Origin of the sequence: Pseudomonas sp. GL-B-19 (assembly GCF_019956415.1) — a bacterium.
In the GTDB taxonomy this organism is placed as follows: Bacteria; Pseudomonadota; Gammaproteobacteria; order Pseudomonadales; family Pseudomonadaceae; genus Aquipseudomonas.
Map to the genome: position 1 here is coordinate 57,425 of NZ_JAHBDK010000015.1, position 57,671 is coordinate 115,095.

Genomic DNA, 57,671 nt, shown 5'->3' on the forward strand with positions numbered 1-57,671 from the left:
GGGTCGGCTGATCAAAATAGATCAGCAGGTTGCGACAGAACACAAAATCATACGGCGGCTCGCTGGCCAGCAACGCCGGATCGAGCAGATTGCCGACTTGCAAACGCACCTGTTCAAGCACGCGATCGCTGAGGCGATAGACTTCATCTTCGACGCTGAAATGCCGCTCGCGAAACGCAATGTCCTGACCGCGAAACGAGTTTTTGCCGTACAGCGCACGCCGGGCTTTTTCCACCGACAGCGGGCTGACGTCCATGCCGTCCACCTTGAATTGATGCAGCTTGAGGCCGGCATCGAGCAAGGCCATGGCGATGGAATACGGTTCCTCGCCGGTAGAACACGGCAGGCTGAGAATCCGCAGTGCGCGCATGTTGTTGATTTCGGCCAGGCGTTTGGTGGCCAGTTTCGCCAGCGTCGCGAACGATTCCGGGTACCGGAAAAACCAGGTTTCGGGCACGATCACCGCTTCGATCAGCGCCTGTTGCTCATCCTGCGAATGTTGCAGTGTGTGCCAATACTCGTCGGCCGTCAGTGCATTGGACGCGAGGCTGCGTTGGCGCACCGCGCGCTCGATGATCGCAGGTCCCACCGACGTCACGTCGAGGCCGATGCGCTCCTTGAGGAAATCGAAAAACCGTTGATCGCTGCTCATGACGGCTCCTCAAGCAGCGCCGGATCGAGTGGCGGCGACGGGAACAACAGCGCGCGAACGTGCTCATCGAGCAAATCGGCGACCCGCACCCATTGCAGCAGCCCCTGCACATCTTCGCGCACCGGCCCCAGGTACGGCGCCTGACGATTGTCGAGGCCGTACGGCTGAAACTCCGCCGGGTGGCAGCGCAACGTATCAGTCGCCTGCTCCAGAATCAGCCCGAGCCATTGCGTCGGGATCGTTTCATCCGGGCGGTAATTGACCAGCACCAGCCGCGTGCTGGTTCGGGCCTGGGCCGGTTGCCCAAAGGTCAGCGCACTGAGGTCGATCACCGGCACCACCGCGCCACGATAAGCAAATACCCCGGCAACCCAGTGCGGCGCTTTGGCAATCGGCTTCAACGGCAGACGCGGCAGCACTTCCGCCACCTCAATGGCCTGCAAGGCAAAGCGTTCGCTGCCGATGCGAAACACCAGATACAACGATTGTTTGACCGGCACCACGGCGCCGCGTTTGGCCGCGAGTTCGTTCATCAGACTTTGAATCGCGAAACGCCGCTGCGCAGCCCGACGGCCACCTGGCTCAGCTCGTCAATGGCGAAGCTGGCCTGGCGCAACGACTCGACGGTCTGGCTGCTGGCATCGCCCAATTGCACCAGCGCGTGGTTGATCTGTTCGGCACCAGTGGCTTGCGCCTGCATGCCTTCGTTGACCATCAACACCCGCGGCGCCAGCGCCTGAACCTGGTGGATGATCTGTGACAACTGTTCGCCGACCTGCTGCACTTCGGACATGCCACGGCGCACTTCTTCGGAGAATTTGTCCATGCCCATGACCCCGGCGGATACCGCCGACTGAATCTCGCGCACCATTTGCTCGATGTCGTAAGTGGCCACGGCGGTCTGGTCCGCCAGCCGCCGCACTTCAGTGGCAACCACGGCAAAACCACGTCCGTATTCACCGGCCTTCTCGGCCTCGATGGCGGCGTTCAATGACAGCAGGTTGGTCTGGTCGGCGACTTTGACGATGGTCACCACCACCTGATTGATGTTACCGGCCTTCTCGTTGAGGATCGCCAGCTTGGCATTGACCAGATCGGCCGCGCCCATCACCGAATGCATGGTTTCTTCCATGCGCGCCAGGCCTTGCTGCCCGGAACCGGCCAGCACCGAGGCCTGATCGGCGGCGGTGGAGACTTCAGTCATGGTGCGCACCAGATCACGGGACGTCGCGGCAATTTCGCGGGACGTCGCACCGATTTCGGTGGTGGTGGCAGCGGTTTCGGTGGCGGTGGCTTGTTGTTGCTTGGACGTGGCGGCAATCTCGGTGACCGATGTGGTGACCTGCACCGACGAGCGCTGGGCCTGGGAGACCAGGGAGGTCAGCTCGGTCATCATGTCGTTGAAGCCGGTTTCGACAGCATTGAATTCGTCCTTGCGCTCCAGATTCAGTCGACTGCTGAGATCGCCGGTGCGCATGATTTCGAGGATTTTCACGATACGGTTCATCGGCGCCATGATGGCGCGCATCAACAATAGACCGCAGAGCGCGGCAGCCAGTACGGCGATCAGCAAGGAAATGCCCATGACTAATTTGGCGGTGACGACGGCATCATCGATGGCGCCTACGTCCTGGTCTGCCACCGCTTTGTTGTGGCGCAAAATGTCAGAGAGTTTCATCCGACCCGCCGTCCAGGTCGGGGTCAGCTCTTCTTTGAACATCTTGATCGCTTCGGCGCCCTGGTTGCGTTTGTACAACTCGATCACGGCTGACAGGATCCGGTGGTAATCCTCATGAAGTTTTTCGAAGTCGGCGTACTCGACTTTGTCTTGATCGGTTGTGACCGTCTCGCGATAGAGCTCCATTTGCTCTTGCAGACGCGTGGCGTAGCCCTTGAACTCCGAGACATCCTCAGCGCTGATGCCCTGCCCTTGCTCCAGGCCAAGCATGTCCAGCATCCGTAGATAACTGTCGGACCATGCACCGCGAACCATCGAACTGTAATACAGCCCGGGAAGCGCATCTTCGCGAACACTGGCTTCGCTTGTCTCAATCTTCAACAGCCGCGAATACGAGACGACGACCATCAACAACATGATGGCGATGATTACCGCAAAACTCGCCAAGATGCGTTGGCGCAACGTCCAATTCTTCACAGTCAGTCCTCGGGATGGCTCAAATGCTGGGGAGTATAGCCGAGGGCAGTGTTTCATTTTTAAGACTATTGCCAGTGGTGAATCGGAAGAAGCGAACCGTGGATTGGCAATGAGATCTGTGGTGTTGCTGAAAATGCCATCGCGAGCAGGCTCGCTCCCACCTTGGATCGCGTCCGTTTGGACAACTCGCCCCCCACATTAGATTTGCTCTGGATAGGCCTACATAGAAGCCTGATGCACCTGCTTCTCCAACTCTGCCTTCAACCCCGGCTCCAGCCTCAACTGCCGCGCCAGTTCATCGAGGTAGGACCTCTCCATGAAGTTCTGCTCATCCACCAGCATTACACTGGCGATGTACATCTCGGCGGCCATTTCCGGCGTGCTGGCAGCGCGGGCAACCTCCGTCGGGTCAAGTGGCTTGTTGAGTTCGGTATGTAGCCAGTGCTGCAACGCCTGATCGTTGTCGAGCTTGGTGAACTCACCTTCGATCAACGAACGCTCACGCTCATCTATGTGGCCATCGGCTTTTGCCGCCGCGATCAACGCTTTGAGTATTGCCTGGCTGTGCAGTTCGACTTGCGCCGGGGGTAAGCGGTCGAGGGTTTGTGGTTCACTTCTTGTGTTAGAAAGCGGCGCAGCGCCCTGCTGCGTCTGCCAGTTGCCATAGGCTTTGTAGGCAACCACTCCCAATGCCGCAAGGCCGCCGTAGAGGGCGACTTTGCCGCCGACGTTGCGGGCCTTTTTGCTACCGAGCAACAGGCCCATGGCGCCCGCCGCCAACGCACCGCCGCTCGCGCCCGAGAGCAAACCACCCAAGCCACCGCTGGACGCCTTGTTCTGATGACCACCGGCTTTGTTCTTCAGCAGATCCTGACCGGACTTGAGCAGTTGATCGAGCAAACCACGGGTATTCATTTTGCCGCCTCCACCAAGGGTTAACCGGCCACCAGCCTAGATCGAAAGTGCCCGGCTTCTCCCTGCGAGAGTGCTTCCAGATGTTGCTCATCTCTTGTAACGCTCAGGAGCCCATCGATTAAAACGATATACACTCAAGCGAATCTATAAAAACAGCCCACCGGGTACTTTCCCATGATGACCCTGCGTCAGATTCGTCACTTCATTGCCGTGGCCGAGACCGGCTCGATCTCCGCCGCCGCACAAACCGCATTCATTTCCCAATCGACACTGACCCTGGCCATCCAGCAACTGGAGCAAGAAATCGGCGTCGGCCTGTTCAATCGTCACGCCAAGGGCATGACGCTGACCCACCAGGGTCATCAATTCCTGCGCCAGGCGCACTTGATCCTGGCCACGGTGGACAACGCCAAACGCAGCCTGCAACAGAGCACCGATCAGGTGGCCGGCCAGTTGATCATCGGTGTGACCAGCCTGGTCGCCGGTTACTACCTCGCCGATCTGCTTACCCGCTTTCAGCGCGCTTACCCCAATGTAGAGATCCGGGTGATGGAGGATGAGCGACCGTACATCGAGCATTTGCTGGTCAGTGGCGAGATCGATGTCGGCGTTCTGATCCTGTCCAACCTGGAAGATCGTCACGCCCTGCAAACCGAAGTCCTGACGCATTCGCCCCATCGCTTGTGGCTGCCGGCCCAGCACCCGCTGCTGGAACACGACAGCATCAACCTTGCCGACGTGGCGCGAGAACCGCTGATTCAATTGAACGTCGATGAAATGGACCGTAATGCCCAGCGCATGTGGTCCGCGGCGTCCCTGCAACCGCGCATCACCCTCAGAACCGCCTCAACGGAGGCGGTGCGAAGCCTGGTGGCCGCCGGTTTGGGCGTGTCGATCCAGCCCGACATGACCTATCGCCCGTGGTCACTGGAGGGCGACATCATCGAAGCACGGCCGATTGCCGACCTGAGCCAGACCCTCGACGTCGGCCTGGCCTGGCGCCGTGGCACCGCGCGCCCGCCGCTGGTGGACCCGTTCCTGACCGTCGCCCGCGAGCAACCTCACGGCGGGCGCAAGCCATCTATTTAATCGAACGCCACCTTCAGTATTTAGAATTTGTCGACCTCGGGTCTGCGCACTAGTCTTGATGCATCTATATAAGACGGCCGGGCCCCAGTCACTGGGAGCAGCATGGCCACACAAGAAAAGAGAACCCGCAAAATGGCTGGCGCGCAGACCCCGTTGTTTACCGCGTTGTTGATCGATGGCGAATTGGTCGCAGGCCAAGGTTTTGTCGAACCGATCCTCAACCCCGCCACCGGGGAAGTGCTGACGCACATCGCCGAAGCCAGCACCGAGCAAGTCGAAGCCGCCATCCTCGCCGCCCACCGCGCCTTCACCGGTTGGTCGCGGACCACACCGCAGCAACGTTCAAACCTGCTGCTGGACATCGCCAACGCTATCGAAAAACAAGCCGACCTCCTCGCCCGTCTTGAATCCCTGAACTGCGGCAAGCCGTTGCACCTGGCCCGCCAGGACGATTTGAGCGCGACGGTCGATGTGTTCCGCTTCTTCGCGGGCGCCGTGCGTTGCCAGACCGGACAGCTCAGCGGCGAGTACCTGCCGGGCTACACCAGCATGGTGCGTCGCGATCCTATCGGGGTTGTCGCGTCCATCGCGCCGTGGAATTACCCGATCATGATGGCCGCGTGGAAAATCGCCCCGGCCCTCGCCGCCGGCAATACGCTGGTGTTCAAGCCATCCGAACACACGCCGCTGTCGATCCTGGCCCTGGCGCCTGCGCTGACCGAGATCCTGCCGCGCGGCGTGATCAACATTGTTTGCGGTGGCGGTGAGGGCGTCGGCAGCCATTTGGTCAGTCATCCTAAAGTGCGCATGGTGTCCTTGACCGGGGATATCGTCACCGGGCAAAAAATCCTCCAGGCCGCCGCCAAAACGTTGAAACGCACGCACCTCGAACTTGGCGGTAAAGCGCCGGTAATCGTTTGCAACGATGCGGACATTCAAGCGGTGGTCGAAGGTGTACGCACTTACGGTTACTACAATGCCGGTCAGGATTGCACCGCCGCCTGCCGGATTTATGCGCAGACCGGGATTCATGACCGTTTGGTGGCCGAACTCGGCGCGGCGGTCAGCAGCCTGCGCTTCGCTGGCAAACGCGATGCCGACAACGAAATCGGGCCGCTGATCAGCACTCGCCAGCGCGACCGCGTAGCCAGTTTCGTCGAACGCGCCCTCGGTCAGCCGCACATTGAACGGGTGACCGGCGCGGCAGTGCACTCCGGCGCCGGCTTCTATTACCAACCGACGTTGCTGGCCGGTTGCAAGCAGAGCGATGAGATCGTTCAGCGCGAAGTGTTCGGGCCGGTAGTCACCGTGACCCGTTTCGACGAACTCGAACAAGCGGTGGACTGGGCCAACGACTCCGAATACGGCCTCGCCTCCTCGGTCTGGACCCAGAATCTGGACAAGGCGATGCAGGTCGCGGCGCGCTTGCAGTACGGCTGCACCTGGATCAACAGCCATTTCATGCTGGTCAGCGAAATGCCCCATGGTGGCCTGAAGCGTTCGGGCTACGGCAAAGACTTATCCAGCGATTCGCTCCAGGACTACAGCGTGGTGCGGCACATCATGGCGCGCCACGGACAGCATCTCTGACTACGCTAATAACTAGCCGCTAACGGCATGCTTCACCGCGTTCACAACTGCCCCGACCATAATTAAAGAAGAGGGAATTCCCATGTTCGTGCACAAGACCGCACTGCTCAGTGCAATCACTACCGCGCTGCTGGCGAGTGCCAGTGTCCAGGCCGCCGAACCGCTGAAAGCGGTCGGTGCTGGCGAAGGTCAGCTGGATATCGTGGCCTGGCCGGGTTACATCGAACGTGGCGAAAGCGACAAGGCCTACGACTGGGTGACCGGTTTCGAGAAGGAAACCGGCTGCAAGGTCAATGTAAAAACTGCCGCCACCTCCGATGAAATGGTCAGCTTGATGGCCAAGGGCGGTTACGACCTGGTGACCGCGTCGGGCGATGCCTCGCTGCGGTTGATCGTGGGCAAGCGTGTACAGCCGATCAACACGGCATTGATCCCGAACTGGAAGAATATCGATCCCCGTCTCAAGGATGGCCCGTGGTACACCGTCAATAAACAAACCTATGGCACCCCGTATCAGTGGGGCCCGAACGTGTTGATGTACAACACCAACGTGTTCAAGACAGCCCCGACCAGTTGGGGCGTGGTGTTCGATGCGCAGAACCTACCGGACGGCAAGGCCAACAAGGGCCGTGTTCAGGCTTATGACGGCCCGATCTACATCGCCGATGCGGCGCTGTATCTGAAGACCACCAAACCGGAATTGGGCATTCAGAACCCGTATGAACTGACCGAAACCCAGTACAAAGCCGTGCTCGATCTGTTGCGCGCCCAGCAACCGTTGATCCACCGCTACTGGCACGACACCACGGTGCAGATGAGCGACTTCAAAAACGAAGGCGTGGTCGCGTCCAGCGCCTGGCCGTATCAGGTCAATGGCCTGATGAACGAGAAGCAGCCGATCGCTTCGACCATCCCGAAAGAAGGCGCCACCGGTTGGGCCGACACCACCATGATGCACGCCGAGGCCAAACACCCGAACTGCGCTTACAAGTGGATGAACTGGTCGCTGCAACCGAAAGTCCAGGGAGACGTAGCCGCGTGGTTTGGTTCGTTGCCAGCGGTGCCGGCGGCGTGCACCGGCAGCGAATTGCTCGGTGCGGAAGGCTGCAAGACCAATGGTTTCGACCAGTTCGAGAAGATCGCCTTCTGGAAAACCCCGCAGGCTGAAGGCGGCAAGTTCGTGCCGTACAGCCGCTGGACCCAGGATTACATCGCGATTATGGGCGGCCGCTAAGCCCTCTTCGCGAGCAGGCTCGCTCCCACAATTGATCGCATACCAATGTGGGAGCGAGCCTGCTCGCGATGCTTTTAAAGATTCAGATTTTCGGAGTTCCGCACCATGACGCTTGCAGTCCAGTTCACCAACGTTTCCCGTCTTTTCGGCGAAGTGAAAGCCGTAGACCGGGTTTCCATCGACATCCAGGACGGCGAGTTTTTCTCCATGCTGGGCCCTTCCGGCTCGGGCAAAACCACCTGTTTGCGCCTGATCGCCGGTTTCGAACAACCGAGCGCAGGCTCCATCCGAATTCATGGCGAGGAAGCCGCCGGGCTGCCGCCGTATGAGCGTGACGTCAATACCGTGTTTCAGGATTACGCCCTGTTCCCACACATGAACGTACTCGACAACGTCGCTTACAGTTTGAAGGTCAAAGGCGTCGGTAAAGCCGAGCGCCAGAAACGCGCCGAAGAAGCCCTCGACATGGTCGCCCTCGGCGGTTATGGCGAGCGCAAACCGGTGCAACTGTCCGGCGGTCAACGTCAGCGTGTGGCCCTGGCCCGCGCACTGGTCAACCGCCCGCGCGTGTTGCTGCTCGACGAACCGTTGGGCGCCCTCGACCTGAAACTGCGCGAACAAATGCAGAGCGAGCTGAAGAAACTGCAACGCCAGCTCGGCATCACTTTCATCTTCGTCACCCACGACCAGACCGAAGCACTGTCGATGTCGGATCGCGTGGCCGTGTTCAACAAGGGGCGCATCGAGCAGGTCGACACGCCGCGTAACCTCTACATGAAACCGGCGACGACCTTTGTCGCGGAATTCGTCGGCACCTCCAATGTGATTCGCGGCGATCTGGCGAAGCAGTTGAGCGGCAACCCGCAACCGTTTTCGATTCGCCCGGAACATGTGCGATTCGCCGAAGGACCGCTGGCCAGCCACGAGATCGAAGTCAGCGGTTTACTGCACGACATCCAGTACCAGGGCAGCGCTACTCGATACGAGATGAAACTGGAAAACGGCCAGACCCTGAACATCAGCCAGGCCAACAATCAATGGCTGGACACCAGCGCCCAGCACCAGACCGGGCAACGCATCAGCGCACGCTGGGCACGGGAAGCGATGATCCCGTTGCACGACACTGTTGCCGGCGGGGTGTGAGATGAACACCGCGGCTATCCCTCAAACTCCAGCCAGCGGTTCGCCATTGCGCAGGTTTTCCAATCTGCTGTATCGCCGGCCCAACCTGTACCTGTCGATGCTGCTGGTGCCGCCGCTGCTGTGGTTCGGCGCGATCTATCTTGGCTCGTTGTTGGTTCTGTTGTGGCAAGGTTTTTACACCTTCGATGACTTCACCATGGCGGTCACGCCTGACCTGACCCTGGCGAACTTTACCGCGCTGTTCCAGCCGTCGAACTTCGACATCATCCTGCGCACCTTGAGCATGGCTGTGGTCGTCTCCATCGCCAGTGCCATCGTCGCGTTCCCGATTGCCTACTACATGGCGCGCTACACCACCGGCAAGACCAAGGCGTTTTTCTACATCGCCGTGATGATGCCGATGTGGGCCAGTTACATCGTCAAGGCGTATGCCTGGACCTTGCTGTTGGCCAAGGGCGGCGTCGCGCAGTGGTTCGTTCAGCACTTGGGACTGGAGCCGGTGTTGCAGTTCGTGCTGGGCATTCCGGGCGTGGGCGGCAGCACCTTGTCGACCTCGCACCTGGGGCGCTTCATGGTGTTCGTCTACATCTGGCTGCCGTTCATGATCCTGCCGATTCAGGCATCGCTGGAACGTCTCCCGCCGTCCCTGTTGCAGGCATCGGCCGACCTGGGTGCCAAACCGCACCAGACTTTCATGCAGGTGATTCTGCCGTTGTCGATTCCGGGCATTGCCGCCGGTTCGATCTTCACCTTTTCGCTGACCCTGGGCGACTTCATCGTGCCGCAACTGGTGGGCCCGCCGGGCTACTTCGTTGGCAGCATGGTGTACGCCCAGCAAGGTGCGATCGGCAACATGCCGATGGCCGCCGCGTTCACGCTGGTGCCGATTGTGTTGATCGCCATTTACCTGACTATCGTTAAACGACTGGGGGCCTTCGATGCACTCTGAAAAGGCTTCATTAGGGCTAAAAATAGCGGCCTGGGGCGGGTTGGTGTTTCTGCACTTCCCGATCCTGATCATCTTCCTGTACGCCTTCAACACCGAAGACGCAGCGTTCAGCTTTCCACCCAAGGGTTTCACCCTGAAGTGGATCGGCGTGGCGTTCTCGCGGCCGGACGTGCTGGAAGCGATCAAGCTCTCGCTGCAGATCGCCTCCGTCGCGACCTTGATTGCCATGGTCCTTGGCACGCTCGCCTCGGCGGCGTTGTACCGCCGGGATTTCTTCGGCAAGCAAGGCATCTCGCTGATGCTGATCCTGCCGATTGCGTTGCCGGGGATCATCACCGGGATCGCATTGCTGGCGACCTTCAAGACATTGGGGGTCGAGCCGGGGATGTTCACCATCATCGTCGGTCACGCGACCTTCTGCGTGGTGATCGTCTACAACAACGTCATCGCCCGTTTGCGTCGTACTTCGCACAGTTTGATCGAAGCTTCGATGGACCTTGGCGCCGATGGCTGGCAGACCTTCCGATACATCATCCTGCCGAACCTTGGCTCGGCGTTGCTGGCCGGCGGCATGCTCGCGTTTGCGCTGTCGTTCGACGAAATCATCGTCACCACTTTCACCGCCGGCCATGAACGCACCTTGCCGCTGTGGCTGCTCAACCAACTCAGCCGCCCACGGGACGTGCCGGTGACCAACGTCGTCGCGATGCTGGTAATGATCGTGACCATGCTGCCGATCCTCGGTGCCTATTACCTGACCCGGGGTGGCGAGAGTGTTGCGGGCAGTGGCGGTAAGTAACTGACAACCCTTTCTTACTGTGGAAATGGGCTTGTGTAGGAGCTGGCTTGCCAGCGAATGCGGTGGATCAGCCAACATCGTTGTTGAATATGATGCCCCCTTCGCTGGCAAGCCAGATCCTACAAGGAACCGGTTTCCACAGAGAACAAACAACAGTTCCGAAGAGGACAAATGCCATGCAAACCAAACTCTTGATCAACGGCCAACTGATTGACGGCGAAGGCCCCGCCCAACCTGTGTTCAACCCGGCCCTCGGTAGCGTGTTGGTGGAAATCAACGAAGCCAGCGAAGCCCAGGTCGATGCTGCCGTCCGTGCTGCCGACAGTGCCTTTGAAGGCTGGTCGCAAACCCCGCCGAAAGAACGCTCGCTGCTGCTGCTAAAACTCGCCGACGCGATCGAAACCCATGGCGAAGAGCTGGCGAAACTGGAATCGGACAACTGCGGCAAACCCTACAGCGCCGCGCTGAACGACGAGATCCCGGCGATTGCCGACGTGTTCCGTTTCTTCGCTGGTGCCAGCCGTTGCATGAGTGGCTCAGCCGGTGGCGAGTACCTGCCGGGCCACACCTCGATGATCCGCCGCGACCCGGTCGGAGTGATTGCCTCCATCGCACCGTGGAACTACCCGCTGATGATGGTCGCCTGGAAAATCGCCCCGGCCCTGGCCGCCGGTAATACCGTGGTGCTCAAGCCGTCGGAACAAACCCCGCTGACCGCCCTGCGCCTGGCTGAACTGGCGTCGGACATCTTCCCGGCTGGTGTACTCAACCTGGTGTTTGGCCGTGGTCCTAGCGTGGGCAGCCCGCTGGTGAACCACCCGAAAGTACGCATGGTGTCGCTGACCGGCTCGATTGCCACCGGTTCCAACATCATTTCCAGCACCGCCGAAAGCGTCAAACGCATGCACATGGAACTGGGCGGCAAAGCCCCGGTGATCATCTTCGACGACGCCGACATCGATGCAGCCGTGGAAGGCATCCGCACCTTCGGTTTCTACAACGCAGGCCAGGATTGTACCGCCGCGTGCCGCATCTATGCGCAGGCCGGCATCTACGAAAAATTCGTCGAGAAGCTCGGCGAGGCGGTCAGCAGCATCAAGTATGGCGTGCAGGATGATCCGTCGACCGAACTGGGGCCGCTGATCACCGCGCAACACCGCGACCGTGTGGCCGGTTTTGTCGAGCGCGCCATCGCGCAACCGCACATTCGCTTGATCACCGGTGGCAAGGCCGTGGACGGCAATGGTTACTTCTTCGAGCCGACCGTATTGGCCGATGCTCAGCAAGATGACGAAATCGTTCGCCGTGAGGTGTTCGGGCCGGTGGTTTCCGTCACGAAGTTCACCGATGAAGCGCAGGTGCTGGGCTGGGCCAACGATTCGGACTATGGGCTGGCGTCGTCGATCTGGACCTCGGACGTCGGTCGCGCGCATCGCCTGTCGGCGCGGCTGCATTACGGCTGCACGTGGGTGAACACGCACTTCATGCTCGTCAGCGAAATGCCGCATGGCGGCCAGAAACTGTCCGGTTATGGCAAAGACATGTCGATGTACGGGCTGGAGGACTACACCGTCGTCCGGCATGTGATGTTCAAGCATTAAAAGCTTCGCTGGCAACCCAGCTCCTACACGGATTGCGCTGAACTTGTAGGAGCCGGGCTTGCCCGCGATGGCCTCACCGCTACATCAAGGAAGAAACCGGCACCAGGCACCACCCAGGTTCCACCCCAAAGAAGTCAAAACAATAACCACCGATCCGGGCAGCGCCTCACGGCCCTGCCACGGTTTCGGACATCCGAAATCTGCCGATTTTCCGGAGCTGACACACCATGGAAACAACACCTGAACTCGCTGTAGCCGTCGCCGACAGCGACACCGAGCAGTTACGCAAGCTGGGTTACACGTCGAACTTCAATCGCAGCATGAGCCTGTGGGAAAACTTCGCCCTGGGCTTCACCTATCTCTCCCCGGTTGTAGGGGTTTATACCCTCTTCGGCCTGTGCCTCGCCGCTGGCGGGCCACCGATGTTCTGGGCTTATTTACTGGTCGGTTGTGGCCAGTTGCTGGTGTGCCTGATCTTCGGTGAAGTGGTTTCGCAGTTCCCGATTTCCGGTGGCGTCTACCCATGGGCTCGCCGCTTGGTGGGCAAACGCTGGGCGTGGATGGTCGGCTGGATCTACTCCATCGCCCTGTGCGTGACCATCGCCGCCGTTGCAGTGGGTGCCGGTCCGTACCTGGCGGCCATGATGGGCTTCGAACCGAGCAACAACACCAACATCATCATCGCTCTGTTCCTGACGCTGTTCGCCACCCTGGTCAACCTCAGCGGCACCAAGGTGCTCGCGCGCATCGCCATGTTCGGCTTTCTGTGTGAACTGGTCGGCGCGGTGATCGTCGGCGTTTACCTGCTGGTCTTCGAGCGTCATCAACCGCTCAGCGTGTTGTTCAACACCTTCGACATCAGCGTCGACGGCTCATACTTGCCAGCCTTCCTCACGGCTTCGCTGGCGGGGATGTTCCTGTACTACGGCTTCGAGGCCTGTGGCGATGTGGCCGAGGAAACCCCGAACCCCAGCAAGAAAATCCCGGTGGCCATGCGCATGACCATCTACATCGGCGGCATCGCGGCAATGTTCGCTTGCCTGGCGCTGATCCTCGCTGTGCCGGATATGCAAGCTGTCATCAACGGCACTGACAAGGACCCGGTCACCACCATCCTCAACAACGCCTTCGGCCCGGTCGGTTCGAAAGTGGTGATGGGCGTGGTGATGATTTCCTTCATCTCCTGCGTCATCAGCCTGCAAGCGGCGGCGAGTCGCCTACTGTATTCCTACGCGCGTGACGAAATGGTCATTGGCAGTTCACTGCTGAAAAAGATCTCGCCTGCTACTCAGGTGCCGGTGGCGGCGCTGTTCGTGTCCGGTGTCCTGCCGGCGCTGATCATCATCCTCGGCTTCTTCCTGCAAGACGCCGTCGCAACCATCGTCAGCTTCGCGGCGATCGGCATCTACCTGGCCTTCCAGATGATCGTCCTCGGAGCACTTTATGCCCGGATGAAAGGCTGGAAACCAAGCGGCAAATTCACCCTCGGTGCGTGGGGCTGGCTGGTGAACATCGGCGCGCTGGTCTACGGCGTCGGCGCGATTATCAACATGGCATGGCCGCGCACGCCGGATGCGGCGTGGTACATCAACTACGCCATGGTGTTGAGCACTGCGATCGTGATTGGCTTGGGGTTGTTGTACATGTGGATTGCCAAGCCGTATGACCATGGCATGGCGCCTGCGGGGGATGCGTGGAAGGTTAGTCGGTAAAGATACTTTCTCAGCCCGCAGCGATGCGGGCTGGGTTGGTGGTGTTAAATCGGTTGAGGTTTGGAGAGCCTTTCAAACTCGTCCATCAGTAGATGGATTTCAGTGCTCGGGTTGGCTTCGCCGCTAATGGCGACATCCTCGATAATCTTTGGCGCTAAAGCTCTTGCCCTTTGAAATGGCTCCCCCAAGAGTTTGGCGAAATAGTTGATGTCTTCGCCCTTCTCATACTTATCCATGTTGGGCTTTTCTCTGAGGCTCTTGGCTACCAAGTCGCCTGGAGAGCGCTTGCCGACCGCACGGAAAGGCTTTCGATTGAACCCGAAATGCAGAAGAAGCCAAAACTCAAAGCAGGGATATGAAGCAATGACTTTGATTTTCGGATGCGGCCTCGCCAGATTGATTGCTCGTTCAAAACACAAATGCGTATCGCGATCCAAGGCGCAAAACACCTTGTCGAATCCTTTCTGACGGGCGATGGCTGTTTTTACAATGCCACTCGGGTGTGTGATGCCGCAGTGGGCAATTTCCACTAGAGCATTGGCGCGAAAATGAAATGCGGCCTCTTCCAAATATCGTTTTCCTGACTTGCTGTCTTCACAGAGAATCAGCACTTTGGGTTGAGGCTTGAACCGGGGTGCCTTTCGATCAAACAGCCGTATCGAACGCGCCATGATCAACCCCGCCTTATCAACGGTAACCCGCGATAACGGCCTTCAAAGTAGCGTTTCTCGACATCCTCCCCTTCTCGTCCTTCAAAATCGTGAACCGAAAAAAGACAGGTTGCACCGTTAGCATCGCGTTCGGTGATCCAGAACTGGTCGCGCCGAAGTGCTTTGGCGTTCATTAGATGAGTGTCATGGGTGGTAAAGATCAGTTGGGTATCCAGCCCACTGTTCAAGTGTTTCTCAATCAGGTCATCAACTATTGAAGGGTGAAGGCTGCTGTCCAACTCATCGACACAAAGAATCCCGCTCCCATCGGCGTGATTGATCATGAACCAGGGCAGCCAGAATCCGATCAGGTTTTTTGTACCGCCGGACTCCTCTGAAAAATCGAATTCGGCTTTTCCTAAAAGGCTCGTATGCGTCAGGGTGACTTTGTCTTTTTGGGCTGCCGCAAAGAACTCTTTAAGCGTGAGTTTTTTTGCAGGTTGAACAGATTCTGCGTCTTCGGTGTTGAGGTGGATAGCTGACACCGGGATATCCACTTCCTTTAGAAAATCTCGCAAATTGCCGGTGTGATCCGAGGCGATCTTCAGAAATCTGATGGACGCTGCTGACAGCCCCATGAAGTTGTTCTGCTCGATCACGAGTAAACCGGTTTGAAACCAGCTAAACGGCCCCCGTAACTGGGTCAGCTCTTCGCTACTGTTCGCTATCGCCTGCGAAATAAACAACGTTTTTGGGTTCGTCAGACGCCGCCACGCATTGTGGACCTCTTTACCACCCTCAAGGTTTGCTCCAAAAACATACTGCTCACCCTCCTCCGCAAAACAACGCTGATACAGCAGCGTTTCCTTGCCTTTGGGGTATGAAACCAGTTGTTCCTCGATAATCCGCTGAGCCGTCAGGTGCAGAACAAACCGATATCGGAGCCCGCGTTGAATGAAGTTGTACTCAAAACAACTGGGTTCATGTTGGAGTTGCGGGTCGAAACGAAAGGGCGAAACCGGTAGCGGTTCATCATTTGCAGACGGTAATGCTGTGAGCAACTGTCCGATGATTCCCATCGCCCGAATGAGCGAAGATTTACCAGATGCATTCGGCCCGTAGATCGCCGCTACCTTCAATAAATCCGGCAGTTTTTCCCCATTTACCGGCGGCGCGAACAGATTGCGCTTTTTGCTCAAGCGCGGCGTCGCAGCCATGGACAGGGTTTGCTTGTCACGGAAGGAGCGATAGTTGGAAACAGAAAATTCGATCAACATGTAGCAAACCTGCAGTTCGTTCCTGAAAGCGGAAAAACCTATAGGAAAAACTAGGGCTGCGATGCTGCATCAGTGCACTTCAAGCAAAAACAGGAAATTCCTACAGACCGAGCCTTCCAGCAAAGCCTCTATTTCCTACAGCATGCGTCGCCAGAGTAGACTTGGCGCCGCGAGCGCCTGAACGATAGGCTTTACCTCGTCGCTGCCAAATCAGCGACCCGGGGTCGAAGCCGGGAAATGTCAGAACGGTGCTTACGCGCCCCCATAGAACTGTGGCTGTTTTCTGCCGTTAGTTCTGCATTATGGCGGGCCGTGTGGCGCGGGCCTTTCGGCTTCCGTTTTGACTGGAAGTGTCCCGACTTCGAACGCCACTCGGTTCGCCACCCAACCTGTCGAAGGGTTGATGGCGACTTTCCTGATCAAAACGGAAGTCACTTCATGTCAGCTCACGCTCAAAACTCGCTTCTACCTTACTTCACACCAACCGTCTTTACCCGTCACAGCCGCTTCTTCCATGCCTTCATGCAGGACAACCAAGCCTGGTTTTGTGTCCAGGACCTCGGTCGCTTGATGGGCCGCACAATGGACCAACGTCTCACCCTTAAACTCGATCCCGATCAACGCCGATACGTCTTTTTGCTCAAGAACGGCAAAACCGTCGAATCACTGATGGTCAGTGAGTCAGGTGTGTACACCTTGCTGATCTACCATTTCGTCCCGGAAAACCGAAACCTGCGCCAATGGCTAAGCAACGAAGTCATACCTACGCTGCGCGAGTCAAAAGCAGCTGTGGATAACATTCCAAGCCTGAGTTCATTGCAATGGGCAGGCATCTCGGTGCCGCTACTGCACTGGCAACATCAAGCCTGGATCAAATGGCGGGACATGCCTGACCTGATGCAAGTACAACGCCCCTTCAAGATCATGGGCACTTGCAGTTGAAGGCAGGGTAAAAGATGAAAAAAGGGGCGGACTTCACAGTCCGCCCCTTGGCTTTCCAACAAGACTTAATCTCAAACCATCAAAACCGCGAAACACTGCGCATCGCATCCACCAGATACCGCATCGCAATCCGGTCGCTCTCCGACAGCTCTCGATACCGTTCCAACAACTTCATTTCGTCCGGGTTGAGCCGGCGCCTTCGCCGGCCGCTTGCCAGGCAGGGGAAGAGGCCTAACATTTCGGTGATGCCTTGTACTTTTGTCATTGACGATGTCCTTCTATAAGACCGAGAAAACTTCAAAAACCGCATCGCCCTATCCTTTTTGTTTGTCGCCGGCCTTAAGGGCAGAAGCCGGTCATGAGCACAGAATAGGAACATTCCCGGCGCTGGAAAGGAGTTTTTAGAGTAATTAGTCAATAAAAGCAGAAATGCCCTATAAATCAGAAAGTACTGTCGGAATTGTTAACCGACATTTCTTGTTTCATTGCCGAACCATCAAAGTGCTATCCATCAATTTTTGTCTGCAACCGAACGGTTTAAGCTATTTGGCATCTGTTTAAAGTCCGTTGCGTTTGGTCGAAGGCATGTCCGAACCGTTATTTTTGATCCAGTAGTGCCAGGAACGGCGCGGGATTGCTCACGACAGGTTGTACTTATGCACCGCAGGAATTTGCTCAAAGCGTCCATGGCCATCGCGGCCTACACCGGTTTGTCGGCCACCGGACTGCTGGCCGCCCGTGCCTGGGCGGGCAACGATACGGCGGATGGCGTGGCCCAGGCGTTCGATTTCGAAGCGCTGAAGATTCAGGCCAGGCAACTCGCCGGCAACCGCTATCAGGACACCAAGCAGGTGCTGCCGCCGACGCTGGCGACCATGACGCCGCAGAATTTCAACGCGATCCGCTACGACGCGAATCACTCGCTGTGGAAGGATTTGAACGGTCAGCTGGACGTGCAGTTTTTCCACGTCGGCATGGGGTTCAAGCAGCCGGTGCGTATGTACAGCGTCGACCCCAAGACGCGTCAGGCGCGGGAGGTGCATTTCCGCCCTTCCCTGTTCAACTATGAAAAAACCACGGTCGACACCAAACAGCTCACAGGCGATTTGGGGTTTTCCGGGTTCAAGCTGTTCAAGGCCCCGGAGCTGGACAGGCACGATGTGTTGTCCTTCCTCGGCGCGAGTTATTTCCGTGCGGTGGATAACACCGGGCAGTACGGTCTGTCGGCGCGCGGGCTGGCGATTGATACGTATGGCAAGAAGCGTGAGGAGTTTCCGGACTTCACCAAGTTCTGGTTCGAGACGCCGGACAAAGACAGCACCCGCTTTGTGGTTTATGCCCTGCTGGATTCGCCGAGCGCCACGGGCGCTTACCGTTTCGACATCGATTGCCAGGCCAACCAGGTCGTCATGGGTGTCGATGCTCATATCAACGCGCGTACCGCCATCGAGCAACTGGGCATCGCGCCGATGACCAGTATGTTCAGCTGCGGCACCCATGAGCGGCGCATGTGCGACACCATTCACCCGCAGATCCACGACTCGGATCGTCTGGCGATGTGGCGCGGTAACGGCGAGTGGATCTGCCGTCCGCTGAACAACCCGGCGACCCTGCAATTCAATGCCTTCGCCGACACCGATCCGAAAGGTTTCGGCCTGGTGCAGACCGACCATGAGTTCGCCAGCTATCAAGACACGGTCGACTGGTACAGCAAGCGCCCAAGTCTGTGGGTAGAACCTACAACCGCGTGGGGCGAAGGCTCTATCGATCTGCTGGAAATTCCTACAACCGGAGAGACACTGGATAACATCGTCGCGTTCTGGACCCCGAAAAAACCGGTCGCCGCCGGTGATTCCCTGAATTACGGCTACAAGCTCTACTGGAGCGCGCTGCCACCGGTCGGCACGCCGCTGGCGCGGGTCAATGCGACCCGTTCGGGCATGGGCGGCTTCACCGAGGGCTGGGCGCCGGGCGAGCATTACCCGGAGGTCTGGGCGCGACGCTTTGCGGTGGACTTCACCGGTGGCGGTCTGGATCGCTTACCGGAAGGGGCCGGGATTGAGCCGGTGGTGACGTGTTCGAATGGACAGGTAAAGGATTTCAACGTCCTGGTACTGGACGACATCAAGGGTTACCGCATTACCTTCGACTGGTTCCCGACCAATGACAGCGTGGAGCCGGTGGAGCTGCGGTTGTTCATTCGTACCAATGACCGGACGTTGAGTGAGACCTGGTTGTACCAGTACTTCCCGCCGGCGCCGGATAAGCGTAAGTACACCTGACAGTTATTGGGCGCCTGAACTGGCGCTATCGCGAGCAGGCTCGCTCCCACATTGGATCTCCATGAGTCACAGACTTTGTGTTTGAAAAAGATCAATTGTGGGAGCGAGCCTGCTCGCGATGGGGCCGGTCCAGACTTACAAAAATCCCGGCTCAAAAAACACAAAAGCCCCGATCTCAACAATCGGGGCTTTTTGGTTCTACAGACATCCCTCAGTCACGCAAATCCGACTCATGTATCGGCTGTTCCCGGTGCGTCGCTCGCTGGTACTGCGCTGGCCAGATAGCCTTGCGCCCACCCAGATCATCATCGGCATGCAGCGGCCAATACGGATCGCGCAACAGTTCTCGCGCCAGGAAAATGATGTCTGCCTGGCACGTGCGCAAGATGTGTTCGGCCTGGGCCGGCTCGGTAATCATGCCCACCGTACCAGTGGCAATGCCCGACTCCTTGCGCACGCGCTCGGCGAAGCGGGTTTGATAACCGGGGCCTGTCGGAATTTCGGCATTGGCCGCGGTACCGCCTGACGAAACGTCGATCAAGTCCACGCCCAACGCTTGGAGGCGGCGCGCCAACTCCACGGTTTCATCCGGGTTCCAGCCGTCTTCCACCCAATCGGTGGCCGACACCCGCACGAACAGCGGCAGCTCTTCAGGCCACACCGCACGCACCGCTTCGGTAACTTGCAGCACCAGCCGAATACGGTTCTCGAACGAGCCGCCATATTGATCGCGCCGCTGATTGCTCAGGGGCGACAGAAATTGATGCAGCAGGTAACCGTGGGCGGCGTGTATTTCGACCACTTTGAAACCGGCCGTCAGTGCACGCTTGGCCGAGTCAACAAAGGCCTGAACGACCTCAGCGATCTCGCTTTCATCGAGTTGCCGTGGGTGGGTGTGCTGCGGGTCAAAGGCAATCGTCGACGGGCCCACCGGCACCCAGCCGCCGTCTTCGGGTTTAACGCTGCCATGTTTGCCGAGCCACGGCCGATGGGTGCTGGCCTTACGCCCGGCGTGCGCCAACTGGATGCCGGCCACAGCGCCCTGAGCGGCGATAAAGCGCGTAATGCGTTGCAGGGGTTCAATCTGTTCGTCGTTCCACAGGCCAAGGTCCTGGGCGGTGATGCGCCCGTCGGCGGTGACCGCCGTGGCTTCGGTAAACACCAGGCCGGCGCCGCCGACCGCGCGACTGCCGAGGTGGACAAGGTGCCAGTCATTGGCCAGCCCATCAACGCTGGAGTACTGACACATCGGGGATACCGCGATACGGTTGAGAAGGGTCAATTGACGCAGGGTATAGGGTTCAAGCAGCAGACTCATGGGTCACCTCTCGTATCAGTGGGCAGGCTCCAGGGTTCTGTTTGAAAAGTCGACGAGTGACAGGAAAAAAAGGCGCAGCACCCGCCCCCGCGGGCAAAAAATTCGACAAGACGTCACAAGGATAATCAAGCAGTGATTAGAGCCTAGTCGACATCGGGGAGATGGGGGAGGGTTCCGGGGATAATTGGCGTCAGGAAGATCGCTATCGCGGGCAAGCCTTGCTCCTGTAGGAGCAAGGCTTGCCCGCGATGGGCTTAACGCGGTTCGATGTGGGCAATCATCAGCTGCACGGTCTCGTTACCGCGAAACTCGTTGAGGTCGAGTTTGTAGGCCAATTCCACCCACTTGATAGTCGGATTCGGCCAGATTTCGCGGTCGATGCCGAAGGCGATACCGTCCAGTTTCACCGAACCGCATTCGCTTTTCAGTACTACTTTCAGGTGGCGTTCACCGACGACGCGCTGTTCAACCAACTGGAACACGCCATGGAACAACGGTTCCGGGAAGTGCTGTCCCCAAGGACCGGCATGACGCAGGGCTCGGGCCAGTTCAAGGTGGAATTCTTCGACCGCCAGCGTGCCGTCCGACAGCAGGCGCCCCGTCAGGTCTTCTTCGCGCAATTGCCGGCGCACTTCAGCGTCGAATGCCTCGGCGAACAGCGGAAAATTCGCTTCCGGCAGTGTCAGGCCAGCCGCCATGGCGTGGCCGCCGTATTTGCTGATCAGGTTGGGATGCTGGGCCGCCACCACGCTCAACGCGTCGCGAATGTGGAACCCCTGAACCGAACGCCCCGAGCCCTTGAGTAAACCATCACCAGCATCGGCAAAGGCGATGGTCGGCCGGAAATAGCGCTCTTTCATACGCGAAGCGAGGATACCGATGACACCCTGGTGCCATTCGGGATCAAACAGGCACAAACCGAATGGCATCGACTCGACCGGCAAATCCTTCAGTTGCGCCAGCGCTTCACGCTGCATGCCCTGCTCGATGGATTTGCGGTCCTGGTTCATACCGTCGAGTTGCACAGCCATTTCCCGCGCCAGACCCGCGTCTTCAGTGAGCAGACACTCGATCCCCAGGCTCATGTCGTCCAGGCGTCCTGCCGCGTTCAGGCGCGGGCCTACAATGAAGCCCAAATCCGTGGAAGTGATGCGGGCATGATCACGTTTGGCCACTTCAAGAATCGCCTTGATCCCCGGCCGGGCACGTCCGGCGCGAATCCGCTCCAGGCCCTGGTGCACCAGTATCCGGTTGTTGGCATCCAGCGGCACCACGTCAGCGACGCTGCCCAGCGCTACCAGGTCCAGCAACTCGCCAATGTTCGGCTGCGGCGTGCTCTCGTACCAGCCGAGGCTGCGCAAACGCGCGCGAAGCGCCATCAGCACATAGAAAATCACCCCGACGCCGGCCAGCGCCTTGCTCGGGAAGTTGCACCCTGGCTGGTTCGGATTGACGATGGCGTCGGCCAGCGGCAGTTCGTCACCGGGCAAGTGATGGTCGGTGACCAGCACCTTAAGACCATGTTTCTTCGCCGCAGCGACACCTTCGACACTGGAAATACCGTTGTCCACGGTGATCAGCAATTGCGGAGTGCGAGTCAACGCCACTTCGACTATTTCCGGCGTCAGGCCGTAGCCATACTCAAACCGGTTCGGCACCAGGTAATCGACATGAGCCGCGCCCAGCAGGCGCAATCCCAATACACCCACGGTACTGGCCGTCGCACCATCGGCGTCAAAGTCGCCGACAATCAGAATCCGCTGCCGCTGATCCAACGCCGTCACCAGCAAATCCACGGCGGCATCAATGCCCTTGAGCTGCTGAAACGGAATCAGCCGCGCCAGGCTTTTGTCCAGTTCAGCCTCGGTCAGTACGCCCCGCGCCGCGTACAGGCGGGTCAGCAGCGGCGGCAGATCACCGAGAAATGGCAGGGTGTCGGGCAACAGGCGAGGTTCGATGCGCATGGGGTGACAGGTGCTTCTCTTGAATACGTAGGATAAAACCGGGTGAAATGGGCCCGCAGCGAATAATCAGCCGCGTTCGCCGCTCAACCATTGCAACTGGACTTCGTGTTGACCACGGTCGTCAGTGACGAAAATCGTCCCTTCGCTGATCATCACGTCCCACTTGATTACCCGTGGCATGTCTTTGGCCAGGGTTTCCAGGACTTCCTGAGGCACGGCAGCAATGTGCACGTTTTTCAGGTTTTTGATGGCCGGGATCACTTTGGTTTCCCAGACGCGCAAGCTGCCGTAGGCCAGCAAACTGGTGCGTTCGGTGCGACGCGAGCACCAGGTCAGGCGATCGGCGTCTGGCTGGCCGACTTCGATCCAGTGCAGGACGCGATCGTCCAGGCTCTTTTCCCACAGGGCTGGTTCATCCACGTCTGACAGACCACGACCGAATGACAGTTGCTCGTTGTACCAGAAGGCATAGGCCAGCAGCCGTACGGTCATGCGTTCTTCGGTTTCCGAAGGGTGACGGGCGATGGTCTGCTTCACGCTCTCGTAAACGCTGCGGTCGAGGTCGGTGAGATTCAGTTCAAACTTGTAGGTCGTGGACGGCTGGGCCATGAACGGGCTTCTTGATACGAGGAAAGGCGGCAAGTCTAACCGATGCTGTAGGCAATCATCGAACTGAAGGCGATTCTGCTTGCTCGTCTGACGTTCGGCTATGTTAAAACGCTGTATTCGCTCAGCCTTTGTCCTACAGGATCCCGCATGCCGCTCTCCGGAAAACCGCTCTCAGGTCTGAAAGTCATTGAATTGGGTACGCTGATCGCCGGGCCGTTTGCCTCGCGCATTTGCGGCGAGTTTGGCGCCGAAGTGATCAAGATCGAATCCCCCGACGGCGGCGATCCGTTGCGCAAATGGCGAAAAATGTATGAGGGTACCTCGCTATGGTGGTTCGTTCAGGCGCGTAACAAAAAGTCCCTGACCCTGAACCTGAAACACCCCGACGGCCTGACGATTCTGAAAAAGCTGCTCAGTGAAGCGGACATCCTGATCGAGAATTTTCGCCCTGGCGTCCTGGAGAAGCTCGGACTGGGCTGGGAAGTTCTGCACGCGCTTAACCCGAAACTGGTGATGGTGCGCCTCTCCGGTTTCGGTCAGACCGGGCCGATGAAAGATCAGCCAGGGTTTGGCGCCGTCGGTGAGTCCATGGGCGGCCTGCGCTACATCACCGGGTTCGAGGATCGGCCACCGGTGCGCACCGGGATTTCCATCGGCGACTCGATTGCGGCGCTCTGGGGTGTAATAGGCGCGCTGATGGCCCTGCGTCATCGCGAAGTGAACGGCGGCCTCGGCCAAGTGGTCGATGTGGCGCTGTATGAAGCGATCTTCGCGATGATGGAAAGCATGGTGCCGGAGTTCGATGTGTTTGGTTTCATTCGCGAACGCACCGGTAACATCATGCCGGGTATTACGCCCTCCTCGATCCACACCAGCGCCGACGGCAAACACGTGCAGATCGGCGCCAATGGCGATGCGATTTTCAAACGGTTCATGCTGATCATCGGCCGCGAAGACCTGGCCAATGACCCGGTGCTGGCCAGCAACGACGGGCGTGACAGCCGCCGCGACGAGATTTATGGCGTGATCGACCGCTGGGTCAACTCGCTGCCGCTGGACACGGTCATCGAACAATTGAATCAGGCCGACGTGCCGGCCAGTCGGATCTTCAGCGCTGAAGACATGTTCAGCGATCCGCAGTACCTGGCCCGGGAAATGTTCCTGCAGGCCAAGCTTCCGGATGGCAAAGATTTCAAAATGCCGGGCATTGTGCCGAAACTCTCAGAGACACCCGGCACTTCAGAATGGGTCGGGCCGCAACTGGGTGAGCACAACGTACAGGTGCTCCAGGAACTTGGCTATGACGCGCTGCAAATCGCACAATTGCGCAAAGAAGGGGCTATCTAAGGTGATGCGTTGACTATCCGATTCGTGGCACAGGTCGGGCATTAGCCCATCGCAGGCAAAAAGAAACCCCGAGAAGTGGGGAGACGACTCGGGGTCAAACGTGGCCTACATAAAGACCCGTAGCAGCAAGCTACAAGCACCGGAGCACAATGCTTGATCTTGCCGTTACGGGGTCTGACTGACCTTGGCGCAGGAAGGTTCCCACAAAAGTCACTTCAATTTCGGCTGGCCAGGATTTTGTCCTGGGCCGCATTGCGCAACGCCGCGATGACACAGGGCTCCAGCCGTCCTTCGGCAATGAGCACGTCGCGGTGCAATCCATCGACGACGTCGGTCAGCAGACGCTTGTCGGTCAGCTGAGCCTGATTGAAGACCCGTTCGACGACAATCGCGCCCGTCGTATTCTTCAGTGTCACCAGGCATTCACTGCGGGCACCCGACGGGGTCAGTGTGACCTGATAGGGGCTCAGCGCCTCACCGAGCAATAGACTGATACTTTCCATCTCGATCACCACTCAATAGTCCGAAAACAAAGTGCCTGGGGCCTGCTCACAATAAATGACCACTGGCCCGAGAAGAAAGTTCTGGATTTCAGGTGCAGGCGCGTCGGCGCCTCTGGTTGATAGAGCATGCACGTCGAAGATGACAAGGAGAAAACAACGGCTTCACTCTCCTCTTCGCCGACTTCTGTCGGTCCAGCCCCCCAATAAACCTCGCAATTGGCCGTCGGCGCTGTAGAACGGCACCGTCCATTGGTAAACGTTTCTGACGCCATTGTGGAACATCAATTGACGTTCAATGAATTGGGGCTTGCGCGTGGCAAGTTGGGCGATAAATTCGGCATGCAACTGTTCGGCGGTCGCTTTGGGCAGAAGGTCGAGTTCGATCAACTGTCGTCCCTGAACCTGATCGAAACGGGTCGACAAGCCTTCTTCATAACTCTTGTTGCACATGACCATCCGCCCTTCCAGATCACGCACAAACATCGGGTCGGGCATCGCGTCCATCAACGCGTGCTGGAAGGCCAGTTGATCGCTGAGACTTTTCTCGGCCTTCAGACGTTGCTGGATCAACACCGCCAGACGTCGATTCCAGAGCAAGGACAACAGGCCGAACACGCTGACGATGCAAACGCCCCAGCAACCCCACTGGGTGAACCGTTGCCAGGCAGTCGGCGCACGCACCGGGCCGATTCCGTTAAGCCACTTCAAGCGAATGGCGCGCAACTCGGCAGGCGCAAACGCCTCAAGCGCCTTGTTGAGGATGCTCAGCAATTGCGGCTGACCTTTGCGTATCGTCAGGTAGTCCGCTTCCCATTTGCCCTCAATCGTACGCCCCACCTTAAGTTGCCCCAATGGAAAGAGCTGCGCGCCGGTTTCGTTTTCGATGGTCGCATAAGCTTCGCCGCTCTCGACCAGCGCCCGGGCCTCGGCATACGTTTTGACAGAACGCAGCTCGATGGACGGATAGTCACGACGAATCATCGACTCCAGCGCGTGCCTGGCCGGCAGCACCAGCACTCTTTTCATCAGTTGTTCCAGAGACTGGACCTCAGGCACTCCCGCCTGCCCGACAAACACCCACCCCGCCCCACCGAATGCATGACTGAAATCCAGGAACGTCTTGCGCTCGTCGTTCATCGCCAGCGTGGTGCTCATGTCCGCCGCGCCACTCTCCAGTCTTTCAAGCAACTGGGCGTTGGAGAACGACTCTTCGTGGACAAACTGCAACCCCGTCATCGCACTGATGCGGTTGAGGACATCGTTGTTCAAACCGCTCCATTGGCCGTGCTCATCCTTGAACAGATACAGCGGGTATTGCGTGGACGCGACGATAACTTGGGGGTGTTCGGCCAACCATTTTTTTTCTTGGGCATCCAGCTCGATCATCGCGCCAATGACAGATCCCTTTGCCTCGGGAATCGCCAATTGTGCTGACAGCGCCGTTTGAACCAAGCCGATGGCACTGATTAAAAACACCCAGCACACGGCTGGTTTGAACCCTCTACAAAACCGCATTGCCACTTCCTTCGTGATCAACTCACCCTTTCCTCATGGGTGAAAACGCGACAAGTGTGGCATGCAGAAATGAGAAAGCCCGTCAGGAGACGGGCTTCAAAATGTGACAGCTTTTACCGGTTACAGGGGCTTGCCGCGGTTGCCATGCTGACTGACAAAGGCCTGCACGGCTTTCAGGTCGTTTGGCAACACGGTGCAACGCTCATCTCTCTCAAACAAATCAGAAAGATGTACAGGGAGCTCAAGCGCTTTTCCTACGCCAGCCTTCTCCACTGCGTCCGGGAATTTGACCGGATGCGCCGTGCCAAGGATCACCATTGGAATATCCAGACTGCGACGGCACTCGCGCGCAGCCTTCACGCCGATAGCAGTGTGTGGATCCAGCAGCTCGCCGGTTTGCTCGTACACTTCGGCGATGGTTTCGCAGGTTTGCACGTCGTCCACGGCCAGCGAATCAAACAGTTTGCGGGCTTCGGTCCAGCGCTCCTCTTCGACGCTGAAACCGCCGCCCTGCTTGAAGCTGTCCATCAGCCCGGCAATCGCCGCGCCGTTGCGACCGTGCAGGTCGAACAGCAGTCGTTCGAAGTTCGACGACACCATGATGTCCATCGACGGCGACAGCGTGGCGTGCAGGGTTTCCTTGACGTACTGGTTGCCGCTCATGAAGCGGTGCAGGATGTCGTTGCGGTTGGTGGCGACGATCAACTGGTTGATTGGCAGGCCCATGTTGCGCGCCAGGTAACCGGCGAAGATGTCGCCGAAGTTGCCGGTTGGCACCGAGAAGGATACCGAACGCGCCGGGCCACCCAATTGCAGCGATGCGTGGAAGTAGTAGACGATCTGGGCCATGATCCGCGCCCAGTTGATCGAGTTCACCGCGACCAGACGCGTGCCTTTGAGGAAGCTCTGATCGGCGAAGCTCGCCTTGACCATTTCCTGGCAGTCATCGAAGTTACCTTCGATGGCGATGTTGTGGATGTTCTCGCCGAAGATGGTGGTCATCTGCCGACGCTGTACTTCGGACACGCGGTTGTGCGGGTGCAGGATGAAGATGTCGACGTTTTCGCAATGCTTGCAGCCTTCGATGGCGGCCGAGCCGGTATCACCGGAAGTAGCGCCGACAATCACCACGCGCTCGCCGCGCTTTTCCAGCACGTAGTCGAGCAGGCGACCGAGCAGTTGCAGGGCGAAGTCTTTAAACGCCAGGGTCGGGCCGTGGAACAGCTCCAGCACCCATTCATTGCCGTTCAACTGACGCAGTGGCGCGACGGCGTTGTGCGAGAACACACCGTACGTTTCTTCGAGAATCTTTTTGAAATCGGCATCGGGAATGCTGCCGGTCACGAACGGGCGCATCACCCGGAAAGCCAGTTCGTGATACGGCAGGCCGGCCCAGGAAGCGATTTCTTCCTGGGTGAAACGTGGCAGGTTTTCCGGGACGTACAAACCGCCGTCGGTGGCGAGACCGGCCAGCAGGACGTCTTCGAAATTCAGGGCCGGTGCCTGGCCGCGGGTACTGATATAACGCATGACTGGCTCCAATGGACAGTGTTCGAAAACCCGGGCGTTATTACAACGCCCGGTGAACAAAAACGACTTAGTTCAGGTGCTCGACGCGGATCCGTACAACCGGACCGACAACACCGGACAACGCTTCAAGGGCGGCAATCGCGTCATTCATGTGCTGTTCGAGCACACGGTGAGTCAGCAGGATCATCGGCACCAGACCGTCATGCTCTTCCACTTCTTTCTGCATGATCGATTCGATGTTGATGCCACGCTCCGACAGGATGCTCGCCACCTGGGCCAACACGCCCGGATGGTCCTTGGCCTGAATGCGCAGGTAGTAGGCGCTTTCGCAGGCTTCGATCGGCAGGATCGGGTGCGCCGACAGCGAATCCGGCTGGAAAGCCAAGTGCGGTACGCGGTTTTCCGGGTCGGAGGTCATGGCGCGAACCACGTCCACCAGGTCGGCGATCACCGACGAAGCGGTTGGCTCCATGCCAGCACCCGCGCCGTAGAACAACGTCGAACCGGCAGCGTCGCCATTGACCATGACCGCATTCATCACGCCGTTGACGTTGGCGATCAGGCGATCGGCCGGGATCAGCGTCGGGTGTACGCGCAGTTCGATACCGGCCGCAGTGCTGCGTGCCACACCAAGGTGCTTGATGCGGTAGCCCAGCGCTTCGGCGTAGTTCACGTCAGCGGTGGTCAGCTTGGTGATGCCTTCGGTGTAGGCCTTGTCGAATTGCAACGGGATACCGAACGCAATGGAAGCCAGGATCGTCAGCTTGTGGGCTGCGTCGATGCCTTCAACGTCGAAAGTCGGATCGGCTTCGGCGTAACCCAGGGCTTGCGCCTCGGCCAGCACGTCTTCAAAGGTTCGGCCCTTTTCACGCATTTCGGTGAGGATGAAGTTGCCGGTGCCATTGATGATCCCGGCGACCCAGTTGATGCGGTTAGCAGACAGGCCTTCACGGATCGCCTTGATCACCGGAATGCCGCCGGCCACAGCCGCTTCGAACGCCACAATCACGCCTTTCTCGCGAGCCTTGGCGAAAATTTCATTACCGTGAACGGCAATCAGTGCCTTGTTCGCGGTGACCACATGCTTGCCATTCTCGATGGCCTTGAGTACCAGCTCGCGGGCAACGGTGTAGCCGCCCATCAGCTCTATAACGATGTCGATCTCAGGGTTCGTGGCCACTTCGAAGACATCGTTGGTAATCGCAATACCGGTCGTCTGGAACTGAGGCTTTGGCGTGCGCATGGCAATTTGTGCCACTTCGATTCCACGCCCGGCACGACGAGCAATTTCCTCGGCGTTGCGCTGAAGTACGTTGAAGGTACCGCCACCGACGGTTCCTAACCCACAGATGCCTACTTTGACCGGTTTCACTGTGAACTCCCCATAAAACGGCCGACTCAAGGTCGGCCGTGAAAACAACCGCGTGCTCGCGGTTCCCTATTAATGCCCCGGCGATGATGCTGCCGGACCATGATCGTCAATGGCTGACCGTGACGATGCGAATTTACTTCGCGCTCAGTGCCAGTTTGGCGACTTGTGGCGCAGGCTGGTAGCCCGGAATGACCTGACCGTCGGCCAAAACGATGGCCGGTGTGCCGTTCACGCCAATCGACTGACCAAGAGCGAACTGTTTGGAAACCGGGTTATCGCACTTGGCGGCCTTGATTTCCTTGCCATCGACCATTTTGTCCATGGCCGCTTTCTTGTCTTTCGAGCACCAGACCGCTTGCAGCTGTTCGTCACCCGGCGAGCCCAGGCCCTGGCGCGGGAACGCGACATAACGTACTTCGATGCCGCGCTTGTTCAGCTCAGGCACTTCGGCGTGCAGTTTGTGGCAGTACGGGCAGGTGGTGTCGGTGAACACGGTGATGTGCGACTTGGTTTCGCCGATGGCTGGATACACCACGGTTTCCGCAACAGGAATGTCATTGACCAGTTTGGAAACACCCAGGCGTTCGGTCTTCTCGGTCAGGTTGACCGGTTTACCATCCTTGAGCTGGAACAGGTAGCCCTGAACCACGTACTGGCCGTCGGCGCTGGCATACAACACGCGGCTGCCCTTGAGTTTGACTTCGTACATCCCTGGCAACGGGCTGGCCGTGATGGTTTCGACGGGCACGTCGAGCTGGAGGTTTTCCAGGCTTTTACGAATGGCTTTGTCGGCCGCGTCATCGGCGACGGCAAAGGTGCTGACCAACGCAATGGCAGCGGCGGCGAAAATCTGGGTCAGACGCATGAGAACTCCTGAAGGCGGACAAATGAAACGATCAGAACGCCCGTACCGAAACACCGGGTCATAACCGCCCATCGTGCAAACCGACAAAGCCTACCACATAAGGCCCGTATGGCCGAATGCGCCTGTCGCCAGAGATTTTGAGAGCACCGAAGAACCTGTAGGAGTGAGACCGGCTTGCCGGCGATTGCGGTAGTCCTGACAACACAGCGGTGACTGACAGACCGCCATCGCGAGCAGGCTCACTCCTACAGGGATTTTGTTCAGCCTCTGGGGTGATGTTTGGCGTGCAGGTCCTGCAAGCGCGCCCGGGCAACATGAGTGTAGATCTGAGTAGTCGACAAATCGCTGTGGCCAAGCAGCATTTGCACCACGCGCAAGTCGGCACCGTGGTTGAGCAGGTGCGTCGCAAAAGCGTGACGCAAGGTGTGCGGCGACAGCGACTTGCCGATCCCGGCGACCTTGGCCTGGTGCTTGATGCGATGCCAGAAGGTCTGGCGGGTCATCTGCTCGCCGCGCAAACTGGGGAACAGTACATCGCTGGGACGCCCGCCGAGCAACTCTCCACGGGCGTCGCGCATGTAGCGCTCGACCCAGACAATCGCCTCCTCACCCATCGGCACCAGGCGCTCCTTGCTGCCCTTGCCCATCACCCTGAGCACACCCTGGCGCAAATTGACCTGTTCCAGCGTCAGGCTGATCAGCTCTGTCACCCGCAAACCACAGGCATAAAGCACTTCGAGCATGGCGCGGTCACGCTGGCCGATGGCTTCACTCAAATCCGGCGCCTTGAGCAAGGCTTCGACGTCGGCTTCCGACAGGGATTTAGGCAAAGGCCTACCCAGCTGCGGCATGTCTACGCGCAAGGTCGGATCGACGGCGATCAACTTTTCCCGCAGCAAGTAGCGATAGAACCCACGCACACCCGAGAGGAATCGCGCCGTGGAACGGGGTTTGTAGTTCTGCTCCAGACGCCAGGCCAGGTGATCGAGGATCAATTCCCGTCCGGCGTTGACCAGTTCCAACCCCTCCTCCTGCAGCCAGCCGTTGAACAAGGCCAGGTCGCTGCGATAGGCATCGCGAGTGTTGTCGGAAAGGCCTTTTTCCAGCCAGAGGGCGTCGAGGAACTGGTCTATCAGTGGGTGATCAATGGCAGGCATAAAGGCTCAGGCAAGGCAGGAAACGACTGAAAAGTGACTTACAGTCTTTCATAGCACGCGCACTCGCGGAACCATTGCCGGCATAAATCGCAGGCAACAAAAAAGCAGCCCGCAGGCTGCTTTTTTCTGCATCGGAAGCTGGACTTAAGCCAGTTTTTCCTTGATGCGAGCTGCTTTACCGGACAGGTCACGCAGGTAGTACAGCTTGGCTTTACGTACGTCACCGCGACGTTTAACGGCCATGCTGTCGATTTGCGGGCTGTAGGTCTGGAAAGTACGCTCTACGCCAACACCGTTGGAGATTTTACGAACGGTGAAAGCACTGTTTACGCCGCGGTTACGCTTGGCGATAACAACACCTTCGAACGCTTGCAGACGCGAACGGTCGCCTTCCTTCACTTTCACCTGAACGACAATGGTGTCGCCCGGGGCAAAGGTAGGGATCTCTTTGGTCATCTGCTCTGCTTCGAGTGCAAGGATGATTTTGTTAGTCATGCTGTGCTCCTAAGGTAAATCGTCGGATCTACCATCGATACGTTGTTAACTATCGTCCCGCTCGCGGATGTATTCCTCGAGCAGCTTCTTCTCTTCTCCAGAAAGCGAGCGGCTTTCCAGAAGATCGGCGCGTCGTTCAAAGGTCCTACCAAGGGACTGCTGTAAACGCCAACGCCGGATATGCGCGTGATTGCCACTTAGCAACACGTCGGGAACACGCTGATCCGCATACACCTCCGGTCGGGTGTAGTGCGGGCAATCCAGCAGACCATCCGTAAAGGAATCTTCCTCGGCGGAGTCCGCATGCCCTAAAGCTCCAGGCAGCAGTCGTGTAACCGCATCGATCAGGACCATCGCCGGCAGCTCGCCGCCAGACAGTACATAGTCGCCAATCGACCACTCTTCATCGACATGAGTATCTATAAAACGCTCGTCAATGCCTTCATAGCGGCCGGCAATCAGGATCAATGCATCCAGATTCGCCAACTCGCGCACCGCCGACTGAGTCAGTTGACGGCCTTGGGGGGACAGGTAAATTACCTTCGCCGCCTCCCCGGCTGCTGCCTTGGCCTGAACCAGTGCATCTTCCAGGGGCTTGATCTTCATCACCATGCCCGGACCACCGCCAAATGGGCGATCATCCACAGTGTGATGTCGATCCGTCGTGTAGTCTCGCGGGTTCCAACAGGTGAGCTGCAAGAGCCCCTGTTTCACCGCCCGACTGGTGATGCCGTACTCGCTGATGGCGGAGAACATCTCGGGAAACAAACTGATCACTTCTACGCGCAAGTTAGCCACGCTTAGAAGTCCGCGTCCCAATCCACCTTCATCTCGCCTGCGGCCAGATCGACAGCCAACACGCATTGCTCCGTATAGGGCAACAGGCGTTCGCGATCATCCAGGCTGCCAGCGCAAGGCTTGACCACCATTACATCATTGGCGCCGGTTTCCAGAAGATGATCGATTTTCCCGAGCAATTGCCCGAGTTGATCAATAACCTTCAGACCTTCCAGCTGGTACCAGTAGTACTCGCCGTCGGTCAATTCAGGGAACAGGTTGCGCGGCACACAGATCTCATAACCGGCCAGAAGACGTGCTTCTTCACGATCATCAAGACCCTTGAGCTTTGCGACCAGGAACTTGTCGTTCCCACGTCCGCTGACCAGCTCGACCTGTTTCACATTGCCTTCGCGCTTGAGCGTCCAGGTTTTGTACTGCAACAGGTTTTCAGTCGGATCAGTAAAGGAATACACCTTCACTTCGCCGCGAACGCCATGAACCGAATAAATTTTGCCGATAACGATCAAATCATCAGCAACAGCTGGCGTCGCGTTCATATTGCTCAGGCCGCAGCCTTAGCCGCGTCCTTCAACAACTGAGCAACACGCTCAGAAGGTTGTGCACCAACGCTCAGCCAGTAGGCTACGCGCTCTTGGTTCACGGACAGACGGACTTCTTGACCACGAGCAACAGGGTTGAAGAAACCAACCTGTTCCTTGTGCGAACCGTCGCGCGGGTTGCGGCTGTCGGTTACGGTCAAGTGGTAAAACGGGCGCTTTTTGGAGCCGCCAAGGGCAAGACGGATTGTTAGCATGTGAACATCGTTCCTGTAGTCGGTGCTGCAAATCTAAAGGCACAGCGGGCATAGGTGCCCGAAAGGCCGCATATTCTAAGGAATATCCGGACTTTTGCAAATGTCTTTTTCCGGCGGCCTATCGGACGCCATCCAGATTTGCTATAGAGCCGTCGTTGAAAACGGCCAGTCAGCTCCCGCCAAGTGCGGGTTTGCTGGAGATCCCACATTGCTGTGGTACTGCGCCGACATCACTGGCGGCGCGGATTCTTTACATTTTCGGCATGCCGCCGCCGGGCAACATACCGCCCATGCCGCGCATCATTTTGGCCATTCCGCCTTTGGCGGAGAATTTCTTCATCATCTTCTGCATCTGCTTGTGCTGCTTGATCAAGCGACCGATGTCCTGCACCTGAGTGCCGGAACCCATGGCGATCCGGCGCTTGCGCGAACCGCTGATCATCTCAGGGTCGCGGCGCTCGGCCGGGGTCATGGAGTTGATAATGGCTTCCATCTGCTTGAATTGCTTTTCTGCCGCACCCTGGGCATTGCCCATCTGCGCCAGGTTCACACCGCCCATGTTCGGCAGTTTGTCCATGAGCCCGCCGAGGCCGCCCATGTTCTTCATTTGTTGCAACTGATCGCGGAAGTCTTCGAGGTCGAAGCCCTTGCCCTTCTTCAGTTTCTTGGCCAGTTTGTCGGCCTTGTCTTTGTCGAGGGTCGCTTCGGCTTGCTCGATCAGGCTAAGGACGTCGCCCATGCCGAGGATGCGCGAAGCAATACGCTCAGGGTGGAACGGATCGAGCGCTTCGCTCTTCTCGCCCATACCGATGAACTTGATCGGCTTGCCGGTGATGGCGCGAACAGACAGGGCGGCACCGCCACGGGCATCGCCGTCGACCTTGGTCAGGATCACGCCGGTCAGCGGCAGCGCATCACCAAACGCCTTGGCGGTGTTGGCGGCGTCCTGGCCGGTCATGGCGTCAACCACGAACAGGGTTTCGATCGGATTGATCGCGGCATGCAGCGCCTTGATCTCGCCCATCATCTCTTCGTCGATGTGCAAACGACCGGCGGTATCGACGATGACCACGTCGATGAATTTCAGTTTTGCTTCTTTAATAGCCGCTTGCGCGATGTCGACCGGCTTCTGACTCAGGTCAGACGGGAAGAAGGTAACACCGACTTCACCGGCGAGCATTTCCAGCTGTTTGATGGCCGCTGGACGGTAAACGTCCGCCGACACGACCATGACCGACTTCTTCTTGCGCTCTTTAAGGAAGCGCGCAAGCTTGCCGGCGGTGGTGGTTTTACCCGCACCCTGCAAACCGGCCATCAGGATCACGGCAGGTGGAACGGCGCTCAGGTTCAGGTCTTCGTTGGCCGCGCCCATCAGGCTTTCGAGCTCGGCCTGGACGATCTTCACAAAGGCCTGGCCCGGCGTCAGGCTGCGCGACACCTCGGTGCCGACAGCGCGTTCCTTGACCGAATTGACGAAGTCTTTGACCACTGGCAAGGCGACGTCGGCTTCGAGCAACGCCATGCGCACTTCACGCAGGGTGTCTTTGATGTTGTCTTCGGTCAGCTTGGCCTTGCCGGTGACATGGCGCAGCGTCTGCGAGAGACGGTCGGTTAAGTTTTCAAACATTGCGCGATCCTTTCAGGCCCTGTGTAGACCGGGATAATGGCGGCCCAGACCGGAATAAACATGTGCTCGGCGAGCCTGCGGCGTGGGCAGGTCGCGGATTATAGCGAAGACTGCGTCTGGCGGACACCTCACACTTTCGTGCAGCGGGGGTTCTATGCCAAACTCAGCGCCTTTCGGGCTTGCCTAACAGGATTTATGCTCCCCTTGTCACCCAGTTTGCTTACCACTCTCGCCGCCGCCTGCTTATATGCCGCTGCGACTCTTTATCAGGGCTCTCGTCTGGCCACCGGCGCCAAGGCGAACAAGCGCCTGCTGGTCACGCTCGGCGTGCTGGCTGTCCTGGCTCACAGCGCCAGCCTGTTCACCTACCTGCTGACGCCGATCGGCCTGGGCCTGGACTTTTTCAGCGCCGCCAGTCTGATTGCCGCCGCAGTCATCGCGCTGACCCTGCTGGCCTGCTCGCGGATCCCGGTGGAAAACCTGCTGATATTGCTGTTCCCGCTGGGGGCCACGACCGTACTGTTGGCGCAGTTCGCCCCGGCCGGCACCGTACAGATCATCGACGAAGAACCAGGCATCCTCGCCCATATCCTGCTGTCGATCCTCGCTTACGGCATGTTCACCATTGCGGCGTTCCAGTCCTTGTTACTGCTGGTTCAGGACCATCAACTCAAGCACAAACATCCCTCAGGGCTGATCAGGAACTTCCCGCCGCTGCAAACCATGGAAAGCCTGCTGTTCGGTTTCCTGTGGGCCGGCTGGACCCTGCTATCGTTGTCATTGATCTCCGGCTGGCTGTTTGTCGACAACCTGTTCGCCCAGCACCTGGTGCATAAAACCTTGCTGGCGTGCCTGGCCTGGATTGTCTTCAGTGTGCTGCTGTGGGGCCGTAACCGTCTCGGCTGGCGCGGACACAAGGCAATTCGCTGGACCCTGGCCGGTTTCTGCCTGCTGATGCTGGCGTATTTCGGCAGCAAGCTGGTTCGTGAATACATCCTGCATATCTGACGAGCGGCATTAATGGACGACTTGCCCCTAGGGCCGATGCTCGCGGTATTGGCCCTGCTGATTTTATGGTCGGGGCTGTTTACCGCCATCGAAGTGGCACAACAGCAGTTGCTGGCCCAGCGGACTGCCTCGCGCTCGAGCGACAAGCCGGTGGCGAAGCTGAGCTTTCCACTCAACAGTCTGATCTTCTGCAATACCCTGTGCCGTGCGCTGGTGATGGTCATCAGCACCTTGCTGGCGATTTTCACCTGGGCGGGCAACGGTCCATGGGTCGCCTGCGCCGGCGCCGGCGCCGCTCTCCTGGTGTTCGCCGACTACCTGCCACGCACCCTCGCCTCTCGCTACCCTGACGCGGTGCTGAACCTGGGCAACACCTTGCTCGGCGCACCACTGAAAATCATCTACCCGGCCGCCTGGCTGCTCAATGGCCTCAGCCAGTTGCTGATGCGACCGTTCGCCCGCAAAGTCAAAGTGGTGCAGCAGAGCGAAGACGAAACACCGACGGATCGAAACGACGATCACGACCATAGCGTCTGCCGCCCGCACCCACTGTCCGGCATCCACGCGCTGGACAACATCACGGTCAACGACATTCTGGTGCCGCGCAGTGACGTCGACGGCATCAACCTCGACGACCCGATTGAAGAAATCATCGAGCAGTTGCGCCACAACAAACGCACGCGTCTGCCGGTATTCCACAGTGACATCAACCAGGTCGAAGCGGTCCTCAACACCCGATACATCCGTCACTTGCTGCCCGATGCCAGCCTGACGATGGAAGCGCTGCGGGCGGCCAGCCATGACCCTTATTTCGTCCCGGAAAGCACTCCATTGCAGCTGCAATTGCTGAATTTTCACAAGCAGCAGCGGCGTTTGGGCATGGTGGTCGACGAGTACGGTGAAGTGCTTGGTATCGTCACCCTGGAAGACATTCTTGAAGAAATCGTCGGCGAATTCGAAAGCCAGCACAGCCTGGACAACCCGCACATCCATCCTCAGGCCGACGGACGTCTGGTGATCGAGGGTGCGGCGTCGATTCGCGAACTGAACAAAAGCCTGGGCTGGCATCTGCCCAGCGATGGCCCGAAAACCCTTAACGGGTTGGTGACCGAAGCCCTTGAGACGATTCCGGACAGCGCGGTATGCCTGAAGATCGGTCGCTATCGTCTGGAGATTCTGGAAACGGAAGACAACCGCGTCACGCGGGTGCTGATCTGGCATACCAGCTCAGTTCCAGTGGTCATATAAGCCCCTTGTTCAATCGTTAGGCACCTTCCTATAATCGGGGCGCTTACCCAAGCCCCGCCTCACTCCAGTGCTACCCGCACTCCGCTGCAAAACCCACATCCCTGGGTGTTCGACCATAATAATTCGCTCCACTGGGGCACATGACTGTCAGGGATAACCGCATGACGACCAGCACGACTTATACCGAAACCACGCCCGCGCAACCGACGAACTCCGCCACCCGGGTGGCCACCGCGAGTTTCATCGGCACCGCCATCGAGTTTTACGACTTCTACGTATACGCCACCGCAGCAGCGTTGGTGATCGGGCCGGTGTTCTTTCCGCAGACCTCCGGTACCGCCCAAATGTTGTCGGCGTTTCTCACCTTCGGCATCGCCTTTCTTGCGCGGCCGCTGGGTTCTGCACTGTTCGGCCACTTCGGTGACCGCATCGGGCGAAAATCGACTCTCGTCGCCTCGCTGCTGCTGATGGGCGTCTGCACCACGCTGATCGGCGTATTGCCGGGCTACGACAGCATTGGCGCCTGGGCGCCGATCCTGCTTTGCGTGCTGCGCTTCGGCCAAGGCTTGGGGCTGGGCGGTGAATGGGGTGGTGCGGCGCTGCTGGCCACGGAAAACGCGCCCAAAGGTAAGCGCGCCTGGTTCGGCATGTTCCCGCAGCTTGGTCCTTCGATTGGCTTTCTGGCGGCAAACGGCCTGTTCCTGACCTTGGCCATGACCCTGAACGACGAGCAGTTCCGCTCATGGGGCTGGCGAATTCCATTCCTGCTCAGCGCCGTACTGGTGATGGTCGGGTTGTACGTGCGCCTCAAGCTCCACGAAACCCCGGTGTTCGCCAATGCCATGGCCCGTCAGGAACGGGTGAAAATCCCGCTGGTCGAGCTGTTCAGCCAATACTGGGCACCGATGCTGCTGGGCGCTGGCTCGATGGTGGTGTGCTATGCGCTGTTCTATATCTCGACGGTGTTTTCGCTGAGCTATGGCGTGTCGACCCTCGGTTACACCCGTGAAACCTTCCTCGCCTTACTGTGCTTCGCGGTGCTGTTCATGGCCGCCGCAACGCCATTGTCGGCGTGGGCCAGCGACCGTTACGGGCGCAAACCGGTGCTGATCATCGGTGGCGTGTTAGCGATTCTGTCCGGATTCTTGATGGAACCGCTGCTGACTCACGGCTCGACCTGGGGTGTGGCGCTGTTTCTGTGCATCGAACTGTTTCTGATGGGCGTGACGTTTGCACCGATGGGTGCGCTGCTGCCGGAGCTGTTTCCGACTCACGTTCGCTATACCGGTGCGTCGGCGGCCTACAACCTGGGTGGGATCGTCGGTGCCTCGGCGGCGCCGTTCTTTGCGCAGAAACTGGTGGCGATGGGTGGTTTGAGTTATGTCGGGGGGTATGTGTCGGCGGCGGCGGTGCTGAGCCTGATTGCGGTGCTGTGCCTGAAGGAGACGCGTCACAACGATTTGAATCGGGTTGCCTGACAGGCCGCCATCGCGAGCAAGCTCGCTCCCACAGGGGACCGCGTTCCAACAGAAAGAATGCGATTCAATGTGGGAGCGAGTTTGCCCGCGATAGCCGCGCCTCGGTTACAGCTCTACCACGACAGCCTGAGAAGCGCGGGTAGCCTTGGCGCGAGCCAATTCAATCGACTCATCCCGCGCCAACGCCACACCCATCCGGCGCTGACCATTCACCTCTGGCTTGCCAAACAGACGCAACGCCGTGTCCGGCTCGCTCAACGCAGCACCCAGGTTGGCGAAAACGGTCTGGGTCGACTGTCCTTCCACCAGAATTACCGCTGAAGCCGAAGGCCCGAACTGGCGGATCAACGGAATCGGCAGCCCCAGAATCGCCCGCGCGTGCAGCGCGAACTGCGACAGGTCCTGAGAAATCAGGGTCACCAGGCCAGTGTCATGCGGGCGCGGCGAGACTTCGCTGAACCACACCTGATCACCTTTGATGAACAACTCGACGCCAAACAAACCACGACCGCCCAACGCCTCGGTGACAGCTTTGGCCACGCGCTCGGACTCAGCCAAAGCAATCGGACTCATGGCTTGTGGCTGCCAGGATTCCTGATAATCGCCCTTCTCCTGACGGTGACCGACCGGCGCACAGAACGTGGTGCCGCCGACATGACGCACTGTCAGCAGGGTGATTTCGTAATCGAAGTCGATGAAGCCTTCGATGATCACACGCCCTTTACCGGCGCGACCGCCCTCTTGCGCATAGTCCCACGCAGTTTTGACGTCATCAGTGCTACGCAACAGGCTCTGACCTTTGCCCGAGGAACTCATCACCGGCTTGACCACGCACGGGAAGCCGAGGTCTTCGACCGCTTTGCTGTAATCCTCAAAGGTGTCGGCGAAGTGGTACGGCGAGGTCGGCAGGTCCAGCTCTTCGGCGGCCAGGCGACGGATGCCTTCGCGGTTCATGGTCAGTTGTGCAGCCCGCGCGGTCGGAATCACGGTGAAGCCTTCAGCTTCCAGTTCGACCAGGGTGGCGGTGGCGATGGCTTCGATTTCCGGCACGATGAAGTGCGGTTTCTCGGCTTCGATCACTGCACGCAGGGCAGCGCCATCGAGCATGTTGATCACGTGGCTGCGATGTGCGACTTGCATGGCCGGCGCGTTGGCGTAACGATCCACGGCAATTACTTCAACGCCCAGGCGTTGCAGCTCGATCACCACTTCCTTGCCCAACTCACCACAGCCACACAGCAATACGCGGGTCGCGGTTGGCGACAATGGAGTTCCGATACGGGTCATCTCAGGTCCTCAAGAAGCGGATCATCGAGGGAAGCGCGCTTCCCATGGGGAGAAAGCGCGGCATTTTACATGAACCAGAGGGTTTGGCTTCAGCTGACGAGGGCCTGTTTGCGCAAGCGCCAGGCCATGATCAGCCACACGGCGGTCACGCCAGCGAACTTCGAGCCCATGGCAGTGAGGATCACACCGGGGGTGAAGGCGTCGATCATGCCGAAGAAGATGAAGGTATCGAGGGGAATGCTCAGCGCCGAACTTATCCACAGACGATCATGCAACGGGCGTTTGGTGATGCTGAACACCAGCCAGTCGATGCACTCGGACACCGCGAACGCCGTGGCGCTGGCCAACGCGATGGACGGATCGGAGGTGACGTAGGACAACACCAACGCGGCCAGCATAGCTGCGATGGCGCCGTGGCCGAAGCGGGTCTGCACCATGTCGCGGAGCACGAACACCAGACCACCCCAGGCCGACCAGATGATGTCGAGGTGCGGGGCGGTGGAAAAGGCGTAGTTGATCAGCACGACGCTGCTGATGTAGGCGATCAGGAAGAGCATGGGCCGTGGGGATACCTGTCAATTTGGCGCACAGGGTACTTCAGGAGACAGGATGGACCAAGAGCGGAGGTGGCAGTGATGGCCTCTTCGCGAGCAGGCTCGCTCCCACATTAGTTCAGTGTTGCTCACACATGATATGGACAACATCAGTCAATGTGGGAGCGAGCCTGCTCGCGAAGGCCGCACCTCATTTATCCGATTTTGCTCCGATCATCCAGATCAACCCGCTGGATTTTGCACGCTCATGACACAACCCCAACACCTTACGGCGCTCTTCGTTGTCCATTCGGCTCCAACGGGTAATCTCTTCCACCGTGCGCTGACACCCGGTGCAAATGTCATCGTCATCCAATGCGCAAATATTCACACAGGGCGATGGCACCGGTCGTTCAGTGGTGTTCATTCTTCCTGCTCGACCAGATCACGGGCATAGCGCTGCGAGTTATGCACATAGTGAGCGGCACTGGCCTCCAGCATCTTTTTCTGCGGCTCAGTCAGTTCACGCACCACTTTCCCCGGCGAGCCCATGACCAGCGAACCATCGGGAATCTCCTTGCCCTCGCCAATCAGCGAATTGGCGCCGATGATGCAGTTTTTGCCAATTTTCGCGCCGTTCAGAATGACCGCGTTTATACCGATCAAGCTGTAATCACCCACGGTGCAACCATGCAGCATGGCGTTATGGCCAATGGTCACGCCGGTGCCGATGGTCAGCGGGTAGCCCATGTCGGTGTGCATCACCGTGCCGTCCTGAACATTGCTGTTCTTGCCGATCAGGATCAGTTCGTTATCGCCCCGCAGCACGGCGTTGAACCAGACATTGGCGCCCTCTTCCAGTTTGACCTTGCCCACCAGCACAGCATTGGGTGCGACCCAGCTCTGCGGATGGGTTTCGACGCGGGCGTCGCCCAGGCGATATTTCATTCTTGTTGTCCTCAAGGCCAGGCAGGCTCATACACAGCACGGTTCACGCCATACGAACGATGGCTTCAGATGTTGATAAAACTCTTGGGCGGTTGATGCAGGCTGATTTTCGCGTCATAGAGCAGGTTGATCAACTCGACGATCATAATCGCCGTCAGGCCCCAGATTTTGAATTCACCATAACGGTAACTTGGCACGTACCAGCTACGGCCCTGGTAATCGATGCGATGGGTGTGTTCGCGCGGGTCCTTGCGGAAGAATTCCAGCGGCACACTAAAGACGGCAGCTATCTCGGCATCGTTGGCCCGATACTCTACAAAATCCGGAATCACCCCGACATAAGGCGTGACCTTGATGCCGTGCAATGAGATCAGCGGGCTAAGCGGGCCGATCACTTCAACCAGACCTGGCGGCAGGCCGATTTCTTCTTCGGCCTCACGTAGCGCGGTGAAAATCAGGTCAGGGTCCTCGGGATCGCGTCGACCGCCGGGAAAGGCCACTTCACCACCATGGGTCGAGAGCCCGCTGGCGCGCAGGGTCAGAACCAGTTCCGGTTCATCACTGCGAGTGATGGGCACCAATACCGCGGCTTCAGGGAAACGTTTGTCGGTTTCCAGTGTGCGTGGAGTGTGGTTGCTTACTCGATGCAGTAGCTCGTCCAGCATGAGACTTCTCGATTTATTAGCCGTAGGGTCTGTTGACGTTTGCTGGCGAGCCGCGTTGCGCGCCAACGCGGCTCGCCAGCAAACGTCAACAGACCCTATGCATCATGCACCAATCGAACCGACCGCCCAACCCCATAACCACTGCATGTCGCTAAACGACAACTTGCCGACAGACACCGCCGCACGCCAAGATAGGCGCAGCATTCAGGAACCCAAGCATGAAATTTTGCAGTCAGTGCGGCAACCCGGTGACCCAGCGCATTCCAGAAGGCGATTCGCGCCTGCGATTTGTCTGCGACAGCTGCCATACGATTCACTACCAGAACCCCAACATCGTCGCCGGTTGTGTTGCAACCTGGGGCTCGAAAGTGTTGCTGTGTCGACGCGCCATCGAGCCGCGGCTCGGTTACTGGACCCTGCCTGCCGGTTTCATGGAAAACGGTGAAACCATCGAGCAGGCGGCCATCCGCGAAACCGCCGAAGAAGCCTGCGCCCGGGTACGCAACCTGAGTATCTATACGTTGATCGACGTGCCACACATCAGCCAGGTGCACGTATTCTTTCGCGCAGAGCTTGTGGACCTGGACTTTTCAGCCGGGCCCGAAAGCCTGGAAGTGCAGCTTTTCGAAGAAGCCGACATCCCTTGGTCCGACCTGGCTTTCCGCACGGTGGGCCGTACCCTAGAATGCTTCTTTGCTGACCGGAGGACCGAGGTCTATCCCGTGCGGTCCGAATCGATCCCGCCGCTGGCTCAGCATGCCATCACTTAAAACATCTATAACTAAAATAGCCGACACCTCTAGGGATATCGTTTCAATGCGCTGGTTGCTTGCCGTGTTTTGCTTGTCGTTCATTGCCATGTCACAGGCTTCCGTTGCGGAAACCCTGAATGGCGGAGCCATCGAAAAAATCCTGATCTTGAAATCCGCCCACCAATTGCAATTGATCAATGACGGCAAACCGCTCAAGACCTATCGCATATCCTTGGGCAAGCATCCCCAAGGCCCAAAACTGATGGAGGGTGACAAACGCACGCCTGAAGGCCTCTATTGGGTGGACTGGCGCAAGGTCAGCGACCGCTTCAATCTGGCGATGCACATCTCCTACCCGAACATCAGCGACTCCGCCCGTTCGCGCCGAGAGGGTGTCGAACCCGGAGGCATGATCATGATCCACGGTACGCCGGACACCGAGGAAAACCCTGAAAACCTGTTCCACACCCTGGACTGGACCGACGGCTGCATCGCCATGCGCAACATGGACATGCGCGAAGTCTGGAACCTGGTGCCGGACGGCACGATGATTGAAATCCGCCCGTAACACCCGGCAATGATCGTTCCCGCGCTCCGCGTGGGAATGATCTGAATCGCTACCTTCGGTCGCCAGCAAAAAAATAATTTCAAAAGTTCGCAGCCTGTGACTACGCCTGCCGGGGTGATACCAATTCCCCGCGCAAGCGTCACCGCAGACTGCGATCTTTGCGTTCAAAACCCCCATCATTAATACCACTTCAATCCACCACCCTATAAGCCCGCTCATCAGGACGGGCTTGTGCACGCCTACAGCAAAGTACTGGCATTGACATGGTATTTAAGTGGTATTAGTTTCGCCCCACAACCGGGCGACAACAATCCTACATCCGCATCGGACCAAAACTACATGAACGACCTCCAGGCCCTACGCCCTGACGACACCCAACCCACGCCGTTGTACCTGCAACTGGCGCGTAATCTGGAAGCCGCGATCCATGCCGGCCAATGGAAAGCCGAGCAAGCGATGCCCTCGGAGCGCAATCTTAGTGAATTGCTGGGCATCTCCCGCGTCACCGCACGCAAAGCGCTGGAAGTCCTGTTCGAGCAAGGCCTGATCCGTCGCAATCAAGGTTCCGGCACCTTCATTACCCCTCGCCTGGAACAACCACTGTCACGGCTCTCGGGCTTCAGCGAAATGCTCCGGCTCAAAGGCTTCGTTCCCGGCTCGCAATGGCTGGAACGTGAGATCACCCCGCCGACCCACGAAGAACTGATTCGCCTGGGTCTCTCGCCCAACGACAAGGTCGCGCGCCTCAAACGCCTGCGCAAAGCCGACGACACGGTAATGGCCATCGAGATGAGCACCCTGCCCGCATCGATCATTCCCAAGCCGCAAGCCGTGGGCGACTCCCTCTACGAATACCTTGATGGCATCGGCAAACCGGTCGTGCGCGCGTTGCAACACATCCAGGCGATCAACGCCTCGGACGAGTTCGCCTCTTTGGTCGGCATCGCCCCCGGCACCGCCATGCTGCTGATGACCCGGGTCGGCTACCTGGAAGACAACACCCCCATCGAAGTCACCGATACCTATTGCCGCAACGATTACTACGACTTTGTGGCAGAGCTGCGCCGCTAAACGAGAGAGCTGATCATGTCCGAAGACAACATCCTCACAACCCACGGCTGGGTTCGCGGCCGGCTGATTCACGAGCACGGTAAAGTCGTGTCGATCGAAGGTGTGCCCTGCGATCCGTGCGAAAACGATTTGCCTTACCTGCTGCCGGGTTTCATCGACCTGCACGTACATGGCGGCGGTGGCAAAGACATCATGGAAGGCGCAAGTGCTTTCGAGACCATTACCAGAACCCATGTGCGCTTCGGCACGACGTCGCTGCTGGCGACCACCATGACCGCGCCGAGCGAAGAGATTTCCAGCGTGCTCAAAGCGGTCGGCGAGTTCTGTGAGCAGCGCCCGACCGGCAGCGCCCGCGTACTCGGTGTGCACCTCGAAGGCCCGTACATCAACCCCGGCAAACTCGGCGCCCAGCCGAACTTCGCCCACACCGCATTGATGGCTGAGGTCGAAGAATACCTGGCGCTGGCACCCATCCGGGTGATCACAATTGCCCCGGAAATCGCGGGGCATGACGCTCTGATCCGCGCCCTCAGCGCTCGCGGCGTGCGCATGCAGATCGGCCATACCCTCGGCAGTTACGAGGAAGGCGTCGCTGCGCTGGCGGCCGGCGCCAGCAGTTTCACTCATCTCTATAACGCCATGAGCCCGTTGCATCACCGTGAGCCGGGCATTGTCGGCGCGGCGCTGGCCCACGCCAAATACGCCGAGCTGATCCCGGACTTGCTCCACGTACACCCCGGCGCAATCCGCGTGGCCCTGCGCTCGATCCCTTGCCTGTATTGCGTCACCGATTCCACCGCCGCCGCTGGCATGCCGGACGGTGAATACAAACTCGGCAGCCACACCGTGACCAAATGTCTGGGCGGTGTGCGCTTGCCCGACGGCACGCTGGCCGGCAGCACCCTGACCATGGATCAGGCATTGCGCAATCTGGTGAAAATCGGTTTGCCGATCAGCGAAGCCTCGCAGCGTCTTTCTCAATTCCCCGCCGATTACCTCGGCCTTCAAGAACGCGGCCGCCTCACCCCCGGCAGCTGGGCCGACTGCGTACGGCTGGATCGCTCACTCACACTGACCGCCGTCATGGTCGAAGGAGAAGACATTGACTTCAAAAATGCTTGAAGAGGCGCTGTCCTCGTTTGAGGCCGTGCAAGCCCAACTGCAACAGCTCGACCCACAGATGATCGAGATCGCCGGACGCCTGCGTCGTCAGCCGCCGCAAGTGGTCATGACCGTCGCGCGCGGCAGCTCCGATCATGCCGCCAGTTACTTCGCTTACCTGACCATGCAACTGCTGGGCATTCCGGTGGCGTCGTTGCCGATGTCGGTAGTGACCATGCAGCAAGCGCCGTTGAAGGTCAGTGGCCAAGTGGCGTTCGCCTTCTCGCAGTCCGGACAAAGTCCTGACCTGGTGAACAGCCTGCGCCTGCTGCGCAAGCGCGGCGCGTTGAGCATTTCCATGGTCAACGCCGAAGGTTCGCCATTGGAAGCGGCGTGTGAATTCAGCCTGCCGCTGTTGGCTGGCACCGAAAGCAGCGTCGCCGCGACCAAAAGTTTTATCGCGACGCTTAGCGCCAGTGCCCGCCTGATCGCGCATTGGAAAGACGATGTCGAAATGCTGGAAGCGAGCAACGCCCTGCCGGAAGGTCTGCGTGATGCGGCGCAGCAGGACTGGAGCGCAGCCATCGACGCCCTGCGCGACTGCCAGCGCCTGATGGTGATCGGTCGTGGCGCCGGTTTCGCAATCGCCCAGGAAGCTGCGCTGAAGTTCAAGGAGACCTCGGCGATTCAGGCTGAAGCGTTCAGCAGCGCCGAAGTCCGCCACGGCCCGATGGCATTGATCGACGAAAACTATCCACTGCTGATCTTCGCCCCACGCGGTGCCGAGCAGGCCAGCTTGTTGAGCCTCGCCGCTGACATGCGCCAACGCGGTGCCCGGGTGTTGCTGGCAGCGCCCGATGACATCGCCGAACGCGACCTCACCCTGACCCGCGCCGAACACCTGGCCCTTGATCCGATCCTGGCGATCCAGAGCTTCTATGTCATGGCAGCCGGTTTAGCGGTCGCCCGTGGAATGGACCCGGATCATCCCCGGCACTTGAGCAAAGTCACGCGCACGCACTAATCGAACGGCAAACGAATTACCCCGTAGCAGCTGTCGAGTGTAACGAGGCTGCGATCTTTTGATCCTGCTTTGAACCGATCGCAGCCTCGTTGCACTCGACAGCTGCTACAGGGCCAGTTGATCCGAACTGTTGTTTTTTAATGAGACCGAGCCATGCATAACAACAATAAAGAGCTGACCCTCAGCGCCCCGCTCAGCGGCCCGGTGCTCACGCTCGCCAGAGTCCCGGACCCGGTGTTCGCCAGCGGCGCCATGGGCGACGGGATCGCCATCGACCCGCTGAACGACACCCTTCATGCACCCTGCGCCGGCGTGGTGGTCCATGTGGCCCGGACCGGACACGCGATCACCTTGCGCGCCGACAACGGCGCCGAACTGCTGCTGCATCTGGGTCTCGACACGGTCGAGTTGCAGGGCAAAGGCTTCTCGATGCTGGTCAAGGAAGGCGCGCGAGTCAGCAATGGCCAGCCGCTGTTGCGCTATGACCTGGACAAGGTTGCGCAGCAGTGCAAAAGCCTGGTCAGCCTGATGATCCTGACCAACAGCGAGGATTTTCAAGCGCGGCCGATCACCCTCAAATCGGTGAAGGTCGGCGAGCCGCTGCTGCACATCATTCGCCGAGTGGCACCCGGTGCGCAGGCTGACGCGGTGCCCTCGGGCGAAGAAATCGTCGGCCACGTGTGCATCGCCCATCGGGGTGGTTTGCATGCCCGGCCAGCGGCGCTGATCCGGCAAACGGCACAAGGCTTCAAAAGTAAATCGCAGCTGCATTTCGCCGGCAAATCGGCGAGCTGTGACAGCTTGATCGGCTTGATGGCACTGGCCGTCGGCGAACAGGACGAAGTGCAAGTCAGCAGCCGGGGACCGGATGCCGAAGCGGCACTGCAAGCGTTGCTGCTGGCCTTGTCCACGGCGCTGGCCGAAGACAACCACGCAGGCGCTCCCACACCGAGTGTCCAGCGCCATCGAGCGCCCGAAGCCGGCGTGCTGCACGGTGTTTGCGCCGCACCAGGGTTGGTCGCCGGGCCGTTGTTCCGGTTGAACGCGATCAGCCTGCCGGTGGACGCCGGCCACCACGATTCCGAGCAACAACTGCTAGCCCTCGAGACTGCGCTGAATGTCGTTCGCAACGACATCGACCACACGCGGGCCCAGGCAAAGAAGAACAAGAACACTGACGAAGAAGCGATCTTCGCCGCGCACCTCGCCCTGCTCGAAGACCCGGCACTGCTGGACGTGGCGAACACATCCATCGCCCAAGGCAAGGCAGCGACTCACGCCTGGAGCCAATCGATCGAGGCACAGTGCGAGGTTCTCCAACAACTGGGCAGCCCGTTGCTGGCCGAACGCGCCAACGATCTGCGCGACCTCAAACAACGCGTGTTGCGCGCCTTGCTCGGCGAAACCTGGCATTACGACGTACCGGCGGGCGCCATCGTCGCCGCGCATGAACTGACCCCGTCCGATCTGTTGCAACTGAGCCAGCAAGGCGTCGCCGGGTTGTGCATGGCCGAGGGCGGCGCGACGTCCCACGTGGCGATTCTTGCCCGCGGCAAAGGTCTGCCCTGCATGGTGGCGCTGGGTTCGACATTGCTTGCGCAACCGCAAGGCCAGGCGATGGTGCTGGACGCCGATGGCGGTCGCCTCGAACTGGCGCCGACCACCGAACGCCTGGCTCAAGTGCGCCAGGCACAGCTCGATCATCAACAACGTCGCGCCGAGCAACAGGCTCAGGCCCATACCCCGGCGTTGACCCGCGACGGTGTACAGATCGAAGTGGCCGCCAATGTTGCGTCCAGCGCTGAAGCCGCCGACGCGCTGGCCAATGGCGCCGATGGCGTCGGTCTGCTGCGAACCGAGTTTCTGTTTGTCGACCGCCACACCGCGCCGGACGAAGAAGAACAACGGATCGCCTATCAAGCCGTGCTCGATGCCATGGGCAACAAGTCGGTGATCATCCGCACCATCGATGTCGGCGGCGACAAGCAACTCGACTATTTGCCCTTGCCGGCCGAGGCCAATCCGGTGCTTGGCCTGCGCGGTATTCGCCTCGCTCAGGTCCGCCCGGAATTACTCGATCAGCAATTGCGTGCGCTGCTGCACATCAGCCCGCTGTCGCGTTGTCGCATTCTGTTGCCGATGGTCACTGAGGTCGACGAACTGCTGCACATCCGTCGACGCCTTGATGCGCTGTGTTCTGAGCTCGGTGTCAGTGAGCGACCGGAACTGGGGGTGATGATCGAAGTCCCGGCCGCGGCATTGCTGGCCGAGCAGTTGGCAGAACACGCGGACTTCCTGTCCATCGGTACCAACGATTTGTCCCAGTACACCCTGGCCATGGATCGCGACCACGCCGGCCTCGCTTCGCGCGTCGACGCCCTGCATCCGGCGCTGCTGCGACTGATTGCGCAAACCTGCGCCGGGGCGGCAGCGCATCACCGCTGGGTCGGCGTCTGCGGCGCACTCGCCTCCGACCCGCTGGCCACGCCTGTATTGATTGGCCTGGGCGTGCGCGAGTTGTCGGTCAGCCCGGTGCAAATCGGTGAAATCAAAGACCGGGTCCGTCATTTGGACGCCAATGAATGCCGACGCATCAGCCACGACCTGCTCAAGTTGAGCAGCGCGGCGGCCGTGCGTCACGCCTGTCATCAGCAATGGCCTCTGAGCTGAAGAACAACTACAGCTCTAAAACAAAAAGAACACAGGGAAAACCGCCATGTACCAACTTTTCATCGAGGGCCTGCAGCGCCTCGGCCGCGCACTGATGCTGCCGATCGCGATCCTGCCTATTGCCGGATTGCTGCTGCGCCTGGGCGATACCGATTTGCTGAACATCGCGATCATCCACGATGCCGGCCAGGTGATATTCGCCAATCTGGCGATGATCTTCGCCATCGGCATCGCGGTCGGTTTCGCCAAGGACAACAACGGCACCGCAGGCTTGGCCGGGGTGATTGGTTACCTGGTGATGATCTCCACCCTCAAGGTGCTGGATGCGAGCATCAACATGGGCATGCTTGCCGGGATCGTCAGCGGTTTGATGGCCGGTGCGCTGTACAACCGCTTCAAGGACATCAAGCTGCCGGAGTATCTGGCATTCTTCGGTGGCCGGCGCTTTGTGCCGATTGTTACCGGGTTTGCCGCTGTCGGGCTTGGCGTGGTGTTCGGTCTGATCTGGCCGCCGATCCAGCAAGGTATCAACAGCTTCGGCGCCCTGCTGATGGAAAGCGGCAGCATCGGAGCTTTCGTCTTCGGTGTGCTCAACCGCCTGCTGATCGTCACTGGCCTGCATCACATCATCAACAACATGGCGTGGTTCGTCTTCGGTAACTTCACCGACCCGACCACGGGTGCACTGGTGACCGGCGATATCTCACGCTACTTTGCCGGCGACCCCAAGGGCGGCCAATTCACCACCGGCATGTTCCCGATGATGCTCTTCGGCCTGCCCGCCGCGTGCCTGGCGATGTACCGCAACGCCCTGCCGGAACGGCGCAAGGTCATGGGCGGGATTTTCCTGTCAATGGCGCTCACCTCGTTCCTTACCGGTGTGACTGAACCCGTCGAATTCGCTTTCATGTTCCTCGCGCCATTGCTCTTTTTATTGCATGCGCTGCTGACGGGCCTGTCGATGGCGATCACCAATGCGCTGAACATCCATCTGGGGTTCACCTTCTCCGGCGGTTTCATAGACATGATTCTCGGCTGGGGCAAGTCCACCAATGGCTGGTTGGTGGTGCCCGTCGGACTGGCCTATGCGGTGATCTACTACGTGGTGTTCGACTTCTGCATTCGCCGCTTCAACCTCAAGACGCCAGGACGTGAAGAGGTGTCTGCTGGCGAGAAGGTCGTGGTCACTGAAAACGAACGGGCCGGGGCGTATATCAAGGCGCTGGGTGGAGCGCAGAATTTGATCACAGTCGGCGCCTGCACGACACGGTTGCGACTGGACATGGTGGATCGCAACCAGGCAAACGATGCCGAGTTGAAAGCGCTGGGGGCGATGGCGGTTGTGCGTCCAGGTAAAGGCGGGAGTTTGCAGGTGGTGGTCGGACCGATGGCGGACAGCATTGCAGATGAGATCCGCTTGGCGATGCCGGCGTTGGGACGCGCCATTGTGTCTTCTCCTGCTGATGTGATCGATGCGCCGAAACCTGCTGCGGTAGCCATTCCGGAAGCGCAGCAATGGCTGAATGCGTTAGGGGGCGGCGAGAACGTATTGCAGATGGACTGCATCGCCATGACCCGGATCCGGCTGCAACTGGCGGATGGTAAGTCGCTGTCGGAGTGTGATTTGAAGGCGCTGGGGTGTCTGGGTGTCAGTCAGTTGGAGGGTGGGGTTTGGCATCTGCTGATTGGAGACAAAGCCGCGAATTTGAGCGATGCACTGGAAGCGCTGGTGAATCGTAGTGAGGTGAGTGCCAAGGTTTAAATCGTTGGCGCCTGATAGTCAGTCTTCGCTGGCAAGCCAGCTCCTACAGTGGAATGGTGTACATCTGCTGGAGATTGGTTGGCTGTCAGGCCGCCTTCGCTGGCAAGCCAGCTCCTACAGTTGATCGGTGTACACCCGCCGCTCCTCACCACTCATCAGGCCGAGCGTTAGCTCGCCTGCAGCTTTTGATCTTGATCCACCCGCCCCTTCGGGAGGCTGAGTGGAGGTGTTCATCCGGGGAGTGGCGCGTAGCGCCGTTCGACGCAGTCGAACACGCTGCATGTAGGTCGAAGCGAAGCCGACCGGAGGGCAGTGTCCCCGGATGGATACCGGAGCGAAGGAACGCCGAGCCCTGGCGAGGGGCCGGACGCTCGGGGCGAGCCTTTTTTTGCTTACTTTTTTTTGGCGTTTGAAAAAAAAGTGAGGCGCCGTAAGGGCGAAACCCTAAGTGGCCGTTACCGCAGCAACGGATATGTACCCCAAAAACAACAGCATGGTCGGCCCAAAGGCCGCCATCGCAGCCAACAAAAAACCCGCTGAACGCAAATTCAGCGGGTTTCTCATTTCAGCAGCCAGAAGATCAAAAATCCTCCAACCGCCACACCTCATAAGCCGGCGTCTCATAGGGATGACTCTCTTTCAGAGCCACCACCACCGCCCGAATCAACTCATCGCTGACCACCAGCTCAACCTTCCATTCCTCAACCTGTTCGACCTGCCCCGCTTCACCAATAAACGGCTGACTGCCGTCCAACGGGCGAAACTGGCCGAGGCCGAGCACTTGCCAGGCGCAATTATCGTAAGCGCCGATCCGTCCGCCACCAGCGGCGAATACGGCACTCTTGACCTGTTCCACATGACTGGCCGGAACAAAAAAACTGAGCTTGTACACAGCGCTTAGTTAACCCGCTTTTAGTTTACCCAGACTCGAGCATTACGGAACATACGCATCCACGGCGCGTCTTCGTTCCAGTCTTCCGAACGCCACGAGTTCTGCACGGCGCGGAACACACGTTCCGGGTGCGGCATCATGATCGTTACGCGACCGTCGCGGCTGGTCAAACCGGTGATCCCGCGCGGCGAGCCGTTCGGGTTGGCCGGGTATTTTTCAGTGACCTTGCCGTGGTTGTCGACGAAACGCATCGCCACGCAACCCGACAGATCGGCTTCCAGCAACGCTTCTTCGCTGGCGAACTCGGCATGACCTTCGCCGTGAGCGATGGCGATTGGCATACGCGAACCGGCCATGCCTTGCAGGAAGATCGAATTCGACTCCTGGACCTGCACCATCGCCACGCGCGCTTCGAACTGCTCGGAGCGGTTACGCACGAAGTGCGGCCAGAACTCGCTGCCCGGAATCAGCTCGTGCAGGTTGGACATCATCTGGCAACCGTTGCACACACCGAGGGTGAAGCTGTCGTTACGTTCGAAGAAACCCTGGAACGCATCGCGAGCACGGCTGTTGAACAGCGCGGACTTGGCCCAGCCTTCGCCGGCACCGAGTACGTCGCCGTAGGAGAAACCACCGCACGCCACCAGACCTTTGAACTCGTTCAGGTCGACACGGCCGGCCAGAATGTCGCTCATGTGCACGTCGATTGCGTTGAAACCGGCGCGATCGAACGCGGCCGCCATTTCCACCTGACCGTTGACGCCCTGCTCACGCAGTACGGCAACCTGTGGGCGGATGCCTTTTTTGATGTAAGGCGCGGCGACGTCCTGGTTGACGTCGAAGCTGAGCTTGACGCTCAGACCCGGGTTGTCTTCTTCCAGCAGCACGTCGAACTCTTGTTCGGCGCAGTCGGCGTTGTCACGCAGACGCTGGATCTGGTAGCTGGTTTCAGCCCACTGACGCTGCAGCAGACGACGCTGACCTTCGAATACGGTTTCGCCGTTGAAGGTGATGTTGATCTGGCCGTTGTTCATCGGCTGACCGATCACCGACACGCACTCGCCCAAACCGGCAGCGCTGAATTGCGCGAGGATGTCCGGCGTGGAGTCCTGACGAACCTGAATCACGGCGCCCAGTTCTTCGTTGAACAGAATCGCGGCGATGTCGGCGGAGGTTTCCGCGAGACCGTCGAGGTTCAGGCTCAGACCGCAGTGACCGGCGAAGGCCATTTCCACCACGCTGGTCAGCAGACCACCGTCGGAACGGTCGTGGTACGCCAGCAGGTGACCGTCGGCGTTCAGGCCCTGGATCACGGCGAAGAAGGCTTTGAGGTCTTCGGAATCATCAACGTCCGGCGCTTGCGAGCCGAGCTTGCCGTGCACCTGGGCCAGGATCGAGGCGCCCATGCGGTTTTGACCACGGCCCAGATCGATCAGGATCAGGTCGGTGGTGCCCTTGTCCATGCGCAGTTCCGGGGTCAGGGTCTGACGGATGTCAGCCACTGGCGCGAAACCGGTCACGATCAGGGACATCGGCGAGGTCACGGTCTTGTCGACGCCTTCGTCGTTCCAGCGCGTGGCCATGGACATGGAGTCCTTGCCCACCGGAATGGTGATGCCCAGCTCAGGGCACAGCTCCATGCCGACCGCTTTCACGGTGTCGTACAGACGCGCGTCTTCACCCGGATGACCGGCAGCGGACATCCAGTTCGCCGACAGTTTGATGTCGGAGATCTTGTTGATGCGCGAAGCGGCGATGTTGGTCAGGGTTTCGCCGATGGCCATGCGGCCCGACGCCGGGGCGTCCAGCAGGGCCAGCGGAGTACGCTCGCCCATGGCCATGGCTTCACCGGTGTACACGTCGAAACTGGTGGCGGTGACGGCAACGTCGGCTACCGGAACCTGCCACGGGCCGACCATTTGGTCACGGGCCACGAGGCCGGTGATGGTGCGGTCGCCGATGGTGATCAGGAAGCTTTTGCTCGCCACGGCCGGGTGATGCAGAACGCGCTCTACGCAATCTGCAATCTCAAGCGTCGACGGATCGAAGTCATCGCCCAGTTCGTTTTCGCGAACGGCCGAACGGTGCATGCGCGGGGCTTTGCCCAGCAGCACTTCCAGCGGCATGTCCACCGGGCTGTTGCCGAAGTGACTGTCGGTGACCGTCAGTTGCGGCTCGGCAGTGGCTTCGCCAACCACGGCGAACGGGCAACGCTCGCGCTCGCAGATCGCCTGGAAGCGTTCGAAGTCAGCCGGACCGACGGCCAGAACGTAGCGCTCTTGGGATTCGTTACTCCAGATTTCGTGCGGGGCCATGCCCGGCTCGTCGTTTGGAATGTTGCGCAGTTCAAAGCGGCCACCACGGTTGCCGTCGTTGACCAGTTCCGGGAAGGCGTTGGACAGACCGCCCGCACCCACGTCGTGGATGAAGCTGATCGGGTTGTTTTCACCCAGTTGCCAGCAACGGTCGATGACTTCCTGACAGCGGCGTTCCATCTCAGGGTTTTCGCGCTGTACGGATGCAAAGTCCAGGTCCGCCGAGCTGGTGCCGGTGGCCATGGAGGAAGCGGCGCCGCCGCCCAGACCGATCAGCATCGCCGGGCCGCCCAGCACGATCAGCTTGGAGCCGACGGTGATCTCGCCTTTCTGTACGTGTTCGGCACGGATGTTACCCATGCCGCCGGCCAGCATGATCGGCTTGTGGTAACCGCGAACTTCGTCGCCACGCGGGGTGGTGATCGACTGTTCGAAGGTACGGAAATAACCGGTCAGGGCCGGACGACCGAATTCGTTGTTGAACGCGGCGCCACCCAGTGGGCCTTCGATCATGATGTCCAGCGCGGTCACGATGCGCTCAGGCTTGCCGTACGGCACTTCCCACGGCTGTTCGAAGCCCGGGATTTGCAGGTTGGACACGGTGAAACCGGTCAGGCCAGCCTTTGGCTTGGCACCACGGCCGGTCGCGCCTTCGTCACGAATCTCACCGCCACTGCCGGTGGATGCGCCCGGGAACGGGGCAATCGCGGTCGGGTGGTTGTGGGTTTCGACTTTCATCAGAATGTGCACCGGTTCCTGCACCGCGCCGTACTGGCGGGTTTCAGGGTCCGGGAAGAAACGACCGGCAACGTTACCGACGATCACCGAAGCGTTGTCCTTATAAGCCGACAGAACGCCTTCGCTGTGCATCACGTAGGTGTTCTTGATCATGCCGAACAGGCTTTTTTCCTGGCTCTGACCGTCGATGTCCCAACTGGCGTTGAAGATCTTGTGACGGCAGTGCTCGGAGTTCGCCTGGGCGAACATCATCAGTTCGATGTCGTGCGGGTTGCGCTTCAAACCGACGAAGGCGTTGACCAGGTAGTCGATTTCGTCTTCGGCCAGGGCCAGGCCCAGCTCGGTGTTGGCTTTTTCCAGCGCGGCGCGGCCGCCACCCAACACGTCGATCGCAGTCAACGGCTTCGGTTCGGCGTGGCTGAACAGGCCGGCGGCTTGTTCAAGGTTGGCCAGAACGATCTGCGTCATGCGGTCGTGCAAGGTGTCGGAAATCAGCTGTGCCTGGGCGTCGCTGAACTGGCCGGCGACGTAGAACGCGATGCCGCGCTCCAGCCGCTGGATCTTGTTCAGGCCACAGTTGCGGGCGATGTCGCTCGCTTTACTGGACCACGGCGAGATGGTGCCGAAACGCGGCAACACCAGGAACAGACGACCGGTCGGCTCTTGTACCGGAACACTTGGGCCGTACTTCAGAAGGCGCGCGAGCACCTGCTGTTCGTCGCCGGTCAGGACGCCGGTAACTTCGGCGAAGTGAGCGAATTCAGCATACAAGCCGCTGACAGCCGGGACCTTCTGGCTCAGTTGCTCAAGGAGTTTGCTGTGGCGAAAGGCAGAAAGGGCAGGAGCGCCGCGCAGGATCAACATCTTCGGGACAGCCTCGGGAGGGGTGTGCTTTGAGGCCGTGCATTCTAGCCTAAACCGCCCGCGACATCACCCGAAACGGTACAGGCGGCTGCACCTGGGTGGCGGACCGCAGATCCGGGCCTGAAAACGGCACTCAAAAAGGGTTATTTTTTCCGCTCAAAAAATGCTGTCAAGGCCCATTCCTGCGGGCTCTGGAGAGCTTTTCAATTGCCTAGCAGACAAGCCCTTCTCTGTCGAGATATGGCGCTCGTGGTCCTTTGCGTATACTGCGCAGATGTTTTCCCCAACGGCTTTGCGTCCGCGGTACGCCAAATGGCTGATCGCAACCGGACTCTTCCTGCTGCTCAATGGCTGTGTTGATAAACCCAACACACTGGAGCGCGTAAAGGAGGATGGCGTGCTGCGCGTGGTTACCCGAAACAGCCCCGCCACCTACTTTCAGGATCGCAACGGTGAAACCGGATTCGAATACGAACTGGTGAAGCGCTTCGCCGACGATCTGGGGGTGGAACTCAAGATCGAGACTGCCGACAACCTCGACGACCTGTACAGCCAGGTTGGCAAGCCTAACGGCCCGGTATTGGCTGCGGCCGGCCTGGTTGGCAGCGAAGAACGTAAAAAGCAGGTCAGGTTTTCTCACTCCTACCTGGAAGTCACCCCACAGATCATCTACCGCAACGGCCAATCGCGGCCGACCGACGCGGGTGATCTGGTCGGCAAGAAGATCATGGTGCTCAAAGGCAGCACCCACGCCGAACAGTTGGCAGAGCTGAAAAAGAAATACCCGGGCATTGAGTATGAAGAATCCGACGCGGTTGAAGTCGTCGACCTGCTGCGCATGGTCGATGAAGGCCAGATCGATCTGACCCTCGTCGACTCCAACGAAGTCGCGATGAACCAGGTGTACTTCACCAACATACGGGTCGCCTTCGACCTCGGCGACGCCAGCAACCAGAGCTGGGCCGTAGCCGCTGGCGAAGACAACAGCCTGCTCAACGAAATCAACGACTACCTCGACAAGGTGCAGAAAAACGGCACCCTGCAACGCCTCAAAGACCGCTACTACGGGCATGTCGACGTTCTCGGCTACATGGGCGCCACCACTTTCGCCCAGCACTTGCAGCAGCGCCTGCCCAAGTACGAACAGCACTTCAAGTCATACGCCAAGAAAGAAAAAGTCGACTGGCGCCTGCTGGCCGCCATCGGTTATCAGGAATCGTTGTGGCAACCGGCGGTCACGTCCAAGACCGGCGTGCGCGGCCTGATGATGCTGACCCAGAACACCGCGCAGGCGATGGGTGTGTCCAACCGCCTCGACCCCAAGCAAAGCATCATGGGTGGGGCCAAGTACCTGGCCTATATCAAGGATCAACTGGACGAGTCGATTCAGGAGCCGGATCGCACCTGGTTTGCCCTGGCCGCTTACAACGTCGGCACCGGTCACCTGGATGACGCGCGCAAACTGGCGACGAAGGAAGGACTGAACCCGGACAAGTGGCTGGACGTGAAGAAAATGCTGCCGCGCCTGTCAGAGAAAAAGTGGTACAGCAAGACGCGTTATGGCTACGCCCGGGGCGGCGAGCCGGTGCATTTCGTGGCGAACATCCGTCGTTACTACGACATCCTGACGTGGGTCACGCAGCCACAGCTTGAAGGCGACCAGGTGGCCGAAGGCAATCTGCATGTGCCGGGGATCGACAAGTCGAAACCGGCTCAAGAACCCGCGCCGCTCTAAAACCCACCACCAATACACTGTGGGAGCGAGCCTGCTCGCGATGAGGCCATTACATTCAACATCAGTGTTGAATGTCAGACCGCCATCGCGAGCAGGCTCACTCCCACATTTGCTTCGTGTTGGCTT

Annotated in this window: 51 protein-coding genes (2 of these 51 running past the window's edge); 22 read left to right on the plus strand and 29 right to left on the minus strand. The window is 59.1% G+C overall.

Annotated elements, in window-relative coordinates; all coding sequences use genetic code 11:
- From KGB06_RS03880 to KGB06_RS03895, 4 genes are all read right to left on the minus strand, one after another.
- A protein-coding gene (locus KGB06_RS03880; RefSeq protein WP_223511983.1) for a CheR family methyltransferase crosses the window boundary here: on the minus strand, positions 1-652 show its 5' portion. It extends 611 nt beyond the left edge of the window; only the first 652 of its 1,263 coding nucleotides appear in the window; the start codon lies at positions 650-652; the stop codon falls past the left edge of the window.
- Positions 649-1,185: a chemotaxis protein CheW gene (locus KGB06_RS03885; protein WP_223511985.1), complete on the minus strand. Its 537-nt coding sequence runs from the start codon at positions 1,183-1,185 to the stop codon at positions 649-651. Before KGB06_RS03885 ends, KGB06_RS03880 begins: the two co-directional genes overlap by 4 nt.
- Positions 1,185-2,807 carry a methyl-accepting chemotaxis protein gene (locus tag KGB06_RS03890; RefSeq protein ID WP_223511986.1) on the minus strand — a complete coding sequence of 541 codons (1,623 nt, stop codon included), beginning with the start codon at positions 2,805-2,807 and terminating at the stop codon, positions 1,185-1,187. Before KGB06_RS03890 ends, KGB06_RS03885 begins: the two co-directional genes overlap by 1 nt.
- Positions 2,808-3,026: 219 nt before the next feature.
- Positions 3,027-3,722, minus strand: a complete 696-nt coding sequence (locus KGB06_RS03895) for a tellurite resistance TerB family protein (RefSeq protein ID WP_223511987.1) — start codon at positions 3,720-3,722, stop codon at positions 3,027-3,029.
- Positions 3,723-3,896: 174 nt separating this feature from the next.
- Between KGB06_RS03895 and KGB06_RS03900 the strand changes: the two genes are divergently transcribed.
- From KGB06_RS03900 to KGB06_RS03935, 8 genes are all read left to right on the plus strand, one after another.
- Positions 3,897-4,811, plus strand: a complete 915-nt coding sequence (locus KGB06_RS03900; protein ID WP_223511988.1) for a LysR family transcriptional regulator — start codon at positions 3,897-3,899, stop codon at positions 4,809-4,811.
- A gap of 102 nt (positions 4,812-4,913) precedes the next feature.
- Positions 4,914-6,401: a gamma-aminobutyraldehyde dehydrogenase gene (locus KGB06_RS03905; protein WP_223511989.1), complete on the plus strand. Its 1,488-nt coding sequence runs from the start codon at positions 4,914-4,916 to the stop codon at positions 6,399-6,401.
- 82 nt (positions 6,402-6,483) lie between these two features.
- Complete coding sequence (ydcS, locus tag KGB06_RS03910) at positions 6,484-7,635, plus strand: putative ABC transporter substrate-binding protein YdcS (protein ID WP_223511990.1); 1,152 nt, start codon at positions 6,484-6,486, stop codon at positions 7,633-7,635.
- Between the two features lie 105 nt (positions 7,636-7,740).
- On the plus strand, positions 7,741-8,778 hold the full coding sequence (locus KGB06_RS03915) for an ABC transporter ATP-binding protein (RefSeq protein ID WP_223511991.1): 1,038 nt from the start codon (positions 7,741-7,743) through the stop codon (positions 8,776-8,778).
- Position 8,779: 1 nt separating this feature from the next.
- Entirely contained in the window at positions 8,780-9,727 is a 948-nt protein-coding gene (locus tag KGB06_RS03920; RefSeq protein ID WP_223511992.1) for an ABC transporter permease, read from the plus strand.
- The gene (locus KGB06_RS03925; protein ID WP_223511993.1) at positions 9,717-10,526 is read left to right on the plus strand and encodes an ABC transporter permease; all 810 of its coding nucleotides are present in this window, start codon (positions 9,717-9,719) and stop codon (positions 10,524-10,526) included. Before KGB06_RS03920 ends, KGB06_RS03925 begins: the two co-directional genes overlap by 11 nt.
- A 176-nt stretch (positions 10,527-10,702) precedes the next feature.
- Entirely contained in the window at positions 10,703-12,127 is a 1,425-nt protein-coding gene (locus KGB06_RS03930; RefSeq protein WP_223511994.1) for a gamma-aminobutyraldehyde dehydrogenase, read from the plus strand.
- 227 nt (positions 12,128-12,354) lie between these two features.
- Positions 12,355-13,839, plus strand: a complete 1,485-nt coding sequence (locus KGB06_RS03935; protein ID WP_223511995.1) for an APC family permease — start codon at positions 12,355-12,357, stop codon at positions 13,837-13,839.
- Between the two features lie 44 nt (positions 13,840-13,883).
- Here KGB06_RS03935 and KGB06_RS03940 read toward each other — a convergent pair whose 3' ends face one another.
- Positions 13,884-14,510: an RloB family protein gene (locus KGB06_RS03940; RefSeq protein WP_223511997.1), complete on the minus strand. Its 627-nt coding sequence runs from the start codon at positions 14,508-14,510 to the stop codon at positions 13,884-13,886.
- Between the two features lie 2 nt (positions 14,511-14,512).
- Positions 14,513-15,766 carry an AAA family ATPase gene (locus tag KGB06_RS03945; RefSeq protein ID WP_223511998.1) on the minus strand — a complete coding sequence of 418 codons (1,254 nt, stop codon included), beginning with the start codon at positions 15,764-15,766 and terminating at the stop codon, positions 14,513-14,515.
- Positions 15,767-16,204: 438 nt separating this feature from the next.
- Between KGB06_RS03945 and KGB06_RS03950 the strand changes: the two genes are divergently transcribed.
- The gene (locus KGB06_RS03950; RefSeq protein ID WP_223511999.1) at positions 16,205-16,708 is read left to right on the plus strand and encodes a Bro-N domain-containing protein; all 504 of its coding nucleotides are present in this window, start codon (positions 16,205-16,207) and stop codon (positions 16,706-16,708) included.
- 79 nt (positions 16,709-16,787) lie between these two features.
- Here KGB06_RS03950 and KGB06_RS03955 read toward each other — a convergent pair whose 3' ends face one another.
- Positions 16,788-16,973 (minus strand): hypothetical protein, encoded by a 186-nt coding sequence (locus KGB06_RS03955; protein ID WP_223512000.1) that lies wholly within the window; start codon positions 16,971-16,973, stop codon positions 16,788-16,790.
- Positions 16,974-17,364: 391 nt separating this feature from the next.
- Here KGB06_RS03955 and KGB06_RS03960 point away from each other — a divergent pair, with 391 nt between their 5' ends.
- Positions 17,365-18,990: a glucan biosynthesis protein D gene (locus KGB06_RS03960; protein WP_223512001.1), complete on the plus strand. Its 1,626-nt coding sequence runs from the start codon at positions 17,365-17,367 to the stop codon at positions 18,988-18,990.
- 211 nt (positions 18,991-19,201) lie between these two features.
- On the opposite strand, the gene KGB06_RS03965 is transcribed toward KGB06_RS03960, so the two are convergent.
- From KGB06_RS03965 to KGB06_RS03975, 3 genes are all read right to left on the minus strand, one after another.
- Complete coding sequence (locus KGB06_RS03965) at positions 19,202-20,308, minus strand: NADH:flavin oxidoreductase/NADH oxidase (RefSeq protein WP_223512002.1); 1,107 nt, start codon at positions 20,306-20,308, stop codon at positions 19,202-19,204.
- 254 nt (positions 20,309-20,562) lie between these two features.
- Entirely contained in the window at positions 20,563-22,272 is a 1,710-nt protein-coding gene (gene recJ / locus KGB06_RS03970) for a single-stranded-DNA-specific exonuclease RecJ (protein ID WP_223512003.1), read from the minus strand.
- A 66-nt stretch (positions 22,273-22,338) separates the two neighbouring features.
- Positions 22,339-22,881 carry a YaeQ family protein gene (locus KGB06_RS03975; protein WP_007897614.1) on the minus strand — a complete coding sequence of 181 codons (543 nt, stop codon included), beginning with the start codon at positions 22,879-22,881 and terminating at the stop codon, positions 22,339-22,341.
- A 147-nt stretch (positions 22,882-23,028) separates the two neighbouring features.
- Here KGB06_RS03975 and KGB06_RS03980 point away from each other — a divergent pair, with 147 nt between their 5' ends.
- On the plus strand, positions 23,029-24,228 hold the full coding sequence (locus KGB06_RS03980; protein WP_223512004.1) for a CaiB/BaiF CoA transferase family protein: 1,200 nt from the start codon (positions 23,029-23,031) through the stop codon (positions 24,226-24,228).
- Between the two features lie 215 nt (positions 24,229-24,443).
- On the opposite strand, the gene KGB06_RS03985 is transcribed toward KGB06_RS03980, so the two are convergent.
- The 11 genes from KGB06_RS03985 to ffh form a co-directional block, all read right to left on the minus strand.
- Positions 24,444-24,731, minus strand: coding sequence for a DUF3509 domain-containing protein (locus KGB06_RS03985; RefSeq protein ID WP_223512005.1), 288 nt, complete (start codon positions 24,729-24,731; stop codon positions 24,444-24,446).
- A gap of 162 nt (positions 24,732-24,893) precedes the next feature.
- Entirely contained in the window at positions 24,894-26,246 is a 1,353-nt protein-coding gene (locus KGB06_RS03990; RefSeq protein WP_223512007.1) for a transporter substrate-binding domain-containing protein, read from the minus strand.
- 120 nt (positions 26,247-26,366) lie between these two features.
- Positions 26,367-27,776, minus strand: coding sequence for a threonine synthase (thrC, locus tag KGB06_RS03995; protein WP_223512009.1), 1,410 nt, complete (start codon positions 27,774-27,776; stop codon positions 26,367-26,369).
- A 67-nt stretch (positions 27,777-27,843) separates the two neighbouring features.
- Entirely contained in the window at positions 27,844-29,148 is a 1,305-nt protein-coding gene (locus KGB06_RS04000) for a homoserine dehydrogenase (RefSeq protein WP_223512011.1), read from the minus strand.
- A 133-nt stretch (positions 29,149-29,281) separates the two neighbouring features.
- On the minus strand, positions 29,282-30,013 hold the full coding sequence (dsbC, locus tag KGB06_RS04005) for a bifunctional protein-disulfide isomerase/oxidoreductase DsbC (protein WP_223512013.1): 732 nt from the start codon (positions 30,011-30,013) through the stop codon (positions 29,282-29,284).
- Between the two features lie 260 nt (positions 30,014-30,273).
- Positions 30,274-31,170 (minus strand): site-specific tyrosine recombinase XerD, encoded by an 897-nt coding sequence (xerD, locus tag KGB06_RS04010; RefSeq protein ID WP_223512015.1) that lies wholly within the window; start codon positions 31,168-31,170, stop codon positions 30,274-30,276.
- 144 nt (positions 31,171-31,314) lie between these two features.
- Complete coding sequence (gene rplS / locus KGB06_RS04015; protein ID WP_003175895.1) at positions 31,315-31,665, minus strand: 50S ribosomal protein L19; 351 nt, start codon at positions 31,663-31,665, stop codon at positions 31,315-31,317.
- 45 nt (positions 31,666-31,710) lie between these two features.
- Positions 31,711-32,463, minus strand: a complete 753-nt coding sequence (gene trmD, locus KGB06_RS04020) for a tRNA (guanosine(37)-N1)-methyltransferase TrmD (protein WP_007944874.1) — start codon at positions 32,461-32,463, stop codon at positions 31,711-31,713.
- Between the two features lie 2 nt (positions 32,464-32,465).
- Positions 32,466-33,002: a ribosome maturation factor RimM gene (gene rimM / locus KGB06_RS04025; protein WP_007944873.1), complete on the minus strand. Its 537-nt coding sequence runs from the start codon at positions 33,000-33,002 to the stop codon at positions 32,466-32,468.
- A 5-nt stretch (positions 33,003-33,007) separates the two neighbouring features.
- Positions 33,008-33,259 carry a 30S ribosomal protein S16 gene (gene rpsP, locus KGB06_RS04030; RefSeq protein ID WP_007944872.1) on the minus strand — a complete coding sequence of 84 codons (252 nt, stop codon included), beginning with the start codon at positions 33,257-33,259 and terminating at the stop codon, positions 33,008-33,010.
- A 250-nt stretch (positions 33,260-33,509) separates the two neighbouring features.
- Positions 33,510-34,886: a signal recognition particle protein gene (gene ffh / locus KGB06_RS04035; RefSeq protein WP_223512017.1), complete on the minus strand. Its 1,377-nt coding sequence runs from the start codon at positions 34,884-34,886 to the stop codon at positions 33,510-33,512.
- A gap of 195 nt (positions 34,887-35,081) precedes the next feature.
- Here ffh and KGB06_RS04040 point away from each other — a divergent pair, with 195 nt between their 5' ends.
- The 3 genes from KGB06_RS04040 (at position 35,082) to KGB06_RS04050 (ending at position 38,620) form a co-directional block, all read left to right on the plus strand.
- Entirely contained in the window at positions 35,082-35,894 is an 813-nt protein-coding gene (locus KGB06_RS04040) for an inner membrane protein YpjD (RefSeq protein WP_223512018.1), read from the plus strand.
- Between the two features lie 12 nt (positions 35,895-35,906).
- A complete protein-coding gene (locus KGB06_RS04045; RefSeq protein ID WP_223512019.1) occupies positions 35,907-37,142 on the plus strand; it encodes a transporter associated domain-containing protein in 1,236 nt (411 codons plus the stop codon).
- 161 nt (positions 37,143-37,303) lie between these two features.
- Positions 37,304-38,620 carry an MFS transporter gene (locus KGB06_RS04050; protein ID WP_223512020.1) on the plus strand — a complete coding sequence of 439 codons (1,317 nt, stop codon included), beginning with the start codon at positions 37,304-37,306 and terminating at the stop codon, positions 38,618-38,620.
- A gap of 105 nt (positions 38,621-38,725) precedes the next feature.
- Here KGB06_RS04050 and purT read toward each other — a convergent pair whose 3' ends face one another.
- The 5 genes from purT to KGB06_RS04075 all read right to left on the minus strand — a co-directional run bounded on the left by purT (position 38,726) and on the right by KGB06_RS04075 (position 42,053).
- Positions 38,726-39,907, minus strand: coding sequence for a formate-dependent phosphoribosylglycinamide formyltransferase (gene purT, locus KGB06_RS04055; RefSeq protein WP_223512021.1), 1,182 nt, complete (start codon positions 39,905-39,907; stop codon positions 38,726-38,728).
- Between the two features lie 89 nt (positions 39,908-39,996).
- Positions 39,997-40,464 (minus strand): VUT family protein, encoded by a 468-nt coding sequence (locus KGB06_RS04060; protein WP_223512022.1) that lies wholly within the window; start codon positions 40,462-40,464, stop codon positions 39,997-39,999.
- A 187-nt stretch (positions 40,465-40,651) separates the two neighbouring features.
- Complete coding sequence (locus KGB06_RS04065; protein WP_223512023.1) at positions 40,652-40,867, minus strand: DUF1289 domain-containing protein; 216 nt, start codon at positions 40,865-40,867, stop codon at positions 40,652-40,654.
- Positions 40,864-41,388 carry a gamma carbonic anhydrase family protein gene (locus KGB06_RS04070; RefSeq protein ID WP_007954617.1) on the minus strand — a complete coding sequence of 175 codons (525 nt, stop codon included), beginning with the start codon at positions 41,386-41,388 and terminating at the stop codon, positions 40,864-40,866. The genes KGB06_RS04065 and KGB06_RS04070 overlap by 4 nt, the downstream gene beginning before the upstream one ends.
- 65 nt (positions 41,389-41,453) lie before the next feature.
- Positions 41,454-42,053, minus strand: coding sequence for a CoA pyrophosphatase (locus tag KGB06_RS04075; protein ID WP_223512025.1), 600 nt, complete (start codon positions 42,051-42,053; stop codon positions 41,454-41,456).
- A gap of 218 nt (positions 42,054-42,271) precedes the next feature.
- Here KGB06_RS04075 and KGB06_RS04080 point away from each other — a divergent pair, with 218 nt between their 5' ends.
- The 7 genes from KGB06_RS04080 to nagE all read left to right on the plus strand — a co-directional run bounded on the left by KGB06_RS04080 (position 42,272) and on the right by nagE (position 51,001).
- Complete coding sequence (locus KGB06_RS04080) at positions 42,272-42,823, plus strand: NUDIX hydrolase (protein ID WP_223512027.1); 552 nt, start codon at positions 42,272-42,274, stop codon at positions 42,821-42,823.
- Positions 42,824-42,869: 46 nt separating this feature from the next.
- Complete coding sequence (locus KGB06_RS04085; protein ID WP_223512029.1) at positions 42,870-43,373, plus strand: murein L,D-transpeptidase family protein; 504 nt, start codon at positions 42,870-42,872, stop codon at positions 43,371-43,373.
- Positions 43,374-43,712: 339 nt separating this feature from the next.
- Positions 43,713-44,444 (plus strand): GntR family transcriptional regulator, encoded by a 732-nt coding sequence (locus KGB06_RS04090; protein ID WP_223512030.1) that lies wholly within the window; start codon positions 43,713-43,715, stop codon positions 44,442-44,444.
- A gap of 15 nt (positions 44,445-44,459) precedes the next feature.
- Complete coding sequence (gene nagA / locus KGB06_RS04095) at positions 44,460-45,566, plus strand: N-acetylglucosamine-6-phosphate deacetylase (RefSeq protein WP_223512031.1); 1,107 nt, start codon at positions 44,460-44,462, stop codon at positions 45,564-45,566.
- Entirely contained in the window at positions 45,559-46,569 is a 1,011-nt protein-coding gene (locus KGB06_RS04100) for an SIS domain-containing protein (RefSeq protein WP_223512074.1), read from the plus strand. Before nagA ends, KGB06_RS04100 begins: the two co-directional genes overlap by 8 nt.
- Positions 46,570-46,722: 153 nt before the next feature.
- Positions 46,723-49,239 carry a phosphoenolpyruvate--protein phosphotransferase gene (gene ptsP / locus KGB06_RS04105; protein WP_223512032.1) on the plus strand — a complete coding sequence of 839 codons (2,517 nt, stop codon included), beginning with the start codon at positions 46,723-46,725 and terminating at the stop codon, positions 49,237-49,239.
- 46 nt (positions 49,240-49,285) lie between these two features.
- Positions 49,286-51,001, plus strand: a complete 1,716-nt coding sequence (gene nagE, locus KGB06_RS04110; protein ID WP_223512034.1) for an N-acetylglucosamine-specific PTS transporter subunit IIBC — start codon at positions 49,286-49,288, stop codon at positions 50,999-51,001.
- A 580-nt stretch (positions 51,002-51,581) separates the two neighbouring features.
- On the opposite strand, the gene KGB06_RS04115 is transcribed toward nagE, so the two are convergent.
- The gene (locus tag KGB06_RS04115; RefSeq protein WP_223512036.1) at positions 51,582-51,893 is read right to left on the minus strand and encodes a YqfO family protein; all 312 of its coding nucleotides are present in this window, start codon (positions 51,891-51,893) and stop codon (positions 51,582-51,584) included.
- A gap of 20 nt (positions 51,894-51,913) precedes the next feature.
- The gene (purL, locus tag KGB06_RS04120) at positions 51,914-55,810 is read right to left on the minus strand and encodes a phosphoribosylformylglycinamidine synthase (RefSeq protein ID WP_223512037.1); all 3,897 of its coding nucleotides are present in this window, start codon (positions 55,808-55,810) and stop codon (positions 51,914-51,916) included.
- Between the two features lie 274 nt (positions 55,811-56,084).
- Here purL and mltF point away from each other — a divergent pair, with 274 nt between their 5' ends.
- Entirely contained in the window at positions 56,085-57,545 is a 1,461-nt protein-coding gene (gene mltF / locus KGB06_RS04125) for a membrane-bound lytic murein transglycosylase MltF (protein WP_223512038.1), read from the plus strand.
- Positions 57,546-57,670: 125 nt separating this feature from the next.
- On the opposite strand, the gene pdxJ is transcribed toward mltF, so the two are convergent.
- A protein-coding gene (gene pdxJ, locus KGB06_RS04130; RefSeq protein WP_223512040.1) for a pyridoxine 5'-phosphate synthase crosses the window boundary here: on the minus strand, position 57,671 shows a 1-nt sliver of it. The gene runs 743 nt beyond the window's last position; only 1 of the gene's 744 nt is visible here; its start codon lies beyond the right edge, outside the window; the stop codon is cut by the window's right edge — 1 of its three bases falls inside, at position 57,671.

Excerpts from the sequence above, each read along its gene's own strand:
- thrC (WP_223512009.1), bottom strand. The coding sequence starts at position 27,776 with ATGCGTTATATCAGTACCCGCGGCCAGGCACCGGCCCTGAATTTCGAA.
- KGB06_RS04060 (WP_223512022.1), bottom strand. The coding sequence starts at position 40,464 with ATGCTCTTCCTGATCGCCTACATCAGCAGCGTCGTGCTGATCAACTAC.
- KGB06_RS03915 (WP_223511991.1), top strand. The coding sequence starts at position 7,741 with ATGACGCTTGCAGTCCAGTTCACCAACGTTTCCCGTCTTTTCGGCGAA.
- KGB06_RS03920 (WP_223511992.1), top strand. The coding sequence starts at position 8,780 with ATGAACACCGCGGCTATCCCTCAAACTCCAGCCAGCGGTTCGCCATTG.
- KGB06_RS03950 (WP_223511999.1), top strand. The coding sequence starts at position 16,205 with ATGTCAGCTCACGCTCAAAACTCGCTTCTACCTTACTTCACACCAACC.
- KGB06_RS04070 (WP_007954617.1), bottom strand. The coding sequence starts at position 41,388 with ATGAAATATCGCCTGGGCGACGCCCGCGTCGAAACCCATCCGCAGAGC.
- KGB06_RS03985 (WP_223512005.1), bottom strand. The coding sequence starts at position 24,731 with ATGGAAAGTATCAGTCTATTGCTCGGTGAGGCGCTGAGCCCCTATCAG.
- xerD (WP_223512015.1), bottom strand. The coding sequence starts at position 31,170 with ATGCCTGCCATTGATCACCCACTGATAGACCAGTTCCTCGACGCCCTC.
- KGB06_RS04050 (WP_223512020.1), top strand. The coding sequence starts at position 37,304 with ATGACGACCAGCACGACTTATACCGAAACCACGCCCGCGCAACCGACG.
- KGB06_RS04045 (WP_223512019.1), top strand. The coding sequence starts at position 35,907 with ATGGACGACTTGCCCCTAGGGCCGATGCTCGCGGTATTGGCCCTGCTG.
- KGB06_RS04080 (WP_223512027.1), top strand. The coding sequence starts at position 42,272 with ATGAAATTTTGCAGTCAGTGCGGCAACCCGGTGACCCAGCGCATTCCA.
- ptsP (WP_223512032.1), top strand. The coding sequence starts at position 46,723 with ATGCATAACAACAATAAAGAGCTGACCCTCAGCGCCCCGCTCAGCGGC.
- nagE (WP_223512034.1), top strand. The coding sequence starts at position 49,286 with ATGTACCAACTTTTCATCGAGGGCCTGCAGCGCCTCGGCCGCGCACTG.
- KGB06_RS03930 (WP_223511994.1), top strand. The coding sequence starts at position 10,703 with ATGCAAACCAAACTCTTGATCAACGGCCAACTGATTGACGGCGAAGGC.
- KGB06_RS03980 (WP_223512004.1), top strand. The coding sequence starts at position 23,029 with ATGCCGCTCTCCGGAAAACCGCTCTCAGGTCTGAAAGTCATTGAATTG.
- purL (WP_223512037.1), bottom strand. The coding sequence starts at position 55,810 with ATGTTGATCCTGCGCGGCGCTCCTGCCCTTTCTGCCTTTCGCCACAGC.
- KGB06_RS03965 (WP_223512002.1), bottom strand. The coding sequence starts at position 20,308 with ATGAGTCTGCTGCTTGAACCCTATACCCTGCGTCAATTGACCCTTCTC.
- KGB06_RS03925 (WP_223511993.1), top strand. The coding sequence starts at position 9,717 with ATGCACTCTGAAAAGGCTTCATTAGGGCTAAAAATAGCGGCCTGGGGC.
- dsbC (WP_223512013.1), bottom strand. The coding sequence starts at position 30,013 with ATGCGTCTGACCCAGATTTTCGCCGCCGCTGCCATTGCGTTGGTCAGC.
- recJ (WP_223512003.1), bottom strand. The coding sequence starts at position 22,272 with ATGCGCATCGAACCTCGCCTGTTGCCCGACACCCTGCCATTTCTCGGT.
- KGB06_RS04040 (WP_223512018.1), top strand. The coding sequence starts at position 35,082 with ATGCTCCCCTTGTCACCCAGTTTGCTTACCACTCTCGCCGCCGCCTGC.
- KGB06_RS03895 (WP_223511987.1), bottom strand. The coding sequence starts at position 3,722 with ATGAATACCCGTGGTTTGCTCGATCAACTGCTCAAGTCCGGTCAGGAT.
- rimM (WP_007944873.1), bottom strand. The coding sequence starts at position 33,002 with ATGAACGCGACGCCAGCTGTTGCTGATGATTTGATCGTTATCGGCAAA.
- KGB06_RS04065 (WP_223512023.1), bottom strand. The coding sequence starts at position 40,867 with ATGAACACCACTGAACGACCGGTGCCATCGCCCTGTGTGAATATTTGC.
- ydcS (WP_223511990.1), top strand. The coding sequence starts at position 6,484 with ATGTTCGTGCACAAGACCGCACTGCTCAGTGCAATCACTACCGCGCTG.
- KGB06_RS03885 (WP_223511985.1), bottom strand. The coding sequence starts at position 1,185 with ATGAACGAACTCGCGGCCAAACGCGGCGCCGTGGTGCCGGTCAAACAA.
- mltF (WP_223512038.1), top strand. The coding sequence starts at position 56,085 with ATGTTTTCCCCAACGGCTTTGCGTCCGCGGTACGCCAAATGGCTGATC.
- KGB06_RS03990 (WP_223512007.1), bottom strand. The coding sequence starts at position 26,246 with ATGCGGTTTTGTAGAGGGTTCAAACCAGCCGTGTGCTGGGTGTTTTTA.
- KGB06_RS03945 (WP_223511998.1), bottom strand. The coding sequence starts at position 15,766 with ATGTTGATCGAATTTTCTGTTTCCAACTATCGCTCCTTCCGTGACAAG.
- KGB06_RS03900 (WP_223511988.1), top strand. The coding sequence starts at position 3,897 with ATGATGACCCTGCGTCAGATTCGTCACTTCATTGCCGTGGCCGAGACC.
- KGB06_RS03955 (WP_223512000.1), bottom strand. The coding sequence starts at position 16,973 with ATGACAAAAGTACAAGGCATCACCGAAATGTTAGGCCTCTTCCCCTGC.
- KGB06_RS03905 (WP_223511989.1), top strand. The coding sequence starts at position 4,914 with ATGGCCACACAAGAAAAGAGAACCCGCAAAATGGCTGGCGCGCAGACC.
- nagA (WP_223512031.1), top strand. The coding sequence starts at position 44,460 with ATGTCCGAAGACAACATCCTCACAACCCACGGCTGGGTTCGCGGCCGG.
- KGB06_RS04085 (WP_223512029.1), top strand. The coding sequence starts at position 42,870 with ATGCGCTGGTTGCTTGCCGTGTTTTGCTTGTCGTTCATTGCCATGTCA.
- rplS (WP_003175895.1), bottom strand. The coding sequence starts at position 31,665 with ATGACTAACAAAATCATCCTTGCACTCGAAGCAGAGCAGATGACCAAA.
- rpsP (WP_007944872.1), bottom strand. The coding sequence starts at position 33,259 with ATGCTAACAATCCGTCTTGCCCTTGGCGGCTCCAAAAAGCGCCCGTTT.
- KGB06_RS04100 (WP_223512074.1), top strand. The coding sequence starts at position 45,559 with ATGCTTGAAGAGGCGCTGTCCTCGTTTGAGGCCGTGCAAGCCCAACTG.
- KGB06_RS03940 (WP_223511997.1), bottom strand. The coding sequence starts at position 14,510 with ATGGCGCGTTCGATACGGCTGTTTGATCGAAAGGCACCCCGGTTCAAG.
- KGB06_RS04075 (WP_223512025.1), bottom strand. The coding sequence starts at position 42,053 with ATGCTGGACGAGCTACTGCATCGAGTAAGCAACCACACTCCACGCACA.
- purT (WP_223512021.1), bottom strand. The coding sequence starts at position 39,907 with ATGACCCGTATCGGAACTCCATTGTCGCCAACCGCGACCCGCGTATTG.
- ffh (WP_223512017.1), bottom strand. The coding sequence starts at position 34,886 with ATGTTTGAAAACTTAACCGACCGTCTCTCGCAGACGCTGCGCCATGTC.
- KGB06_RS03935 (WP_223511995.1), top strand. The coding sequence starts at position 12,355 with ATGGAAACAACACCTGAACTCGCTGTAGCCGTCGCCGACAGCGACACC.
- KGB06_RS03960 (WP_223512001.1), top strand. The coding sequence starts at position 17,365 with ATGCACCGCAGGAATTTGCTCAAAGCGTCCATGGCCATCGCGGCCTAC.
- KGB06_RS03975 (WP_007897614.1), bottom strand. The coding sequence starts at position 22,881 with ATGGCCCAGCCGTCCACGACCTACAAGTTTGAACTGAATCTCACCGAC.
- KGB06_RS04090 (WP_223512030.1), top strand. The coding sequence starts at position 43,713 with ATGAACGACCTCCAGGCCCTACGCCCTGACGACACCCAACCCACGCCG.